Annotated in this window: 44 protein-coding genes and 1 tRNA gene (2 of these 45 only partly in view); 23 read left to right on the top strand and 22 right to left on the bottom strand. The window is 51.4% G+C overall.

The window, feature by feature from the left end; translation table 11 throughout:
* Both LKE13_RS03595 and asnB read left to right on the top strand, forming a co-directional pair.
* Positions 1-812: the 3' portion of a glycosyltransferase gene (locus LKE13_RS03595; protein ID WP_227948325.1), read on the top strand. Its footprint begins 97 nt before the window's first position; only the last 812 of its 909 coding nucleotides appear in the window; its start codon lies beyond the left edge, outside the window; it ends in the stop codon at positions 810-812.
* 37 nt (positions 813-849) lie between these two features.
* The gene (gene asnB, locus LKE13_RS03590; protein WP_227948324.1) at positions 850-2,742 is read left to right on the top strand and encodes an asparagine synthase (glutamine-hydrolyzing); all 1,893 of its coding nucleotides are present in this window, start codon (positions 850-852) and stop codon (positions 2,740-2,742) included.
* A 9-nt stretch (positions 2,743-2,751) separates the two neighbouring features.
* Here the strand turns inward: asnB and LKE13_RS18735 are convergent, their stop codons facing one another.
* Together LKE13_RS18735 and LKE13_RS03580 are read right to left on the bottom strand one after the other, a co-directional pair.
* A complete protein-coding gene (locus tag LKE13_RS18735; RefSeq protein WP_227948323.1) occupies positions 2,752-4,629 on the bottom strand; it encodes a right-handed parallel beta-helix repeat-containing protein in 1,878 nt (625 codons plus the stop codon).
* Between the two features lie 96 nt (positions 4,630-4,725).
* On the bottom strand, positions 4,726-5,703 hold the full coding sequence (locus LKE13_RS03580) for a glycosyltransferase family 2 protein (protein WP_227948322.1): 978 nt from the start codon (positions 5,701-5,703) through the stop codon (positions 4,726-4,728).
* A gap of 249 nt (positions 5,704-5,952) precedes the next feature.
* Here LKE13_RS03580 and LKE13_RS03575 point away from each other — a divergent pair, with 249 nt between their 5' ends.
* The 5 genes from LKE13_RS03575 (at position 5,953) to LKE13_RS03555 (ending at position 11,364) form a co-directional block, all read left to right on the top strand.
* The gene (locus LKE13_RS03575; protein ID WP_227948321.1) at positions 5,953-6,657 is read left to right on the top strand and encodes a polysaccharide deacetylase family protein; all 705 of its coding nucleotides are present in this window, start codon (positions 5,953-5,955) and stop codon (positions 6,655-6,657) included.
* A gap of 33 nt (positions 6,658-6,690) precedes the next feature.
* Positions 6,691-7,185 carry a hypothetical protein gene (locus LKE13_RS03570; protein ID WP_227948320.1) on the top strand — a complete coding sequence of 165 codons (495 nt, stop codon included), beginning with the start codon at positions 6,691-6,693 and terminating at the stop codon, positions 7,183-7,185.
* Entirely contained in the window at positions 7,182-7,697 is a 516-nt protein-coding gene (locus LKE13_RS03565; RefSeq protein ID WP_227948319.1) for a glycosyltransferase, read from the top strand. Before LKE13_RS03570 ends, LKE13_RS03565 begins: the two co-directional genes overlap by 4 nt.
* A gap of 227 nt (positions 7,698-7,924) precedes the next feature.
* Complete coding sequence (locus LKE13_RS03560) at positions 7,925-10,360, top strand: tetratricopeptide repeat protein (protein WP_227948318.1); 2,436 nt, start codon at positions 7,925-7,927, stop codon at positions 10,358-10,360.
* Between the two features lie 53 nt (positions 10,361-10,413).
* A complete protein-coding gene (locus LKE13_RS03555) occupies positions 10,414-11,364 on the top strand; it encodes an ExeA family protein (RefSeq protein ID WP_227948317.1) in 951 nt (316 codons plus the stop codon).
* A gap of 69 nt (positions 11,365-11,433) precedes the next feature.
* Here LKE13_RS03555 and LKE13_RS03550 read toward each other — a convergent pair whose 3' ends face one another.
* Both LKE13_RS03550 and LKE13_RS03545 read right to left on the bottom strand, forming a co-directional pair.
* The gene (locus LKE13_RS03550) at positions 11,434-12,900 is read right to left on the bottom strand and encodes a TIGR03016 family PEP-CTERM system-associated outer membrane protein (RefSeq protein WP_227948316.1); all 1,467 of its coding nucleotides are present in this window, start codon (positions 12,898-12,900) and stop codon (positions 11,434-11,436) included.
* 62 nt (positions 12,901-12,962) lie between these two features.
* On the bottom strand, positions 12,963-13,595 hold the full coding sequence (locus LKE13_RS03545) for an XrtA/PEP-CTERM system exopolysaccharide export protein (RefSeq protein ID WP_227948315.1): 633 nt from the start codon (positions 13,593-13,595) through the stop codon (positions 12,963-12,965).
* A gap of 338 nt (positions 13,596-13,933) precedes the next feature.
* On the opposite strand from LKE13_RS03545, the gene LKE13_RS03540 reads away from it, so the two are divergent.
* From LKE13_RS03540 to LKE13_RS03520, 5 genes are all read left to right on the top strand, one after another.
* Entirely contained in the window at positions 13,934-16,003 is a 2,070-nt protein-coding gene (locus tag LKE13_RS03540) for a type I secretion system permease/ATPase (protein WP_227948314.1), read from the top strand.
* Complete coding sequence (locus LKE13_RS03535) at positions 16,000-17,283, top strand: HlyD family type I secretion periplasmic adaptor subunit (RefSeq protein ID WP_227948313.1); 1,284 nt, start codon at positions 16,000-16,002, stop codon at positions 17,281-17,283. The genes LKE13_RS03540 and LKE13_RS03535 overlap by 4 nt, the downstream gene beginning before the upstream one ends.
* A 226-nt stretch (positions 17,284-17,509) precedes the next feature.
* Positions 17,510-18,679: a glycosyltransferase family 4 protein gene (locus tag LKE13_RS03530; RefSeq protein WP_227948312.1), complete on the top strand. Its 1,170-nt coding sequence runs from the start codon at positions 17,510-17,512 to the stop codon at positions 18,677-18,679.
* Between the two features lie 62 nt (positions 18,680-18,741).
* Positions 18,742-19,701 carry a glycosyltransferase family 2 protein gene (locus LKE13_RS03525; RefSeq protein ID WP_227948311.1) on the top strand — a complete coding sequence of 320 codons (960 nt, stop codon included), beginning with the start codon at positions 18,742-18,744 and terminating at the stop codon, positions 19,699-19,701.
* A 9-nt stretch (positions 19,702-19,710) separates the two neighbouring features.
* A complete protein-coding gene (locus LKE13_RS03520; RefSeq protein ID WP_227948310.1) occupies positions 19,711-20,688 on the top strand; it encodes a glycosyltransferase family 2 protein in 978 nt (325 codons plus the stop codon).
* Between the two features lie 89 nt (positions 20,689-20,777).
* On the opposite strand, the gene LKE13_RS03515 is transcribed toward LKE13_RS03520, so the two are convergent.
* A complete protein-coding gene (locus LKE13_RS03515) occupies positions 20,778-23,489 on the bottom strand; it encodes a LamG-like jellyroll fold domain-containing protein (RefSeq protein WP_227948309.1) in 2,712 nt (903 codons plus the stop codon).
* 832 nt (positions 23,490-24,321) lie between these two features.
* Between LKE13_RS03515 and LKE13_RS03510 the strand changes: the two genes are divergently transcribed.
* The 5 genes from LKE13_RS03510 (at position 24,322) to LKE13_RS03490 (ending at position 33,566) form a co-directional block, all read left to right on the top strand.
* Complete coding sequence (locus LKE13_RS03510; protein ID WP_227948308.1) at positions 24,322-24,678, top strand: hypothetical protein; 357 nt, start codon at positions 24,322-24,324, stop codon at positions 24,676-24,678.
* 240 nt (positions 24,679-24,918) lie between these two features.
* A complete protein-coding gene (locus LKE13_RS03505; RefSeq protein ID WP_227948307.1) occupies positions 24,919-25,716 on the top strand; it encodes a metallophosphoesterase family protein in 798 nt (265 codons plus the stop codon).
* Positions 25,713-26,909 (top strand): hypothetical protein, encoded by a 1,197-nt coding sequence (locus tag LKE13_RS03500; RefSeq protein ID WP_227948306.1) that lies wholly within the window; start codon positions 25,713-25,715, stop codon positions 26,907-26,909. Before LKE13_RS03505 ends, LKE13_RS03500 begins: the two co-directional genes overlap by 4 nt.
* A gap of 397 nt (positions 26,910-27,306) precedes the next feature.
* Positions 27,307-32,142, top strand: coding sequence for an NAD-glutamate dehydrogenase (locus LKE13_RS03495; RefSeq protein ID WP_227948305.1), 4,836 nt, complete (start codon positions 27,307-27,309; stop codon positions 32,140-32,142).
* A 65-nt stretch (positions 32,143-32,207) separates the two neighbouring features.
* Positions 32,208-33,566 (top strand): MFS transporter, encoded by a 1,359-nt coding sequence (locus tag LKE13_RS03490; RefSeq protein WP_227948304.1) that lies wholly within the window; start codon positions 32,208-32,210, stop codon positions 33,564-33,566.
* A gap of 3 nt (positions 33,567-33,569) precedes the next feature.
* Here LKE13_RS03490 and LKE13_RS03485 read toward each other — a convergent pair whose 3' ends face one another.
* Together LKE13_RS03485 and purH are read right to left on the bottom strand one after the other, a co-directional pair.
* Positions 33,570-33,884, bottom strand: a complete 315-nt coding sequence (locus LKE13_RS03485) for a YbjQ family protein (protein WP_227948303.1) — start codon at positions 33,882-33,884, stop codon at positions 33,570-33,572.
* A 25-nt stretch (positions 33,885-33,909) separates the two neighbouring features.
* Positions 33,910-35,508 carry a bifunctional phosphoribosylaminoimidazolecarboxamide formyltransferase/IMP cyclohydrolase gene (gene purH / locus LKE13_RS03480; RefSeq protein ID WP_227948302.1) on the bottom strand — a complete coding sequence of 533 codons (1,599 nt, stop codon included), beginning with the start codon at positions 35,506-35,508 and terminating at the stop codon, positions 33,910-33,912.
* 160 nt (positions 35,509-35,668) lie between these two features.
* Here purH and LKE13_RS03475 point away from each other — a divergent pair, with 160 nt between their 5' ends.
* Positions 35,669-36,979: a nucleotide sugar dehydrogenase gene (locus LKE13_RS03475; RefSeq protein WP_227948301.1), complete on the top strand. Its 1,311-nt coding sequence runs from the start codon at positions 35,669-35,671 to the stop codon at positions 36,977-36,979.
* A 3-nt stretch (positions 36,980-36,982) separates the two neighbouring features.
* Here LKE13_RS03475 and LKE13_RS03470 read toward each other — a convergent pair whose 3' ends face one another.
* The 3 genes from LKE13_RS03470 to rsmB form a co-directional block, all read right to left on the bottom strand.
* Positions 36,983-38,635 (bottom strand): heparinase II/III domain-containing protein, encoded by a 1,653-nt coding sequence (locus tag LKE13_RS03470; protein ID WP_227948300.1) that lies wholly within the window; start codon positions 38,633-38,635, stop codon positions 36,983-36,985.
* Complete coding sequence (gene rpe, locus LKE13_RS03465) at positions 38,632-39,297, bottom strand: ribulose-phosphate 3-epimerase (protein ID WP_227948299.1); 666 nt, start codon at positions 39,295-39,297, stop codon at positions 38,632-38,634. The genes LKE13_RS03470 and rpe overlap by 4 nt, the downstream gene beginning before the upstream one ends.
* A gap of 75 nt (positions 39,298-39,372) precedes the next feature.
* A complete protein-coding gene (rsmB, locus tag LKE13_RS03460) occupies positions 39,373-40,659 on the bottom strand; it encodes a 16S rRNA (cytosine(967)-C(5))-methyltransferase RsmB (RefSeq protein ID WP_227948298.1) in 1,287 nt (428 codons plus the stop codon).
* Between the two features lie 109 nt (positions 40,660-40,768).
* On the opposite strand from rsmB, the gene LKE13_RS03455 reads away from it, so the two are divergent.
* The gene (locus tag LKE13_RS03455; RefSeq protein ID WP_227948297.1) at positions 40,769-40,927 is read left to right on the top strand and encodes a succinate dehydrogenase assembly factor 4; all 159 of its coding nucleotides are present in this window, start codon (positions 40,769-40,771) and stop codon (positions 40,925-40,927) included.
* A gap of 12 nt (positions 40,928-40,939) precedes the next feature.
* Here LKE13_RS03455 and LKE13_RS03450 read toward each other — a convergent pair whose 3' ends face one another.
* The 8 genes from LKE13_RS03450 to tsaD all read right to left on the bottom strand — a co-directional run bounded on the left by LKE13_RS03450 (position 40,940) and on the right by tsaD (position 48,634).
* Positions 40,940-41,854, bottom strand: a complete 915-nt coding sequence (locus tag LKE13_RS03450; protein WP_227948296.1) for a DMT family transporter — start codon at positions 41,852-41,854, stop codon at positions 40,940-40,942.
* A gap of 82 nt (positions 41,855-41,936) precedes the next feature.
* Positions 41,937-43,685, bottom strand: a complete 1,749-nt coding sequence (locus LKE13_RS03445; RefSeq protein ID WP_227948295.1) for a tryptophan halogenase family protein — start codon at positions 43,683-43,685, stop codon at positions 41,937-41,939.
* Positions 43,686-43,768: 83 nt separating this feature from the next.
* Entirely contained in the window at positions 43,769-44,182 is a 414-nt protein-coding gene (locus tag LKE13_RS03440; RefSeq protein ID WP_227948294.1) for an EVE domain-containing protein, read from the bottom strand.
* Between the two features lie 8 nt (positions 44,183-44,190).
* Entirely contained in the window at positions 44,191-45,354 is a 1,164-nt protein-coding gene (locus LKE13_RS03435; RefSeq protein WP_227948293.1) for an acyl-CoA dehydrogenase family protein, read from the bottom strand.
* 85 nt (positions 45,355-45,439) lie between these two features.
* On the bottom strand, positions 45,440-45,727 hold the full coding sequence (locus LKE13_RS03430) for a YciI family protein (protein ID WP_227948292.1): 288 nt from the start codon (positions 45,725-45,727) through the stop codon (positions 45,440-45,442).
* A 23-nt stretch (positions 45,728-45,750) separates the two neighbouring features.
* Positions 45,751-46,752 carry an NAD(P)H-dependent glycerol-3-phosphate dehydrogenase gene (locus tag LKE13_RS03425; protein ID WP_227948291.1) on the bottom strand — a complete coding sequence of 334 codons (1,002 nt, stop codon included), beginning with the start codon at positions 46,750-46,752 and terminating at the stop codon, positions 45,751-45,753.
* Positions 46,753-46,860: 108 nt separating this feature from the next.
* Positions 46,861-47,556: a ribose-5-phosphate isomerase RpiA gene (gene rpiA, locus LKE13_RS03420; protein ID WP_227948290.1), complete on the bottom strand. Its 696-nt coding sequence runs from the start codon at positions 47,554-47,556 to the stop codon at positions 46,861-46,863.
* 22 nt (positions 47,557-47,578) lie between these two features.
* A complete protein-coding gene (tsaD, locus tag LKE13_RS03415; RefSeq protein ID WP_415776493.1) occupies positions 47,579-48,634 on the bottom strand; it encodes a tRNA (adenosine(37)-N6)-threonylcarbamoyltransferase complex transferase subunit TsaD in 1,056 nt (351 codons plus the stop codon).
* A gap of 81 nt (positions 48,635-48,715) precedes the next feature.
* On the opposite strand from tsaD, the gene hemC reads away from it, so the two are divergent.
* The 4 genes from hemC (at position 48,716) to LKE13_RS03395 (ending at position 53,271) form a co-directional block, all read left to right on the top strand.
* Positions 48,716-49,657 (top strand): hydroxymethylbilane synthase, encoded by a 942-nt coding sequence (gene hemC / locus LKE13_RS03410; protein WP_227948288.1) that lies wholly within the window; start codon positions 48,716-48,718, stop codon positions 49,655-49,657.
* Positions 49,658-49,668: 11 nt separating this feature from the next.
* Positions 49,669-51,750 (top strand): uroporphyrinogen-III synthase, encoded by a 2,082-nt coding sequence (locus tag LKE13_RS03405; protein WP_227948287.1) that lies wholly within the window; start codon positions 49,669-49,671, stop codon positions 51,748-51,750.
* 10 nt (positions 51,751-51,760) lie between these two features.
* Positions 51,761-53,113 carry a heme biosynthesis protein HemY gene (locus LKE13_RS03400; protein WP_227948286.1) on the top strand — a complete coding sequence of 451 codons (1,353 nt, stop codon included), beginning with the start codon at positions 51,761-51,763 and terminating at the stop codon, positions 53,111-53,113.
* A gap of 82 nt (positions 53,114-53,195) precedes the next feature.
* Positions 53,196-53,271 (top strand) — tRNA-Thr (locus LKE13_RS03395).
* A gap of 61 nt (positions 53,272-53,332) precedes the next feature.
* On the opposite strand, the gene atzF is transcribed toward LKE13_RS03395, so the two are convergent.
* The 4 genes in view from atzF to LKE13_RS03375 are tightly spaced (at most 17 nt apart) and all read right to left on the bottom strand, a layout consistent with a single transcriptional unit that may run on beyond the window.
* Entirely contained in the window at positions 53,333-55,123 is a 1,791-nt protein-coding gene (atzF, locus tag LKE13_RS03390) for an allophanate hydrolase (protein ID WP_227948285.1), read from the bottom strand.
* Positions 55,124-55,140: 17 nt separating this feature from the next.
* Complete coding sequence (locus tag LKE13_RS03385; RefSeq protein ID WP_227948284.1) at positions 55,141-56,772, bottom strand: dipeptide ABC transporter ATP-binding protein; 1,632 nt, start codon at positions 56,770-56,772, stop codon at positions 55,141-55,143.
* A gap of 2 nt (positions 56,773-56,774) precedes the next feature.
* A complete protein-coding gene (locus LKE13_RS03380) occupies positions 56,775-57,662 on the bottom strand; it encodes an ABC transporter permease (protein ID WP_227948283.1) in 888 nt (295 codons plus the stop codon).
* On the bottom strand, positions 57,659-57,671 hold the final stretch of the coding sequence (locus LKE13_RS03375) for an ABC transporter permease (protein ID WP_227948282.1). It continues 1,013 nt past the right edge of the window; the window shows 13 of its 1,026 coding nt (coding positions 1,014-1,026); its start codon lies off the right edge, out of view; the stop codon is at positions 57,659-57,661. The genes LKE13_RS03380 and LKE13_RS03375 overlap by 4 nt, the downstream gene beginning before the upstream one ends.

Here is a 57,671-nt window from a genome sequence, read left to right as displayed (position 1 = left end):
AGAGCAGGTTCGAGGTTATTGTGTGTGATAACAACTCGAAAGAAGCGGTCGTAGGGCTGGACGCCTATAACCTGACTGTCTCCCTCGTGGTTGAAACAGCTCGCGGTGCTGGACCCGCCCGAAATGCTGGCGCGGCGATTGCCAAGGGAAAATTCCTAGCCTTTACTGATTGTGATTGCCTGCTGGATCCGGACTTTGTGAAAAATGGCCTCAACCATATGCGGGACGAAGGCGAACGCAGCGTCATGGCCGGAGAAATCATCATCTATCCGGAGCATGACCGGCCCAATAGTGTTGAGGCGTTCGAGATTACCTACTCCATGGATCAGGAAGGCTATACCAAGAAGGGCGATGCCGCGACCGGCAATATGTGGACGAGTCGTGCGCTATTCGAGGAAGTCGGTACTTTTCATGCCGATGTTGCCGAGGATACGGACTGGTGCCAACGCGCCTACGCCATTGGCGCGAAGTTTCATTTCGGCGGGGATTGTATTGCCAAACATCCCGCCCGTGCCACGCTTGATGAGTTGCGGGCGAAATGGAAACGACAATCGGCGATGACGTTTAACATGTGGAAGAAAGAACCGGGCTTCGCGCTTAAATGGCCGGCCCTTTGCGTGGCGACGGCTGTTTCCGCCGTTCCGCACAGCATCCGGGCGCTGAAGGACAGGAAGCTTCCATATTTTGCAGACAAGCTGAAATCGATTTTGATATTGTTCTGGTGTCGGTTTTTTCGCGCGAAGATTATGGTGGGGTTTTATTTCAGTGGACTTGATCACATAGACCCCAATAAATATTGGACCAACACGTAAATTTACTCAGCGAAATGCTGAATTTAGGATTATAGCCATGTGCGGTTTAGCCGGATTTTTGAATTTCCCGAACCATGTTGAACATGCGAACGCCGCGTCTGTGATCCAGCAGCATCGCGGACCGGATTCGCAGGACGTCTGGTCGGAGGGGAATATCTCGCTCGCCCATCAGCGCTTGTCGATCATTGATGTCGACGCGCGATCGGATCAGCCGATGCAGAAACATCAGTATGTCATGGTCTATAATGGCGAGATCTATAACTATAAAGAGATCAAAAAGACACTTGAGACGGAACATGGGGTCGAATTCAAAACCGGGTCAGATACTGAGGTGGTGTTGGAACTGTTCCGCCTGAAGGGACCGAAATGTCTTGAAGATTTCATCGGCATGTTTGCTTTTGCGATTTATGACCGCGAGAAGAAGGAGCTTTTTCTCGCCCGTGATCATTTTGGTATCAAGCCAATGTTTTTCTTTAAGAAGGGTAAGAATTTCTGCTTCTCGTCCGAACTTAAAACCATTGCAAAAATCATTGACGAGTCGTTTCAGGTAAACTTTGCGGCCCTTGCCTCTAGTATGCAGCTCCTTTGGTTGCCGGATCACTTCTGTATTTTCGAAGGTGTTCACAAGGTGCAGCCGGGGCAATATCTGGTTGTCGATACAGACGGGAATATCAAGGAAAGCACTTATTGGGAGCTGCCTGACTATCACGCGGGTCCGATTGATGAGCGGGACGCGGTGGAGGAACTAACAAAAAGCTTCGAAAGTTCCATCGACCGGCATCTGGTGTCCGATGTTGAAGTCGGAAGCTTCTTGAGTGGCGGGCTCGATTCGTCATTGGTCAGTACAATCGCGCGGCGCAAACTCGGGAAACTCAAAACCTTCACAATTGGCATGTCGGAAGCGGACAAACGTGTCGAGCAAATGGCCGATGACCAGAAATATGCGGAAATGCTCGCCGAGAAAGAAGGGTTCGATCACGAGTCGATTGTCGTCAACCCCGATCTAATGTCATTGCTGCCGAAAGTCATTTACAGCCTGGATGAACCGATAGGCGACCCCGCCGCACTCAATACCAAGCTGATCTGTAAATCAGCGAAAGATATGGGGATTAAGGTGTTACTCTCCGGCATGGGCGCGGATGAGATGCATTTTGGATATCGCCGGCAAAAAGCCTGGCTGATGGCGGAGAAATACCGGAAATTGCCCGAAATTGTGCGCGGACCTGTCCGCGCCGTGACCAATGCATTACCGGTTCAGATTGGTGGTCGGGGCTTTCGTTTGGGGCGCTGGGCGAAGAAATTCCTCTCCTTCGCGGAGCTTCCCTCTAATGAGGCCTACCTCAGAAGCTACGCGCAGTATGACCAGCAATCTCTGTCGCAACTGATGCCCGATGTCGCGGAAAGTGAGCTTGGCGCCCTTGCCGAATATCATGACAGCGTCATGGAATCTGCCTATCAGGATGACCCCTATAACAAGCTCTGCCAAACAGATATCAAGCTCTTCATGTGCGGACTAAACCTCACCTATACGGATCGGTCCTCCATGTCTGAGTCGGTTGAAGTGCGGGTGCCCTTTATTGACCGTGAGTTTGTCGCCAGTAGCATGAACCTGCCTGGGCATATGAAATACAAGAACGGCACATCGAAATACCTGTTGAAAAAGGTCGCCGAAAAATATCTGCCGCAGGAAATTATCTACCGGCCCAAATCAAACTTCGCTGTCCCGATCCGAAGTTGGATCTCCGGTGAGTTGTCTGAATTGTTACAGGACACCCTAAGCCCGGCACGGCTGAAGTCCCGTGGCTGGTTCGACGCCGACTATGTGCAGCAGTTGATCAAGGACCATAAGTCAGGTCGCCTTGATAATTCTGCCCGTATATATCAGCTCCTCACGGCGGAGCTTTGGGCCGAGCAGATGATGGACGCTTAGTTTCGGGCCTTATGGACTAGGGATGGCGCGGGGACCAATGGCGCGCGCCTCTTTCCAGTGGCTGAAATCATAGGCCTTAAACCGGGCCACGGGCAACAGTTTGTAAATATTATCGCCCTGTCCGCGCGCGACGTTCGCTTGCTTCTCTGAAAAGAAACCCCAGATTTCATCCGTAATTCCCTCGTCGATATCGCCGCCGGGCTCCAGGGTCCAGCCATATTTCGACGATTGCAACCAGCTCAGCCCGGAATAGATATTATGGGAGAAAACCCAATCCTCCGGCGCCGGTGAGACGATCAAGCCATCAATAATGTTATTTTTGAAGACGGTAGAGGGTTCATGGCCGGGAATCTGGATAGATTTGCCGGGCTCCACTTCCGCCAGTATCATATTATGTAGAAAATGCATCGATCCGAACTGGCTGCCCCAGCTGCGAACGCGCCCCAGGAAAATATTGCTCAGAAGCCACATGCTGTTGGCTTCCTCGATATTCCCTGTACCGTGATAGGTGAAGGCAAAGGGCACATTATCGAACATATTTTCGGCAACAAGGATCGCCTTGTTCTTCAGGTAAACGGACATGCCGTTGCCATGGACACCGAGAATGTCCGAAAGAGTATTGCCGGTTACCTGAATGTTTTCTGTCTCGATCAGGCGAATTCCCGTCCGGCCTATCTTGTGAATCACATTGTCGCGAATGATGATGTCTTTTGAAAAACCGAACCGGATGCCCGAGCTTTTCTGACTGTTGGTGACCGTATTGTTGCTGACAACCACATCCTGTGCCTTGTGAAGCTGGATCGCGCCAATTCCCTCAACAGAGCGGAGATGGTCGATATAGTTGTCGCGAATGACAACATTGCGGACCGGATGATCCGAATTGATAATTGCAGTTCCGCTGGCCCAGCCGTCATGATCGCCGAAATAGTGGCGGATGTGAAACCCTTCTATCACGAGATTGCTGCTCCCGTTGATATTAAAGCCGGCGGCTAATTCGTTGATATAGAGGCGGCTGTTCTCCATCGTCTCCGGGTTTTCCGGCCAGATCACGATCCGGCGCGCTTCATTATCGATAAAATACTCCCCCGGTTGGTCGACGTCAGATGGGCGATTGAACAGGGCATAGTATGATTCGCGATCGGTGTAAGGATCATTGCCGGGTGGATTGAACTTTATCGTGTTTGATGCCGTATCAATTCCGGTAACTTCCGTCAGCAAGACAAGATTGGGTTTCATCCAGACCGCAATCCGCGCGTTCTGCCAATTCTTTTCGTCCGTGTTATCGAGACCGTTATCGAGGGTGAGATAGTCCGCGCCCATGACAGAGCGATTAACATCCCCGCCGACTACATTGTAATGCTCATAATCGTCAAACCAGAATGGGTCCGGCTGATTAGGTTCACGCGCAATCCATACTCGCCGGTCAGAGAGGAACATGGGTGTGAAGGGATTGACATCTTCTTCCAAGCTGGATTTGAACAGTTTTTCCCAATTGGGGTTGTTGTGGCAGTCGCTGGCGGAGGCGCAGGGTGTGAAGGTCGCTTTCAACTCCTTGGCGCCGCTTAAGATTGCGCGACCCTCTCCCCATCCGTTACCCTTATAGGTGATGGGTTGAGAGTCTGAACCGCCGGCCGGAATTGCGATGCTTCCCAGATACTCAACGCCGCCTTTGAAATTGACGACGTCGCCGGGGCGTAGTTTATAACTACCCGCATTCGAAGCCGCGTTCGCATCACCGGGTGCATGCTGCCATGGCGCTGACTTCGTAATACCACTGTTACTGTCCTTGCCTTTTTCGAAATCGACGAACAGATCCTGTGCAATGGCGGGGGTCGTCCAAACGCAAGCCATTGCCATGAATGAAAATATCAGATGTCGAGAAGTCACGTCCCTGTCGCCCTTTTAGTTATTTTGATTGATATTACTATAGTGCAGGGAATGCACAATTTCTTATAAATCTGGTTGGTTAAAAAGGCGGCGGATCTAGTCGGTCACATCCGTCCAAATATCCCGTCGGTCCCATACACTCTTCCAGACTTTAACCGATTCCTTTGAACTTTGGCGCCCGATCTTGGCAAGGATGAGATGCGCGAGATAACGCGATAGTGGCCAAAGTTTCATCAGCCACATGGCCAGTCCCCGCGTTGCTGCGGGAAAGTGCTTATATATAAGCGTCATTTTTGCCTTTATCAGCCGCACAAGCTTGTCTGATTGGACCGTTTCCGATGCGCCGCCGTGGTGAATGATTGTGGCTTCTGATGTGACCATGGGTTTCGCTCCGGCTTTTGCCGCGCGTGCACAGAGGTCCGCTTCTTCTGCATACATAAAAAAGGCTTTATCGAACCCGCCTAGGCTGTTCCAGAAGTCCCGCCGGATAAGAAAAAAGCAACCGGTGACCACGTCAACCTGCCGGATCCCTTCCCGGTCCCAGCTGCCCATGCCTTCCGGATTAAAAAAACTGGAATTACGAAACATCGAAGAAAAGCCAAGTGCCTGGCTTGTCAGGCTCCAAAGGCTCATGTTGGTCCAGCAGGATGTCGGGTTGAGCGTTCTGTCTGCGAACAGGGTGCGCCCGCCCCAGATGCCCGCATCGGGATAGGTTTCCGCGAAGGCCATTAATTTGTCGATCGCGCCATCAAGTACTTCCGTATCCGGGTTGAGCAGCAATAGAAACTCGCCCGTCGCATCCTTTGCGGCGAGGTTGTTAGCGGCAGCAAAACCAAGATTCTCATCCAGGCACATAACTTTCGCTTTGTCCGCATATTGTTCTGTGAGTGCCTCGGCCGACCCATCCGTTGACGCATTGTCGATGACAATAATCTCGAAAGGTGTTTCCCGGGTTTCCGCAAAAGTCGTTTCAAGGGCTTTTAGCGTCATCTCGCGCGTATTGTAACTGATGACGATAATGGAAACGGCGGGCGTTTTTGCCAGCTCTGCATTTTGCTGCGATGAAAGGCTCATAAACTCCAGATCCTAGACTTATAAAGTACATATTATAACGGAATTTCGGGATGGCCTTCCGCTAATCGCCTTTGGGCAGGGAAAACTATCGCCGAATTTAATTAAAATCCTGTTGCAAAAAATGATTTTCGCTTTGTTAAAAACAATTACAGCAATGCAGTTTTAAACAAATTAACTAAATATCGAGATTCTGTTACCTATATTGAAGCTTAATGTCAGAGAACGTGACGAACTTATCAGGATTCGAGAATGCTTGCAGTAATTACGCTTGGTCTGGTGGTACTTGCCGCTTTGGGAATCTGGATTGTACTTCCCTATTTATACAGGCGCGCCAATGTCAGAAACCTGGAAGCGCGATGCAGGGCCTCCAATACAGTAGTGCTGACCTATGATGATGGACCGAGCGCCCATTTCACGCCAGAGCTTCTTGGTCTGCTGGCCGAATATAATGCGCCCGCTACTTTCTTCGTCCTTGGCGTGCAGGCAGATAGTAATTCGGAGGTGATACCGAAAATTGCCGCGAACGGGCATGAAATCGGCAGCCATTCTTACGCACATCTGAATGCATGGAAAGATCTTCCCTGGAAAGTCGCAAATGACATAGAGGCAGGCGTAGATTGCCTAAACCGGAACGATGTCAATATTACCTACTTCCGCCCGCCGAATGGGAAAATCACACTTGCGACACTCCTTCAGACTTTGCTGAAGGGTCGCCGGATGGCTTGGTGGACGATTGATTCAACCGATACCTGCCCGGAAACAATTCCGCCTGAAAAGCTGGTCGAAACTGTAAAGAATGCCGGTGGCGGCGTTGTCCTTCTGCATGATTTCGAACGCAAGAATAACGAAGACCGAAATAAATTCGTACTGGAGGCGACGAGGCAGCTGCTTGAAATGGCGAAGGCGGAGAATTTTTCCGTCCGGACATTTGGCCAGCTTCAACAGAACGCCTGACATAGATTTTAGTAGTAAAGAGATTGAGTATCCATGTCTGACAAACCGAAAATACTGGCGATTTCCTCGGCCGGCGGCCACTGGGTTCAGCTGCAGCGGCTACGCGCGGCCTGGGACGATTGTGATGCCGTTTACGTAACCACGAAGGAAGGTTATCGGGAGGATCTGATCGCAGATGCAGAACGCCGCGGACAATCAACGCCCCGCTTTTACCGCGTGGTGGATGCCAACCGATGGCAGAAGTTCAGGCTTTTACGACAATTGGCAGGAATTTTGATGATCCTGATCCGTGAACGACCCGATGTTATTGTGTCTACGGGAGCTGCGGCGGGCTTCTTCGCCTTTAAAATTGGCAAACTAATGGGCGCACGCACAATCTGGGTGGACAGCATCGCCAATGCGGGGGCGTTATCCCTGTCCGGTCAGAAAGCAGGGGGCTGCGCCGACCTCTGGCTCACGCAGTGGGAGCATCTAGCCGGTGATCGAGATGGCAAAAAAGGTCCGGAATTTAAGGGGTCAGTTGTATGATATTCGTAACTGTCGGACATGAACTGCGCTTTGACCGCCTGATCAAGGGGCTTGATAGCTGGGCGCTGGAATCTGGATATAAGGATATGTTTGCGCAAGTGGCAGAGTTGGGTGAGGAGGGATACAAGCCCCGAAATTTTGCCTGGCAGAGTTTTCTCGATCCTGACAGCTTCAAAAGCCGGTTTGAAGAGGCGGATCTGATTGTCGCTCATGCAGGCATGGGTACGATCATTACTGCCCTGACGATGAAGAAGCCGCTATTGATCATGCCGCGCAGAGGCGCGTTTAAAGAAACCCGCAACGATCACCAGATTGCAACGGCGGAACAGTTCGCCCGACGAAGTGGAATTTACGTCGCAAATGACGAGACTGAACTCGGCTCAGTTCTTGATGATCTTCTCGCCAATCCTCCTTCTAAAATTGATGAGGCGGCCAGTGAGTTTGCGGAACCAGACCTCCTTCAGGCACTGCGCAGTTTTATATATGACGGACAGGCGCCGGAAAATATGTGAGCGCCTGCAATTCTGAACGGATCATTAAGCATATTTTGAGATATCGAGGATAAACTGGATATCTATGGCGATCCACGTTATCCGGTCGGAGGGTATTATGTTTCCCGCCGTCTGATATATTTTGCAGCTGTGCAATGAAATTGAGTGTTTGAAGCCACAAATGGTTGCATATATGTGTAATAGTGAAGCTTCGGCTTATATGAGAAAAAGGGACAAAAGGTTAGAAAATGGCGCTTGGAAGTAAAATTGCGTGTTTTAAGTCACGGCTGACAAGCGTTGTCGCGTTGGCGATCATCCTTTTAACCCTTGCCGCCTGTGATACACCGGAGGAAAAGGCTCTAGCTCACTATTCGGCTGGAATGGCATTTGTAGAGCAGGGCAATTATGCTAAGGCGGGCATCGAGTTTCGCAATGCCCTGCAACTCAAGGAAAATTTTGCGGATGGTTGGTACGGCCTCGCTCTCGTCGAGGAAAACGACGGGAACTGGCGGAAGTATACGGGCGATATTCTCAAGGCAATTGAGATTGACCCAAAACATCTTAAGGCGCAGGTGCGCTACGGCAAGATTATGCTGTTGTCGGGAAAGTTGGAGGATGCGCTGGAAACCAGCGATCTCGTTATGGAGCTTGCGCCGAATAACCCCGATGCACTTGCCCTGAAATCAGCTGTCATGTTTCGTTTGGGCGATAAGACGGGCGCCATCGCGGCGGCAGAGAAGTCCCTCGAACTAGATCCGTCTAATATTGATTCAATCCTTATTCTTTCAGCGGAAAAACTTTCCGTGAGTGAGCCCGCCGCTGCTGTTAAAATTCTTGATGATGGCCTTGTGCACAATACAAATAATGCCCAGCTGCAGGTCGTAAAGATTCGCGCGCTGGAAAACCTTGGCCGGTCAGAAGAAATTATTGACGTGTTCTCGCAGCTGATTGCCAACAATCCGGAGAACACGGCTTTTCGTAAGAGTCTTGTCCGTTTCTATCTAAAAATCGATCGACAGGAAGAGGCGGAAAAAGAAATCCGTCAGATTGCAGCAGAGAATCCGGAAGATGTCGATGCCAGCCTGGATGTGGTTCGGTTTGTTAAGTCAGCAAAGGGGGATGAAGCCGCCGCTCTCGAGCTAGAGCAGTTGATTGAGAAGTATCCGGATGTTGTCGATTATCGTTTTGCACTAGCAGCACTGGCAGAAGCCGGGGACGATGACGAACGGGCGATGGTCATTCTAGGGTCCATCATCGACCGCGCCCGAACTGTTGAAGATGAGATCGTTGCCAGAAACAAGCTGGCACAGCTTCATTTCACCCGCGGGGACTTGGAAGAAGCGGAAAGTCTGACCCGTACCGTCCTGGATATGGATCCGACTAATACCGACGCGCTGATCCTTATCGGCGCGCTGTTAATTGATGAGGGCGAAATAGACTTGGCGATTTCGAACCTTCGCTCTTCAATATGGCAGCAACCTCGGTCCGCGCGGGCGGCCTTGCTGCTCGCCAAAGCTCATGAAATTAATGGCAGCCTGGAACTTGCAGAAGACCGCTTTGCCGCGGCGTACCGGTTCAGTAATGAGTCGCCCCGAGTCGGCATGGTCTATGCCCAGTTTTTTATTCGCCATGGAGAATTGCGGCGAGCAGAAAGACTTCTAGAAAAGCTAGTATTGAAAAACCCGAACGAAATAAACGCCTTGAAACTGCTGGCCGAGGTCAAGCTTCGCAAGCAAGACTGGATCGCGGCGGAAGAGTTGGCGGCGCGGTTGCAAACGCTAAATGAAACGGATTCGGCAGGATATCAGATAAGCGGCGCAGCACTGGCGGGCATGCAAAACCTGGAAGAGAGCCGGAATGCTTTTGAGAAGGCTTACGAAGTAACACCCGAAGCGGGACAGGCCATGCAGTTACTGGTTCAGGCATATCTTCGGGATGGTGATGTCGACAAGGCGGAAGCTTTCCTCACCAATGTTCTCGCCAGCAGCCAAAGTAACTATCTTGCAAGTAAGCTTTTGGCCGAAATCAAGTTTAGCAAGAACGAGCCGCAGGAGGCGATAAAACTGATCCGGGATGCCATTGCCGGTGATCCGCAAGAAGAGTCGGGTTACGTCATTCTCGTAAAACATTTTCTGACGACCGGGAATAAAAAAGATGCAGAGGCGGTTCTGGGTGAAGGGCTGAAGGTGACACCGGATGGGTTTATGCTTAATATGATCCAGGCGGGTCTTTATGAATCCGAAGGCGACTATTCCGCCGCGATCGAGGTATATGAGATGCTTCTTGAAGCGAAGCCGAACTCGGAGATTGTGGTTAACAACCTCGCCAGCCTGGTCGCGGAGCATGCAGAGAATGAAGATGAATTGCAGTGGGCCTATACCTTGGCGAAACGCTTTCGGAACTCGAAAGTTCCCTATTTTCAGGATACTCTGGGCTGGGTTCATTATCGGCGGGGCGAATATAATATGGCCACCCCGCTGCTCCGAAGCGCTGTTGATAAAGAACCGAATGTAGCAATTCTCCGCTATCATCTCGGAATGGCCTACAAGGCGGAAGGGAATCGCAATAATGCGATCAGGGAGCTTGACCAAGCGGTAACGCTGGGCAAGACGCAACCGTTTTCACAGATTAAGGATGCGGAAAAGACTCTCTCGGAGTTGCGCGCAATTCCCAAAACGAACTAATTTGAAGCAATGTTTTTTTATTAATCCGGTACGACTGGTGAAAGCAAATATAGATGTATAGAGAATTTTATGGACTGGATCAGAAACCTTTTTCTATCCTGCCCGACCCAAACTATCTCTATTGGGGGCATAGCCATTCCCTCGCCTATTCCATGCTTGAATATGGGGTGATGAACCGGGCGGGGTTTACGGTTGTTACTGGTGAAATCGGGTGTGGTAAAACAACACTTATCCGCCATCTTCTTGATCGGCTGGATGAAGATTTCACTGTTGGCCTGGTATCAAATATTCAGGATGGAGATTTGCTGCAATGGGTTCTGATGGCCTTTGGTCAAGCGTATGAAGGCAAGTCCCACGTTGGGCTGCATGATGAACTACAACAGTTTTTGATTCGCGAATATGCGGAGGGACGCCGAACAATTCTGATCGTTGATGAGGCACAAAACCTGGGCCCTAAGCTTTTGGAACAATTGCGTCTTCTTTCCAATATCAATGCCGATAATGACCAGCTCCTGCAGTTGATCCTGGTAGGTCAGCCGCAGTTGAAGGGGTTGTTGCAGGCGCCGGAACTGACCCAGTTCGCGCAGCGTATCGCGTCAGATTTTCATCTTGCGCCGCTGACCGCAGAGGATATCGATGCCTATATCAAGCACCGTCTTTCTACTGCGGGACGCGATTTGCCATTATTTACTATGGATGCCTGTGAAAAACTGTTCGAGGCAAGTCGTGGTATTCCGCGGATAATTAATATCCTCGCCGATACATGCCTGGTATATGGGTTCGCGCGCATGGCGCCAGAAATTGACGGGGGCATCGTCGATGAAGTGATCCGCGACAAGCAGACTCATGGTATTTTTGATGTCGGCGCCCCGAAAGGGGCCGAAGATACACGCCGGTTGCCGGTTCAGTCAAAAGAGGAAATGGAAAAAGAGCAACCGGCGCTTGTCATTCATGACAAGGAGCTTGCAAAGTTGATCGCCAAGAAGCTCCGTTCGCACGGCTAAGTCAAACAAACGCCGCCTGAAGCATATCGACGGTCTAACCGCACATTCGCTTCAGACGGCGTGTAAGCCTTAAAATTCTTTCCGAACAGAAATGGAAACCGTATTTTCCCGAAGATCGTCAATATCGGTTTCTGCATCCCGATTGTAATAGCCGTAGGAAAGCGATCCTATCAGGGTGGCCGAGAACTGATAATTAACGCCAGTCTGCCCGTAATAAGCTGTTTCCTTGCCGCCAGTAACCTGCGAGTCTAGGATTTCAGCATATCCGCCGAGTAAAGACCATTCGAGACGGCGAGATAACTGCCTTGAGTAACTACCATCAAAGGAAATGACTTCTTCATCCGTGCCGTCGCTCAAGAAATCGCGAGTGATATAGCTGGCGGTTGCAGAGTATATATTGCGTCCCTTTTCCCCGGTCAGTCCTACCGTTGCTATTTTGGACTTGGTAATGGCGTCTGTGTAGCCGCCTGGGAAATAATTCGGGTTGGAAAGACTGCCATTCGTGTCCAGAACTGCGGTGTTGGCAAAAGCATCTCCGCCAGAGCCAGCGACGTCCACATGATATCCGGCAATAAGGCTTGCTTCGCTGGAGATCAGGTAGGTCAGATCTGCATCCACCATGCCGCCGCCAAAACGATGGCCGACCTGAACGCTCAAATCAGTTCTTGGACCCGGAGTGAGGCGTACGCCACCACTGTAAAAGGCACCGCTGATTTGATTGTTGTCAATATTTTCGCCGTCGAACTCATCCCAACCCGCCGATGCGAGCAGGGCAACATACCGATTGATCGGCATTTGGCCCGAGCCCTTGAACGTGGCACGCTTGAAATCGTCTCCGTCGTTGACCTGGTTGTCGAGAGCAAAGGCTTCCGCTGCCCACTTCGTCCGGGAGAAAGCACGCCCGCTCAGCAGGCTGAGATCAATCCTATTGGTTTGTGAATCAGACGGTTCCGTCGAAGCAATGTCGGAATTCGTGTCAGTGAAAGTGACCATGCTGTGGGTATAGCGTGCGATACCTGTCGCATAGCCGCCAAAGTCATGCTGATAATAAGGGCTTATCCGTGTGTTTAGGACGCGCGTACTGTCGCCGGATGTTGTCCGGTCAGAAAAGGATGTATCCCCGTCACTGGAAAAACGCTCCTGCGTTATGGCGATTTCCGTATCAAGAAACAGATGTTCTTCCAACAGTTCTGTTTTTGCAGATCCTAATAGGTTATGTGTGAACCCATTCAAATCTGAATATTCCGCGTACATATCGTAACCAAGATCATAGGAGGCGGTAAGCTGCATGCGGCGACCGACACCTTCAATCGTGAATCCGGCATTCAGGTTTGTTATAAAATCATCTTTTCTGTCTGAAGAGGTGCCGAAAGCATTATCCGTGTATGTTTCACCCAAGCCGATATAGGGACTGAACATCCATTCTGCGGCCCGGGCGTTTCCGGACGGAATCAGCATTCCGCTGGCGACGATACATCCGATCGCCAGCGATACGCGTGATTTTTTTCCGAAAACGAGCTGGTTTGCATTTAGCACAATGCGACTACCTTCTATTTTATTCCACCCTCAACAAACGGCAATCTAAATTGCCGCCAATCCTAGAACCAGCTTTGCGGGATGATGAGAATATCGCCGGGCAGCAGCGGTACGTTCGCCGATACATCACCATCAACAATCAGGTCATCAAGGCGAACACTATAGGATTTCTTTGTACCATCTTCGTTACGAACGATAACAGCACGGTTACCAGCGGCAAACTCAGTCATACCGCCAACCGCAATGATGGCATCAAGGACTGTCATGTCGTTGCGGTAAGGAATGGCCTTGGGCTCGGAAGCCTGTCCAACAATACGAATTTGCTGATCATACGGGCCGTTGAAGGAACGGACAGTCACGGTTACGAGCGGATCTTTCACATATTTGGAGAGAGATTTTTCGATGTCACGTGCCAACTCCTGAGAAGTTTTGGACGCTGCCACCATGTCGTCAACCAGCGGTGTAGAGATACGACCGTCGGGACGAACCGGAACAGTGACGGATAGATCCGGATTCTGCCAGACAAAAACGTCCAGTTCATCCTGTGGTCCGATAACATACTGGGGCGCGGTGCCCAAGGAAGCCGGTGCATCCGAGGCCGCCTGATTTTGCGCCGCACAGGCCGAAACAAACAGTGCCAGTGAAATCAAGATTGTCCGAGTGGCAACGGACTTTATCTTTAGAAGTGTAAACACGTAAGTGCCTCCCCCTTAGTCAAAAAGCTTCTGATATGATTATCAGAGTTGGTTTAAATCTACAATAACGCCTTGTAACACAGCATTTCCGCTAATTCTAAGGGTAACGCCATATTTTTTTCCAGTATTTCCCTAAAAATGGCCATAATGCAACATTAGTTTGTACGCTCCTCGCTGCGGTGATATCACATTACCCTGAGTTTGGACGTTTTATTAGTAGATATTTTAATCCTTATTTCAGCATTTTTATGTACGATGCAGGTTCATCGAGCATTGGCAAAGACGCTGTCATTCAATATGATCCAGCTTAAGGCTGGTTAAGACTTATAGAGGGACGCGTGAGCATACAGAATAACCCGCTTCTAAAGGAAACTTTGGATAAATGTTCCCGGGTCTTCATAATCCTGGCAGTTTTTGGCCTCGCCATTAATCTACTGATGTTAACGGCACCGCTGTTCATGATGCAGGTGTTTGATCGCGTTATTACCAGCCGCAATACTGATACACTCGTCCTATTGATGCTGATTGCGGGCCTTGCTTTGTTAACCATGGCGCTGCTGGAGGGGGTCCGGACATTCATTCTTGTGCGAATGAGTCGTTGGCTGGATAGTCAGATCGGTGGCGCGGCGCTCACCGCAAGCATTATGTCAACATTGACCACAGGTCGGGAAGCCAGTGTTCAGGCTCTTCGTGATCTTGGCAATTTCCGGTCATTCCTGACGGGTCCCGGTATTTTCCCGATTCTGGATGCACCTTTTGCTCCAATTTTCCTTGGCGTTATGTTCCTGCTGCATCCGGTCCTTGGATGGATTTCCCTCATCGGTGCGATCATTCTACTCATTCTGGGAATTGTCAATGAACGGGCGACGCGCAAGCTGCTTGCTGAATCTAATGGTCACCAGATGGTGGCGATGAAGCAGGCGGAGACCGCCTCGCGTAATGCAGATGTGATTGAGGCGATGGGCATGATGCCCCAGCTTATCAATCGCTGGAATACCCGCCATGCAGATTCTCTTGCGCTGCAGGCGCAGGCAAGCGATCGGGGCGGCGTTATCTCTGCGGCCTCCAAATTCGTCCGGGTGATGTTGCAGATCGGGGTGACGGGGGCGGGCGCCTGGCTGGTAATTCAGGCTGAGATGAGCCCGGGTGCAATGATCGCCGGCTCCATTATTATGGGACGCGCGCTAGCCCCGGTTGAACAAGCAATTGGTTCCTGGAAAGGATTCCTGGGTGCACGCGCAGCTTATAGTCGGCTGAAAACGCAGCTGGAACAAAGCTCGCCGCCCGGTACGGATCTGATGCCACTTCCCCGACCGCAAGGTGTGGTCGCGGTGGAGGGCTTGAGCTATACCCATCCAAATACCAAGGAGCCGATCCTCCGTAATATCAACTTCCGGATTGAGCCCGGTGAAATTCTTGGCATCATCGGACCGACGGCAGCAGGTAAAACGACGCTTGTACGGTTGCTAGTCGGCAATTTGAAGCCACGCTTTGGCCACGCCCGACTTGATGAAATGGATGTGGCGGAATGGAGCGCGGATGACCGCGGCCAATATATCGGCTACCTACCACAGGATATCGAGCTTTTCTCCGGTACCATTCGCGAAAATATCGCACGGATGAATGATGGGGACCCGGCACTTGTTATTGCGTCTGCGAAAAAAGCCGGAATTCATGACATGGTCTTGCGGATGGACAAGGGCTATGAGACGGAAATCGGTGAGAGTGGTGCGGCACTTTCCGGCGGTCAGCGGCAGCGCATTGCACTTGCTCGCGCCCTTTACGGAAATCCCAGCCTTCTCGTTCTGGATGAACCGAATGCCAATCTAGACAGTGTTGGAGAGTCGGCGCTAATGCGGGCGATGGATAACCTCCGTGCCGAGGGCATGACGATTGTTGTTATTGCGCATCGCCCGAATATCTTGAAACATGTCGACAAGATCCTTGTCTTGAAAGACGGAATCATGCAGGAATTTGGGCCGCGTGATGATGTGATGATGAAGCTGCAAGGCGTCCAAAGAGCATTGCCGGGGCCTGGTAATCAGGCAGTACAGGTCAAGAAAAACCAATCAAAAGAGGCGCGGCCTGCCGCACCAACGACAAGAACGGGGGATTATACCCCCACATCGGACATCAAAGTGTCAAAGAAATATAGGGCGCCCTATCGCGAACCGATGAAGGCACCGACGCTGCACAAAACCAATGGTACCCATCTAAATGGAAGTGCGGCAAAGCCGAAAGCACGGGCTGCTGTGCTGACCATGGGCCCGAGCGATAAAATCAAGGCCAAGATTCAATCTCTGACAGCGCAACCCCTAACTGATGCAGATATTTCAAAAATATACTCCTTGTTCGTCAAAGGCGATCAGGCAGGTGCCTTGAAATATATTGAGGAAATCAAACGATGATGAATGTGCGCGGGCCAGTTTTGTTTGGCTTGGTGATTATTTTTCTGTTCTTTGGCGCATTTGTCGGCTGGGCAGCTTTCGCCCCCCTCGGGAGCGCGGCTATAGCCCAGGGAGTTGTCAGCGTTGAAGGCAACCGGAAATCTGTCCAACATCTTGAAGGCGGCATCGTGTCAGAAATCAAGATCAAGGACGGTGACTTTGTAAGCGAAGGTGATGTGTTGATTGTTCTCGATGAAGTACAGTCGAAAGCATCGGTAGAAATTATCCGCAGCCGTCGCGCTATTGCATTGGCGCAAAAAGCCCGCCTGATTGCAGAACGGGACAATCTTGACTCTATCACTTTCCCCAAATGGCTGCTTGAACGAAAAGACGAGCCCAATATTAAGGAGGCGATGGAAGGGCAGCGGAATATTTTTGATTCCCGCCGGACATCGCGTGAAGGGCAAATCACGATCCTGAAACAAAAAGCCTCTCAGCTGGAAGAGGAAATCAAGGGCCTGGAAGGGCAGGTCACTTCGTCCGACCGACAGATTTCCCTTATCCGTGAGGAGATCAAGGACGTCGAAAGCCTTGTTAAAAAGAGCCTTGCAAAACGGCCCCGACTTCGCGCGCTGCAACGTAACCTTGCAGAGCTCAGCGGGAACCGCAGCCAGAATATCTCAAGAATTGCACAAACCCGGCAGGCCATTGGCGAAGTTGAACTCCAGATAAACGAGCTTTCCAATGCGATGATTGACGAAGTTGTTTCAGAACTTCGGGATGTGCAAGCGCAGATTTTTGATTTGGAAGAACAGACCCGCGCTTCCGAAGATGTGTTCGACAGAACGGAAATCCGGGCGCCGACAGATGGTTATGTCGTCAATCTTCAGGTTCATACGACTGGTGGCGTCATCAAGCCAGGTGAGACGATCCTTGATATCGTCCCGGACAATGTACAACTTATCGTGGAGGCGCAGGTCAATACCAAAGATATTGACTCTGTTTATATCGGCGCTCCCGCCCAGATACGTTTCCCCGCTTTTAGCCAGCGGTTTTCATTGCCTGCTGAGGGCAAGGTGCTCAGCGTGTCCGCTGATAGTATTGAGGATGAGCGCACCGGCAGCTATTATTATCTGGCCCGCGTCCAGATTGAGAATTTGGAGAATGCGGAAATTATGGTCACTCAGCTTCGCCCTGGCATGCAGGCGGATGTCATGATTTTGACCGGAGAGCGAACCGCCTTGGACTATTTCGTCAATCCGATTATCCTCAGTTTTAACCGCGCGTTGCGTGAAGATTGATCGAAGGCGACAAGAGAAAATATTTTCTCCGGTTGTGTGAAAACAGGCTTTCCCACATAGTTGTCGTCATGGATTCGCAAATTTCTGACGTAAGGCCGTGTTCTTTGCGTAACATTTGCTCGGCAATTTGGGCGAGTAGCGAAATAGAAAGAGCTGGATTTTACTCTTTTTAAAGAGAAGAGCTCTAGGCTAAGTTTCACTAGATCTTGATTTGAAAGCGTCAGTAATGAAAATCGCCATAGTTTCCCGTCATGATCCGACGAATGTTTCTGCTTGGTCGGGAACTCCGTTTTTCATCACGCGTGAAATTCAGAAAATTTCTGACGATGTAACCGTGGTCCGGGCGACCAAGATGGCATGGATTCTGGCACTGACAAGAGTTCTCCGTTATGTATTCAAGAAGTTCGGATCAAGCTTGGACTTATCGGTTACAAATGCCTACAGCCGGGCAGCAGGTAGGGAAATCCAGAAGAAGCTTGAACATTTGGAGCCGGACGTTGTTGTCGGAATTGCAGCATCGCCCGAACTAGCGAATGTAAAATCTCGCGCACCAATCTTGCATATTTCTGATGCAACATTCGCGGTTATGACTGACTATTACCCGGAGATGAGCCAGGTGCCTCGCTGGCTTTGGCGGGAAGCCAACGAAATAGAGCACAAAGTAATTGAGAATTCCTCTTACTCTATTTTCCCCTCCCAATGGGCACTCGATTCCGCGCAAAAGGACTATAGTACTAATCTGGACAAGCTGAAGCTTATCCGTTTGGGTGCAAATGTTGGCGCGTTACCGACGGTGACCAAGGAATATCTCGCCACTAAATTCAACAACAGATGTAACATCCTGTTTATGGGGAAGGACTGGGGCCGCAAGGGGGGAGACATTGTTCTGTCTGCCTTTGAACATATCCTTAAAACCGGCGTGGATGCGCATCTTTATATTGTTGGATGTGACCCATTCTTGGGCGCTCCACCTAAGGGCGTGACTGTTTATGCATCTATTCAGAAGAGTGATCCGCGACAGTTCGAGCTGTATAACAAGCTTTTTTCGGAAGCTTCTCTTTTTGTGCTGCCAACTCAGGCAGAAGCCTATGGGCTTGTATTTGCTGAGGCGGCAGCCTTTGCAACGCCGGTAATTGCGCCGGCCACTGGTGGAATACCCTCTGTCGTTGATGATGGGAAGTCGGGCCTTTTGCTGCCACTTTCGGCAGATGGTAAGGTGTATGCGGAAAGTATCCTGACACTTTGGCGGGATAAAGAAAAGCTGCACGAAATGGCGACTTATGCCCACGATAAATATGTCAATGAGCTAAATTGGGACAAATGGCGAGACGATTTTGGCGTTTTGCTCGAGAATTTACAAAAAACCCCACCAGAAAAGAAGGCGTCAACGGGTTGACTGGCATGTTGGGGATCACTGAACTTGCTGTTTCGAGAACTAGTGTATTGGACAATTAGTGTATGTCGAATAACCGAATTTCCGTCATTATGCCGGCGTACAATAGTGACGCGACTATATGCGTTACGCTCGATTCCCTGATCAACCAACAACTCCCTCCGGACGAGATTATTGTTGTCGATGATCATAGCACGACACCGGTCAGCGAGATCCTTGGGAACCGCTATCCAGATGTTCGGGTTATCCGACATGATACAAATAAGGGCGTTCACCATGCCCGAAACACCGGTTTTGCCGAGGCCACAGGAGAATTTGTCTATTTCCTGGATGCAGACGATATCCTTTGCCCTGAGTACATGAAAGTGACAGTGAGGGCGCTGGAAGAGAACCCGAGTGCAGCGGCGGCTTTTGGCAGTTTCTATAAGTGTTTTGATGGCAATGCTGAACCAATCTTATATGAACATAAGGAACAAGAACCGGAAATAAAATCACTTTCCAAGGGAGAGGGACTGACCTTTTATCTGGATCACACCGGTGCTTTCATTCCATCCTTCAGTATTTTTCGAAAATCCGCCCTTGACCAGATAAGCCGAAACAGTGACCTGTTTTCAACGTCTCTTGTGAGCAATGAAGATTTTCAGATGTTCGTCCGTGTTCTTGCCAAATTTGATGCTCTTTATATCCAAAATCCGATGGGCGTTTATTTCCTGCGTCCCAATAGTATTTCGCGCGATCAGGCAAAAATTTGGTCCTCCCGCGCAATTGCGCTTGATTCATTGATTGATATATCTGATGAACTTTCGCTATCCGCCTTTCATATAAGTCTATTAAAGAAAATGAGAGGATCGGCGGCCCGGCTGTATGCGAGGGTTCTCGCCAATAGCGGGGCGCGAAAACAAGCAACAGAACATTTGTTCAATGAGTTCAAACGATCGCCGCAGATCAAGACATTGGTTCTTTTGTTTCTCGTTTTCTTCGGGCTGCAAAAAAAGAAGATTGAATATGGCGGCATGAAATATTAGAGCTAGTGAATGACTTCAGAAACAGTATCCGTCATCATCCCGGCATATAACTCCTCCGCCACCATTGCAGAGACGGTCGATTCCGTATTAAATCAGACGCGCGTCCCGGACGAAATCATTGTTGTTGATGACTGCGGACCTGAGGATGTTGTCGCCGCGCTTGGAGACCGGATAGAACGGGTAAAATATATTCGTCATGAGTTCAATAAAGGTGTCGGCGGCGCTCGCAATACGGGGTATCAGGCATCAACGGGAAGCCTGATTGCGTTTCTTGACGCGGATGATATTTTTTTCCCCCAGTTTATCGAGACGGCCGTCCGCATTTTAAGCGACAGACCGGATGTGGAGCTTTGTTTTGGAGCTTTTCACAGTGCCCATGACAACCAGTTTGCTAGGATTAAAGACCGCAGCATTCCTACGATACCGGATATCCATTTCTACAAACCCGAAGAAATATTACCTGCATATTTGTATGATTCCACGTCGCCGTTGATTAATTTCGGCTTGGTCAGGCGTCGGGCAATTGAGCAGATTCTGAAAGATGGTCTCGTCTTTGACCCAACAATCAAGCTGACCGTGGATTTCAATTATCTTCTTGAATTGTTTCTTCAATTCGATCTCATCACCATCGAGAATCCCTGCGGCATATGGCGTCTCAGGGCAAACAGCATGTCACAGGATCAGCTGGCATTGTGGGAGAGCAGGGTGGATAGCCTGAAGGCTGTCCTGAAAACACCTGCGGCAGCATCGGCATCTGCCGCAGGTCGAAAGTTGCTGGTCGATAATCAGCATGGATCAATCAGATATTGCGCTAAGATTCTAGCGTGGTCTGGACGGCGCGGCCAGGCGATAAAAATCCTCATGCGGGAATTCTTGGATTGTCCCAGCCTGAAAACCATTGTTCTGCTGATTTTTATTGCGCTGGGTATTTCCTTTCGGAAGCAATCACAAAAGCAGGGTGACTGGCGCGGTAGCATTATTAAATAGCAGTGGCTCAAAGAAAAACGGCCCGGCGAACCTTCAAATTTGATGTTCGCCGGGCCGTTTCTTGTGTCTTGGCCTATTTTGCTAAAGCCTTAGGCAAAGTCTAGTGAATCTTCCGTCAAGGCAACGCCAATGACGTCGAGGCTTGACCCGTTTAGGTCATCGTGAGAGTCAATATAGGCTGTCCGTTCGTAAACTGACTGACTCTCATCGATATAAAGAGCCTCGTCGATAATCGAGTAGTCGGCAATCTTGCCCTGGAACTCATCCGTGTTCTGGAACTCGGTCCCGCCGACGGTTACATTCCACCATGAGGCATCTGCGACGCTGCCAGTAACGGCGTTATCGACCTGCAGGGCTTGACCATCCAGGAATATCGAGAAGGTGTCCGCGTCATCATCAAGCACTAACTGAACGTCATGCCAGTCCGTATCCGTAATGGCATTCGCAAAGGTATAGACCTTTAACTGACCGCCATCCTCAGAGAAATAGACAACAAGGTCGTCGTCTTCGATCTGAACGCCATAGTTGGTATGGTTCCAAAGCAGTCTCTGGCGGCCGTCATCAAGTCCATCCAATGAGAAAGTGATGCTTGCCGTGAAATCATCCATCCCGAAATATTCATCGTCCATTCCAAGATTAATTATTCCGTCACCAATATTGGCGGCAGACTCATCAAGAGCAGCAATTTCAAGCTCGTCATCCAGAGAAGGAATATCCGTGTTACCGGTGCCATCGTCGACAGGTTCTTCGGGTTCTTCCGGCTCTTCCGGAGTTTCGTCAACGGGCTCGTCCGGCGTCTCATCAACGGGCTCTTCCGGAGTTTCATCAACGGGCTCTTCCGGCGTTTCGGTGCCGTCCAGCATCGCCTCGTATGCTTCTGTCGCCTGATCCGCCGTGATGGCGCCTTGGGCAAACATTACATTGTCGACTAGGCCGTCGAATGAATCGCCGAATTCGCCACCGACATAGAAGTCATGCCAGGCACTCCCAGTCTGGGTCGCACCTTCAAGCCCGGAGACCATCGCGACTTCTTCGCCATCGACGTAGAAAACTGCTTCGCCAGCCTCTCCGGAGAAGGTCAAAGTCATCTGATGCCAGTCTGTGTTGTTGACGTCGACATCATCGATGGTGACCCAGCTCGTGCCGTTTGACGTTACAACTGCTGCCATAATCGAGTCGGCATTGATTTTCACAACGAAGCTGGAGGAATAATAGATCGCATATCCCGATGCATCTTCCGCGCCGGCTTCCTTCTTGAAATCGAAGGTCAGGGTGTAGGCTTCGTTATTGATAAACTTGTCGTTGGCGTCATAGATAATAACTCCATCATTCAGTTTCGCCGCAGCCCGGTTTCCAACCTGTTCGAAGGAGACACTGTTTGAAACCGTGTCATCGTTGCTATTCGCGTCGGCCGCATTCGCAGCAGAACCGTTCATTGCCGCGTTGATGAGTACAGACGTTTCAACAGGTGTTGTCGGTTCCGTATTATCATCCGTTGGCGGAACTGGGGTGCTAGGTTCTTCCGGGGTTTCATCAACTGGCTCTTCCGGAGTCTCATCAACGGGCTCATCGGGAGTCTCGTCAACAGGCTCATCCGGAGTTTCGTCAACAGGCTCTTCCGGCGTATTGTTATTTCCACCGCTAGACGTGCCAGTACCGGCTTCAGTCAGGTCTGCGCCTGTGTTCAGGTTATATGCTTCCTGCAAGTCGGCAAGACTTGGGTTATAGGACAGCGCGTTGACGAAAAGATCGCCGACATAGTTGCTGCCGTTCGGGTTAGTGTTCTGAACAATGATGTTGTTCGATTCCGAGACAATCTGAATATCGCTGGTAAGTTCGGCGATCGGGGCAGAGAAGATATTGTCCGTGATTACTGCACCGGAAACACCCAATGACAAGACAACGCCCGGCGCATCATTTGGCTCGCCGCTACTCTGCAACATGGTGTTGTTGGTAATGTCGATACCCTGGGCGCCTTCGACCAGTATGGACTGATGGTCGGCAAGGTGGAAAACGTTGTTGTCAATAACGACATCTTCGAAAGAGGCGCTCTCACCCCAGTGATCTTCAAGATAGACGCCCATCATCCGGTCACCTTCGGCCTCTGCGAAGAAGTTGTTGGTGATGGAGATGTCGCTGCTGTTCTGCGACTGCCCGGTGTTAATCCAGAAATGGATGTAGTCGCCATGGTCGCCTGTGCCGCCATAGTTGTAAGGCGTTACGGCACCAAGATAGTTACCATCAATATTTACATCATGAACATCTGCGCCAGCAATATGGGAAAGGCGAAGGTTCTCGATCGAGTTGTTGAGGATATCGATATTCTCAGCTTCGATAAGGATAATGCCCTTCTGGAAGTATGAGATGTCGTTGTTCTCAAAAGTTATATTCTGGGAATATTCGGCTGTGATACCACGGCCAACAGGATATCCAGCAACGCTGCCGACACCGTCCTGTGTGGCGACGTCGCCCTCTACGTGAGAGTTGCGGATCGTGATATCTGACGAATTTGAAATCAGTACGCCGCTTTCATGCGAGTATGTATTGACCGTGGGGTTGAAATCCACCTCAATCGCATCAAGCGTAAGGTTTGAAGAATTATTAAAAGTGATCGTCTCGAAAACCGCCATATTATCGGGGTTGGCGGAAGTGATCGTCACTTCTGAACTGAAGTTCGCATTGTATATATTTAAGTCGCCATAGTAGCCGCTGTTCAAAACAATAGTTTCGCCACCGGTGGCGCTACTAAGTGCTGCACTGAGTTGCGCGCTATTAGAGACTGTAATTGTCGTGTTTGCCATTTTATTTTTGCTCGCTCTTTACCAGAATAGTCCGGAATTAATTAAATCTGAAAATCAGCAGCACTTTTACTATAACTCTTTAATACTTCAGCCATTTTTACAGTGCGTCCAATAGACAGTATATTTATTAACATGAAATTAATTTCTTAATCTTTACTCGAGCATTTTGCTCAATATTAACAAAAAGTTCATAAATATTTAAAATTTTCTTCTTCTTGAAAGTATCATCAAACTTGCAAAGTCGAATTCATTCAAAAAATCTACGATGATGCCAGTATCTCTATGAATAAGGCCACATTATGGCACTTGAGGGGGAATTTTGTGGCAATTTGTTTATAAACCTTTTATTAATATTGGTATTTTTTCTTAGAAAACGATTTTTTTATTTAATAAAATGTAGTTATAGGTAAATTTTTTGTTAATAATAAGATATCTTCATTTTTGAGACAGTATTTTTACAAATAATATGAGTCAAACTTGCCTTTTAGTTTGGCCAATTATTGTCCTCCGTCTTGATATTTTTTTTTGAATATATTGTAGGGCGTCAAACATATTTTTATTTACGTTTCAACCAACGAAATAGGGGCGACCACTATTGGATCAAACGGGTCTTATTCTAGGGCGCATTGCCGCGTTATGCGGGAAAATGTGACAAATTTTTTGTCATTATAATTTTACGGCAAGGCATATTTCTTGTGTTGGCTGAAATTTATTTAGAACCATACCCCATATGAGGGATGCACGATCTTGCGCGCCATCATATTCATGTAGGCAATTGGAAGTAATCCTAATTGCCGGTGAAGATTGAACCGGCACCGTAACCGGGAGTGAAATGGTGGTTTTTCGTAAAATTACAGTGACAATGCTGACCCTGCTGTTCGCATATGTATCTGTTGCCGTCGGCGCGCCTCTTGCGCTTGACGGAAATGCAGCCGACACGGTTGTTGCGGGCGTCACCAGTGTCAACCGACCTATCGAGTCGGGGGCGGCGGCTTCCACGCATCAGGCTGCGGCTTTCGCTCTTGTTCAGGATCAGACGACAAGTAGCATAGTTGAGAATGCGGCAAGTGACGGGCTTTTGAATTTGGTTCCCCTGTCGCCAGCCCTACTATTGTTTGGCGGAGCGTTGGGCGCAATTTTCTGGCTTGGCCGCCGCCGTAAGGCGGCAATTTCGAACTGGGAACAGTGAGTTTAAATACAGACGGAATTTTAAAAAGCAAATTTTTAACATGAAGCAAGGCTTTCACGGGCAGCGCTTCAAAAGTACCATATCAGTACCTATATAGAGTGGTGGTCGAAAGACCGCCACTTTTTTTTGGCTGTTCACGTTCTTGTAAGTGGAATTCCTTAGTCGATGGCGCTAGCCTTGGGGGGTGGAAATTGATGGGAAATTTATTTCTCGACGCTGCAAAACTGAAAGAGGAATTGAATGCCTTTAGCCAGGCTTAACAAGTTTATCTCCAGACGATCGGTGGAAGAGTGCGAAACCGAGCCGTCGTCGCTTGTTTCAGTTGGAGCGGCAAAGATGCCCGACGGCCATCGCGCCTACGTGATTGGCGATATTCACGGTCGTAAGGATCTTCTCTCCTCCTTGCTGGAGCGGATCGCCGCAGACCAGGCGCAGCGAAAAGAGATGGCGGCACATCTTATTTTTCTCGGAGACTATGTGGATCGTGGACCCGATAGCTCCGGCGTTCTCGATATGCTGATTGAGCTTAAAAAATCAGATATGAATGTTATTACGCTGAAAGGAAATCATGAGTCAGCGATGACGTCCTTTCTGCAAGGACCGATGAGGGGCAAGCGCTGGCTCCATTACGGGGGCGATGCAACGCTTAGAAGTTATGGCATTGACCTGCCTCTTGCTGCAATGACGGAAGAAAAGATCAGGGAGGCAGGAAAAAAGCTTAAAAAGAACCTTCCTGATTCCCATTTGCAATTCATAAGCTCACTTGAAGCGAGCTACATGATGGGCGATTACCTTTTTGTTCATGCCGGAATTGAGCCCGATCGAGCCCTCGATGATCAGAAAGAGCATGATCTTCTGTGGATCCGCGACGAATTTTTGGAGCATACGGGACTTTTCGACAAGGTTATCGTGCATGGGCACAGCATCATTCCGGAGCCGGAGTTCAAGGAAAACCGTATTGGAATCGATACGGGGGCCTTTTATTCAAATATACTGACCTGTCTTGTTCTCGAAGGGGAATCCAAGGAAATCCTATGAGGGTGCGGCTTCGTCTTTTATTGTTACCGGCTCTTCTTTCCTCCCTTGCTGTCATTCCATTTCATTCAGTCCTTGCGCAACAAGAAGACTTCTCGCCCGCCCGGTTCCTGGATCAGCCTGACGTATTTCCCGTGGGGGTCTGGCTACAGGATCCGATAAATGCGGCACGCTATAAAACTATTGGGATAAATTTCTACGCCGGTCTTTGGGATGGTCCGACAAAACGGCAGCTGATGCAATTACAGGCGGCGAACATGCCCGTTTTTACGCCTCAGAATGACCTCGCGCTGCAGGAAAAGTACCGCGACATTATTGCCGGATGGATGATGCCGGATGAGCCAGACAATGCGCAGGCCCGTACCGGAGGCGGACTTGGTCCGCCGGTTCCTCCCGACTTCCTGTTGCAGCATTATCAGGAAATGAAGGCGCGCGATCCGAAAAGACCAATTCTTCTAAACCTTGGGCAGGGGGTTGCTTGGGATCAATGGCATGGACGCGGCACACGGACCAACCATCCGGAGGACTATGAAGACTATGTAAGGGCGGCGGATATTCTTTCATTTGATATTTACCCCGTTTCGCACCGGGATGCCGCGATCCGCGGACGTCTGGATTATGTCGCCCGCGGCGTCGATCGGCTGATTGGCTGGTCGGGAGGTAGAAAGCCTGTCTGGAGTGTTATCGAGGCGAGCCGGGTTTCAAATCCTGAGATAACGCTCACAGGAGACCAGGTTCGAAGCCTCGTCTGGCTCAGCATTATTCACGGGGCGAAGGGGATCATTTATTTCGTACATGAGTTTGTTCCGACATTTGTCGAGGCGTCTCTTCTGGATAATTTAGCCTTGCGGGATGCCATTACGGCGATCAATCAACGCCTGCAAAGTCTGGCAGGTGTTTTGAAAAGCGAAAATCTACTGGACGCCGTCTCGGTTAAGCCAGTTTCAAATGCCTATAATCATGTCTCTGCGCTGGTGAAACAGGATGACTGTCATCTCTACATTTTTGCAGGCTCGCTCAGTAAATTTCCTGCTGAAGTGTCGTTCAGTCTTCCGGAGGGCCTCAATACTGATCGAATTGAAGTGCTTGATGAGGCGCGTGAACTCTCTCCTGACACAAGATCTTTCCGGGATAATTTTGGCCCCTATGCAACTCATCTTTATAAAATAGCAAAGGATGAGCCGGGCTGTGAGTAGCTAGTTGATCGGACTTTCCCCAGACCTAAAATCAAAACCGACCGGCAGGTGGCATGGGGGCATATCTGGTGCAATTTGGCCGTGAAATTATTAGGCAAACGTTCGTTATTTTTACAAGATAATTCTCTAATGTAAGGGCGGATACTTACTGACGGGCTATGCCTTGCGTGTTACCCCGCATATGAAAACCTCTTGAGCGGGTCATTGCTCCAATAATCCGCCAATCATCGGTCCAAATATGCAAATTTCATAGCAGCATTCAAATAACACATTGAAAAAATGACGAAATTTTATTTACTATAATTCGTTGCAAATTAACTCTTAATCGATAATTTAAGCATATATTGTCAATCTTGGTAAATATTACTGCAAAATCTGAAGAAGTGGGATTCAGAAAATGGTCGCAAAGGCGCAAGATCTCAAGTTAGAGCATGTTGATAAAATTCTCGGAATAGTTGAAGGCCGGCTAGACAAGAAAACAGCGGCCGATGCAATAAACTTTGTGCGTCTTTTCTATGAGCGCCCGGCGCCGGAAGACCTTATCGGGATCGCGCCGGAGCATCTCTATGGCTCGGCCATTTCTCTGTATAAATTTGCTTCGCAAAGAACTCCGGGAAAAACAAAGCTTCGAGTTTTTACTCCCGATCTTGAGGAACATGGATGGAAGACAACCCATTCGGTCATTGAAATTGTCAATGATGACATGCCTTTCCTTGTCGACAGTGTGACGGCGGCGCTAAACCGGCGTGGTCTCACCGTTCATCAGGTTATCCATCCGGTAGTTTATACAGAACGTGATGCCGATGGGAATCGTGTTCAGACTTATGCAGGTGAACCGAAGGATAAGAAAAAAGCCATCCGTGAAAGCATCATGCATTTCGAGATTGACGAGCAGTCTGATCCGAAAGTGCTAAAGGAAATTGAGAAAAGTCTTCAGGAAACCCTGGATGATGTCCGCATTTCGGTTGCCGATTGGAAACCGGTTCTCGCCAAGGTCGATGCTATTAGCAAGAACCTGAAAAAGAACCCGCCACCGTTGGATAAAGAAGAAATCGATGAGGCGCTGGCCCTGTTACAATGGATGTCGGACGACCATTTTACATTCCTGGGGTATCGGGAGTTTGAATTTGCCTCTGACGGCAAAGGCCGGTCCGACAAATGGAAACTGGTCGACGGTTCGGGTCTTGGTGTTTTGCGCGATCCGACGCGGCGGATCATGACCGGCGGGACAGAGATGTCACCGGAGGTAAAGGATTTCCTTCGCCGCCGTGAATTGATCATTGTCACCAAGGCCAACGTCCGATCCACTGTTCATCGCGCCGTCCATCTTGATTATGTGGGCGTGAAAAAATTCAATGACAAGGGAGAGGTTATCGGGGAGCAGCGCTTTACAGGACTGTTCACCTCTGCCGCCTATAACCGGATACCCCGGGATATCCCCTATTTGCGGCGCAAGGTAAACCAGACACTGGATCTGGCGGGTTTCCAGAAAAACAGCCATGATGAGAAGGCCTTCACCCATATTCTGGAGAGCTATCCGCGTGATGAGCTCTTCCAGATTTCAGTTGACGACCTGTGTGAAAACGCAACGCGGATCATGTCGCTGCAGGAAAGGCCGCGTATTGGCGTGCTGCTGCGGCGGGACCGGTTCGAGAGATTTGTCTCGGTCATCGTTTATATTCCACGGGAAAAGTTCAATACGGACCTGCGCCGAAAATTCGGTGAACTGTTGGCCGAAGAGCATAATGGTTCGCTGTCATCTCATTACGCTCTTGTTGGCGATGACGTGCTTGCGCGAATTCACTATATCATTTCTCTTAAAAGCAAGCATAAGCCCGTCGTCGAAGAAGAGGAACTGGAACGTCGCCTGATCGAGGCCTCTCGCGATTGGGCCGATGATCTTATGGATGTTTTGTTGGAAAAATGGGGTGAAGAAAAGGGTCTTCGCCTCCGCTCACGCTATGGCAATGCTTTTCCTGCCGGTTATAAGGAACGCTTCAATGCGGATCTGGCTCTCTATGATATTGAGAAAATTGACGCGGTTTTAAAATCCAAGGAACTTGGCCTTAATCTCTATCGCTGGGTAGAGGATCCGGAAAACAAGGTCCGCTTCAAGGTCTATAGCCGAGAGACACCACTGACGCTGTCCGATTGCCTGCCGATGCTGGAGAATATGGGACTCAAGGTACTCTCTGAAAACCCGTATCTTGTGGCCTCGGATGAACTTGACGGCAAAGTGTGGATCCATGATTTTGAGTTGATCGAACCCGGCGGCTATGCGCTGGACCTGCATGATTTGAAAGCAAAATTCGAAGAGACTTTCCGTCGCGTCTGGACTGGCAGTATGGAGAATGACGGGTTCAACCGTTTGGTGATGCGCGCCGGGCTTGATTGGTCGAGTGTTGTCGTGCTGCGTGCCTATGCGAAATATCTGCGTCAGGCCGGTATCACATTCAGTCAGACCTATATGATGAACACATTGTCGGGCAATCCAGAAACGTCCCGTCGACTAATCGAGTTGTTTCACGCCCGTTGCGATCCTGCAAAGGACGGCGTAAGGGACGAAAATGTTGCTCGCATCGTGGAGAAGATATGGCTCCTGCTGGATGAGGTTACCAGCCTTGATGAAGACAGAATTCTGCGCCGTTTCGTTAATCTGATCGTCAACACCCTGCGAACGAATGTTTTTCAGGGCTGTCAGGACGAACAGGGAAAACCTTATTATTCGTTCAAGCTGGATAGTCAGAAGCTGGACGAGCTTCCCCTTCCGCGGCCATTCGTTGAGATATTCGTGTACAGTCCAAGGGTTGAGGGCGTGCATCTGCGCGGTGGCAAGGTTGCCCGCGGGGGATTGCGCTGGTCGGACCGGCGGGAGGATTTCAGGACAGAGGTTCTCGGCCTGATGAAAGCCCAAATGGTAAAAAACACGGTTATCGTTCCGGTCGGCTCCAAGGGCGGGTTTTATCCTAAGAACCTTCCGACAACTGGTACGCGGGAGGAATATCTCGCGGAAGGCATCAACTGCTACAAGATTTTCATCTCCGGTCTGTTGGATATTACGGATAACTATGTCGGTAGTGACGTGGTGCCACCGGAAAATGTCATCCGACATGATGGCGATGACCCCTACCTCGTCGTTGCGGCGGACAAGGGAACGGCAACCTTCTCGGACATCGCGAATGAAGTGGCCATTTCCTATGGCTTCTGGCTCGGGGATGGCTTCGCTTCCGGTGGTGCGGCGGGGTATGACCATAAGAAAATGGGCATTACCGCGCGCGGTGCATGGGAATCGGTGAAGCGCCATTTCCGGGAAATGGGTGTTGATACCCAGTCTCAGGAATTTGACGTGGCGGGTATTGGCGACATGTCCGGCGATGTTTTTGGCAACGGGATGCTGCTGTCGAAAAAAATTCGGCTTGTCGCCGCCTTCGATCATCGGAACATCTTTATTGACCCAACACCGGACACCGCGAAAAGCTTTAAGGAGCGCGAGCGCATGTTCGCCCTGCCTCGCTCTTCATGGGAAGACTATAATCCCAAGTTGATCTCAACAGGCGGCGGTATCTTTGACCGCAAGGCCAAATCCGTCTCCCTGACGCCCGAAATCAAGAAACTTCTCGACATTAAGGCAGATACAATAACGCCAAATGAGTTGATGGTTGCCATTTTGAAGATGAAGGTGGATCTGCTTTGGTTTGGTGGGATCGGTACATATATAAAATCCACACATCAGAGCAATGGCGATGTGGGGGATCGCGCAAATGATTCCATTCGCGTCAATGGTAAGGAAGTGCGCGCAAAAGTTATCGGAGAGGGTGGCAACCTCGGGGTGACGCAGCTCGGTCGGATCGAATATGCGCTCAATGGTGGGCGCTTGAACACGGATGCCATCGATAACTCCGCAGGGGTTGATTGCTCTGACCATGAAGTAAATATCAAGATCCTGCTTCGCGCCGTTCTTGATGACGGTGAAATGACGGAAAAGCAGCGGGATCGCCTGCTTGTGGATATGACGGAAGATGTCGGTGATCATGTCCTGATGGACAACTACCTTCAAACACAGGCGCTGACAACGGCGGAGAGGCAGAGCGTTGATAACTTCACCGATGATGTTCTTTTCATGCGCGATCTTGAAAAGAAGGGTCGGCTTGATCGGGCAGTAGAAAACCTGCCGGATGATGAGGAGATTGCGCATCGCCAAGCAGCCAATATCGGCTTTCCACGGCCGGAAATGTCGGTACTTCTCGCCTATGCGAAGATGACGCTTTATGAGGATATCCTTGAGACAAAGCTGCCGGATGATCCTTATTATGATACGTGGTTGGCTCAGTATTTCCCGCCACAACTTCGCGAGAAATATGCCCCGTATGTGGCAAGTCACCGCTTGCGCCGGGAAATTATCACGACGATTATCGTTAATCAGCTGGTTAACCGGGGCGGCCCGACTTTCGTTTTGCAGATGCGCGAAGAGCAAGGGTGCAAGGCGGAAGATGTTGCGCGGGCATTTGCCATCGTCTGTGCGGTGTTCGATCTTGAAAAACTCTGGTCTGGGATTGAGGCGCTCGACAACAAAGTCAGTACGGACATTCAAGGTCGAATGATTGATGTCATCCAGAAACTGGCACGCCGCGCCACACTTTGGTGCCTGCGTCATCTTTCTCAAGAGGATAATATTGCCGATGAGGTTAAGGGGCTGGCGACCGATATGCGCAAGCTCGAAAAGGGTCTCGACGGCCTGTTGAGTGAGGAAGGTAAAAACCGCTTTGTCTCCCGCGCGAACCAGTTGGTCGCGGACGGGGTGCCGGAACCACTTGCGCGTCGGATCGCGGCGCTGGGGCCGCTTCGTTCCTCTCTCGATGTTATCCAGGCGGGCAAGACTTCCGGCCGACCGATCACGGAGGTTGGGGAAGTTTATTTTGCCGTTGGTGCGGAGCTCAATCTTGACTGGTTGCGCAGCGCTGCCGAAACGATCGAGCCGGATAATAATTGGGACCGGCTCGCTATCACGGCAATCATCGACGATCTTTACGGTCAGCAACGGGCAATTACCACTTCGGTTTTTGGCGGCGCCAACGGCCATAAGGGACGGGAAGCTTTCGATTTCTGGCGCGGTAATAACCAGACAAGAATCAAGCGATCTGCGGAAATGATTAAGGAGCTGAGATCAGCTGGTGCGCTGGATATCTCAAAGCTTGTTTTTGCCAATCAGCAATTTCGCGCGATGATTACATGATTGTCTAATCTGGTTCATTGTCGTAGCGTGACGTCGTCTACGGGGTTGAAGGTAAGGGAGACGGCATGAGCTTTATCAGTGAGGGGGCGCCAAAGGAGGCAGGCAAGCTCGGGAAGTTTTCCTGGGCGTTGTTTGACTGGGCGAACCAGCCCTTCTTTACCGTCGTCACCACCTTCATTTTCGCGCCCTATTTCACGTCATTCGTGGCGTCCAGTCCTGCGGAAGGGCAGGCATACTGGGGCTATACCCAGGCGATTGCCGGGATACTGATTGCGATTTTAAGCCCTGTGTTTGGTTCCATCGCCGATGCGGGCGGTGCGCGAAAGCCTTGGATCTTAATCTTCTCCATTCTCTGCGCAATTGGGGCGTTCTCACTCTGGTGGGCCGTACCGGGCATGCAAAGTGGCATATTCTGGATATTGGCAGGCATTGTCGTCGGTACGATCGGGGTGGAGTTCAGCATTGTCTTTAACAATTCGATGCTTCCGACACTTGTGCCGCCACAGCGTATGGGCCGTTTAAGCGGCTTTGGTTGGGGCCTTGGCTATATCGGGGGGCTGATCGCCCTCTTTATTGTGCTGCTCGGTTTTTCGTTGCCGGAAGTACCGCTCTTCGGCCTCAGCAAAGCCCTGCATGAACCTGATCGGATCACAGGGCCGATGGCCGCTATATGGCTAATGGTATTTATTATTCCGATGCTACTGTTCACACCGGATCGACCAGCGAGCGACTTACCAAAGCGGGAAGCTGTGCGACAGGGTCTGAACGCCCTGATGACAACACTTCGGTCATTGAAGAACTTCCGCAATGTTGTCTACTTTCTGATTGCCCGGATGTTCTATAACGATGGCATCCTTGCCCTTATCGGGTTTTCCGGGATTTATGCCGCGGGTCTCTTTAAATGGGGTACGACCGAACTAGGTATCTTCGGAATACTGATCAATTTCTTTGCAATTGCCGGGTGTTTTATCGGTGGGGCGTTAGATGACAAGCTCGGCTCGAAACCGACAATTGTTATTTCCGTTCTTGGACTCGCCTTTGCATCTGTCGGGGTATTATCAATCAGCGATGGTCAGGTTCTGTTCGGGCTGCCCGCTGCCATGCCGGTAGAGGGGAGCGCCTTATTCGCCAGCCCGGCCGAGATGGTCTTCATGGTCTTTGCCTTCATCATGGGCTTTTTCTTCGGACCTGCCCAGGCCGCGAGCCGGACTCTCATTGCGCGCATGGCTCCACTAGAAAAGGCAGGGGAGTTTTTTGGTCTCTTCGCGCTTTCCGGTAAGGCAACGGCATTTGTCGCCCCACTTTTGATCGGGATTGTTACTTCTCTAACCGGGCAGCAGCGCCCGGCGATGATTGTGATTTTTTCACTTCTGATGATCGGCGCGGCATTGATGAGTTTCGTGCGTGAGCCGGAGCATGAATAGAGACTAGGCCAGTTTGACAGCGGTGCCAGACACCGTGACCATCAACATACTGTCGCCGATCACCTCGACGTCGAGACTGATCCCGACAATGGCATCGGCGCCGATTTCGGCGGCCTCCTCTTTCATATCTGAAAGCGCATGGGCGCGGGCATTGCGGATTTCCTTCTGATAGGCACCGGACCGTCCGCCGAGCGTATCGGACACCCGCGCGAAGAAATCGCGGATAAAATTGGAGCCCATGACGGCCTCGCCACCAACAACACCCAGGTAGGAGGCGATTGTGTGTCCCTCAACGGATCCGGTTGTGGTAATAATCATTGCCGTGCTCCTTTAACCAGAAAACTTAATGGCGGAAATGTCGCATGCCGGTAAAGACCATGGCAAGCCCGGCCTCATCTGCGGCGGCAATCACTTCATCGTCGCGCATGGAGCCGCCCGGCTGGATCACCGCTGTCGCCCCCGACTCCGCCGCCGCGAGCAAGCCGTCCGCAAATGGGAAGAACGCATCGGAAGCAACGACAGAGCCTTTTGCCCAAGCGATTGTCTCACCCGCATTCTGCGCGGCCTCCAATGATTTACTGGCGGCGATTTTCGACGAATCGACCCGACTCATCTGCCCGGCACCGACGCCGACCGTGGCGCCATCCCGAACATAGACAATGGCATTCGATTTCACATGTTTGGCGACGGTGAAGGCGAATCTGAGGTCCTTCATTTCCTGATCGCTTGGCGCGCGCTTGGTGACAACCTTCAACTCAGGCAAGGCAGTCAGCGCATTGTCGCGATCCTGAATGAGATAGCCGCTTGCCAGCGACTTCACGAGCCGCCCCGGAATACTTGGATCGGGCAAGCCGCCAGTCAGCAACAGGCGGAGGTTCTTCTTCGCTGCGATAATTTCCTTCGCGGCTTCATCTGCATCGGGCGCAATGATCACCTCGGTGAAAATTTTGACGATCTCTTCGGCGGTTGCCGCGTCCAAAGTCTGGTTAAGCGCGATAATCCCGCCGAAGGCCGACGTCGTATCGCAGGCGAACGCGGTTTTATAAGCTTCCGCGAGAGTTTGTGCCGTCGCAACCCCGCATGGGTTAGCATGTTTGATAATGGCACAGGCCGGACCGCTTACCTTCGGATCGAATTCCGCGACCAGTTCGAACGCAGCGTCGGTGTCGTTGAAGTTATTGTAGGAAAGTTCCTTCCCTTGTACCTGCGTTGCTGTCGCGACACCGGTGCGCTTTTCATCATTGGCATAAAAAGCAGCAGATTGATGCGGATTTTCCCCATAGCGCAAAATTTGTTGGCGCGATCCAGCAAGGATCAGACGGTCGGGATAAGTCTCGCCAAGTTGCGCAGCGTACCAGTTGGAGATTGCTGCGTCATAGGCACCGGTGCGGGCATAGGCTTTCGCGGCGAGTTTTTTGCGAAGCTCGATGCTTGTTTTTCCGCTGGTCTCCGTAAGTTCATCAATGACAGCTTGATAGTCACTCGCATCGACGACGACGTTGACGAAGCCGTAATTCTTGGCAGCAGATCGGATCATGGCGGGGCCACCGATATCGATATTCTCGATGCAGGTATGGAAATCTGCGCCCTTGGCAACTGTTTCTTCAAACGGATAGAGATTGACGACGACCAGATCAATGCCGCCGATCTCATGATCCGTCATCGCTTTTATATGGTCTGGGTTATCGCGCAGCGCGAGAATTCCGCCATGGATTGTTGGATGCAGTGTTTTAACCCGGCCGTCCATCATTTCCGGAAAGCCGGTATGATCAGCGACTTCGGTCACTTTAACGCCGGCGTCCATCAACATTTTGGCGCTGCCGCCAGTAGAAAGAATTTCAACATTAAGTGCCGCCAGCGCCTTTCCGAGATCGACCAGACCGGATTTATCGGAAACGGAAATAAGGGCACGGGAAACAGGTTGCAGATCGGTGCGGGACATCGATGAAATACATCCTCTAAAACAGGTGTTGCGGGAGTATGCGCCCTATAGCACGCAACACGAATTTGCGGAACCTTTTAACGAAAAAAAAACTTGGACAAACTACTATCTCGACGTTACCAAACAACGGACCCATTTTTTTTACAGGACAGTATATCCTATGGCGAATTCAGCACCGGCGGCCCTGAAGGGCGGCGACAAGGTAAGCGGCAAGACAAAACTTTCGATTGTAGGCCTAGGCTATGTCGGGTTACCGCTTGCCGTGGCGCTGGCGAAGAGCTTTGACGTAGTTGGCTTTGACGTCAATAAAGATCGGGTTGAAGAACTTCGCCATGGCCATGACCGGACGATGGAAATCGATACACCTGCCTTGCGGGCCAGCAGTGTCCGCTTCACGACGGATATTAACGACACGCGCGATGCCGATGTACATATTGTAACTGTACCGACACCCGTGGATGACAACGACAAGCCTGATCTGAGCCCGCTGAAAGGTGCTTGCACCGCGGTTGGACCAGTTCTAAAAAAAGGCGCAATCGTTGTCATAGAAAGCACGGTCTATCCGGGTGTGACGGAAGATGTCTGCGGCCCGATATTGGAGGAAACCTCCGGCCTGAAATCTGGAGAGGATTTTTACCTTGGTTATTCACCGGAGCGGATTAACCCCGGCGACAAGGTCCATACAGTCGATAAAATTATCAAGGTTGTCTCCGGTCAGACCGAAGAAGTGACTGATATTCTCGCTGATATTTATGGCTCCGCGACGACAGGCGGCACCTATCGCGCGCGTAACATCAAAACCGCCGAAGCGGCGAAGGTGATCGAGAATGCGCAGCGCGATATCAATATTGCCTTCGTCAATGAAGCGACGATGATTTTCCAGAAACTTGGCATTTCTGCCTATGACGTTCTCGAAACGGCGGGCACGAAATGGAATTTCCTTAATTTTACACCGGGTCTTGTTGGTGGACATTGCATCGGCGTAGATCCCTTTTACCTCGCGCATCGGGCCAACGAGGTTGGCCATTTTGCCGATCTTATCCTGACCGGTCGCCGGATTAACGAGAATATGGGCAAGTTCATCGCCGACAGCATCCATGAAAATCTTAACGGTAAAAGCAAGATCCTCGTCCTCGGTGTGACCTTTAAGGAAAATGTCCCGGACCTTCGCAACACCAAGGTTGTCGATATCATTCAGGTGCTGCGCGATCATGGGCATGAAGTTGATGTGCATGATCCACTCGCTGATAAGGATGAGGCGCAGCAGTTCCTCGGCATCGATCTTATCGAAAGCCTTTCTGATTTGAGCGGCTATAACGCTATAGTGGGGGCTGTTGCCCATTCCGTTTACCGTGATCTGTCGCCAGCGGCGCTGGAAGAGATGATGGGCGGGGATGGATTGGTCGCCGATGTAAAGGGAATTTGGCGCGATACTGAATTTTCACCGCAAATAAAGCGCTGGCAGCTTTAATTTTTAGTCTGAAAGACGGGTCATCGCCCATTTGATCAGGATTGGCTCTTGATCGATAAGCTGGCCTGAAATCACGATCTGCTGATTATGACGGCGTTCCCCGGGTTCGCTGCAATAGACGCTTTCTTCTAGCGATAACCGCGGCGCGGCCGTCAGGAACTTCCATCCCGTGCCGCTTGGCGTGCGGATCAAGATATTCTTCCCGCTTGCACTCCTTGATATGCTCAATTCCGGATGCAGGTGAAAGCGCAGGCTGAAATGGGATCGGCCGGAGGGCGGCATTCTTTCCGGGATGATCTGGTCCTCCCCACGGAGTGCCATGCCGCTGGCGTCCAGATATAGCCGCCGGCGATGAAGAACGCCAACCGTATCGAGATAGCCGTTGCTTTCCAGATCAAGCCAAATATTTCCCTCATCCTCATTGCGGACGGCAAGTTTATGTTCTTCCCCGGACGCGTGGCGGGCCGGGAAAACGGCATTGATATTATCAAAGCCAAGTGTTGAATGCGCCGCAGTCGCCGCGAGCGCATTGCCCCAAGCTGATTCCGGATCACGAACAGCCCCGCAATTCACGATCAACCGTTCCCGTCCATAGCTGAATTCAAAACTCATGAGCCCGGCATGGGATTGCTCGCCTGCGCGACGTCCGCCTTCTCCGCTTTCCAGTATCAACAAGGCACGGCCCGCCTTAATCCGTTCGAACCCGCCTTGCGGAAAGCGCTGCGGCGCACGTCCTGTTGCATCGGAGAGGGAGAGAATATTATCGCAATAGCCTTCCGGCAGTTTGAGGCCCCCGTTAAAGAGCGCCAGACGACCGTCGCCATGTTGGAAAAAACGGATCGCCGGGGCCAATCTGTCGATCGCGTTATTGATTGCAACGGGCACCATCTCGTTCGCGGCCATTAGCGTATTACGAATGCCAATAAGATCACCGATCAGGATCAGATGGCGTTCCGGATTTCGGGAGATATGGCAACCGTCAGCCAGGACGACGCGGCTTAGTTCCGCTTCCAGGGAGGCGAGGTATTTCCCGCTGCTTTTACCCATATCCGGGAAGGAAAGCGCGCCATATAGCAAAGCTTGCCAGCTTGCTACCCTGTCTTCGCCCTCCGGTTTATTTTTGGTAATGCGGCCTAAATGGATATATTGGCGGCGCAAGGACCGGAGGAATTTGAAATTGAATTCACTTTTCTCTTCCTCGAGAAGGATGCTGCTGTAACAAAACCAGGAGATAAGCCGATGGGCCAGCACATCCTCGTCCCAAACATAAGGACGATAGCCGTCAAATTTTTCGATCCAGGAAAGGATTAGCGCGCGCGAATGGCGTCGTGCCGCTTCTGTCCCGTTGGCGTAGAAATCCCGAATCCAACCAAATTGGTGTAATTTCTTGTGCCAGGCGAGGGGCATGCTCTCTGCTTCCCAAGGCACCTGATCATCTTGCTCCAGACTGAAGCCGGCAAATTCGAAATGCCCTTGATAGATGCTGTCCGCCCGTTCCCCATTACCCGGGAAAATTTCAACGGGTGTATGGACAAGGCGCTTTGGCACCCGACTTTTTAAAAGTGCTTGATACGCTCCGCTTGCGTATATCACATCGGAAATCAGTCGCCGCGATGGTAAGCCTCCTTTCGCAGGCGTTAACGCGGCTTTGCTCATGTCCGGCCCAGCACCGCGTTTATATTGGCAGCATATTGTTCGGGACCGCCCTTGAAGACCGCACTTCCCGCGACCAGAAGATCCGCGCCCGCCTCAATCACCAGTGGGGCTGTCTCGGCATTAATTCCGCCGTCGACCTCCAGATCGATATCCCGCCCGGAGGCGTCGATCATCTCACGTAGAGTGCGGATTTTATCAAGCTGGGAGGGGATAAATTTCTGCCCGCCAAACCCGGGATTGACGCTCATCACCAGAATAAGGTCAACCTCATCCATCACATGTTCCAGCGTTGCCGCCGGTGTCGACGGGTTCAGAGAAACCCCAGCCTTGACGCCATGGGATTTAATGAGCTGCAGGCTGCGATGCAGATGTGGGCCAGCTTCCTGATGCAGGGTAATAATATTCGCGCCTGCGTCAACAAATTCAGTGATAAAGGGATCGACCGGGGTAATCATCAGATGGCAATCAAACGGGATATCCGTGTAGCCACGCACGGATTTGGTCACCGCGGGTCCAAAACTGATATTTGGGACGAAATGGCCATCCATGACATCGACATGGATAAAATCAGCGCCGGCTTTCGCGACATTACTGACTTCCTCGCCAAGTTTTGCAAAATCAGCCGCAAGGATGGAAGGGGATATTCTGACCGGTTTACGCATAAGGGGTCCTTCAACCAAAATATTTTCTGCAGTGGCGCCAGTTAAGCTTGTCTTTACCATGACAGAATAGGCGGCTCAAGCGGAGGGCGTAGATATTTTCCGAAGGCGTGCTGCGTAAAATCCATCCATGCCGCCCATATGGTACGGCAAAGTGCGAATATCTCCATCGGAATTAATCAGATCGGATACACCGCCGACTTCCTCTGCCTGGACCGGCTCCCGCTGAATAGCCGGGTTCCGGCTGAGAAGAGCCTCAATCTGAGCTTCGCCTTCTTCCGATTGCAAGGAGCAGACACTATATACCAGCACGCCGCCGGGTTTGAGTATTGCGCAGGCATGATCGAGAAGCCGGGTCTGTAGTTCGCTGAGCTTGTCAACATCCGCCTGGGATTTCAGATAAGCGACATCAGGATGACGACGGAGTGTTCCGGTGCTGGTGCAGGGTGCATCCAACAGAATACCGTCGGGTTGTTGATCCGGTGTAAAGCTTTCGGCATCGCCGACTTTAACTGTTACAGTAAGATTCAACCGCTCCAGATTTTGTTCGAGTCGCTTCAGCCTGTTTTTGGAGCGGTCGAGGGCGATGACTTCTGCGCCTGCCGCTGCAAACTGCGCGGTCTTGCCCCCGGGCGCGGCGCAGAGATCAATGATCTGCTTCCCTGCGACATTCCCCAGAAGTGCGGCGGGGATTGCCGCGGCGGCGTCCTGTACCCACCAGTCGCCCTCCTCAAATCCGGGAAGATCGACAAGCGTAGCTGTTGTCGCCCGGCGGAGAGAGCCTGTCGGCAGGATTTCAGCGTCGAGGGCTTCTGCCCATTTTTTTGGGTCTGATTTGACCGAAATATCGAGCGCGGCTTCCGTCAGATGCGCTTCTGCAATTCGCCGCGCGGTCTCTTCCCCATAATGGACAGTCCAAGCATCCCAAAGCCATAGGGGCGTATTTTTGCGAGGAATATCGATTTTTGAGAGAAGCTTTTCTCCCTGTCGGTCAATCCGCCGGAGGAGTGCATTGACGAGACCTTTATGCTTGCTGCGATCTGGTACTAGTGCGACGGTGTCATGAACTGCGGCATGGGATGGAATGTTCAAATACAGGATCTGCGTAATCCCAATCCGCAAGATATGACGAACATCCAGCGCTTTTTCCGGAAGGGGTCGGTCCAGCATTTTATCAATCAGAGCGTCGATCACCCCAAGATGGCGAAGCGCAGTCGAAGTGATGGCTCGCGCCAGGGCCCGATCGCGCGGCGGAAATCCTTGTAGCACTGGATCAAGCGCTTCTTCCAGCGGTTGGCGTTTTTGAAGTACACGCGTGAGAAGCCGGACCGCGGCGGCCCGTGAATTAGCAGGTGATGTTGTCATCTGCGGCTTCTAGCGGAAATTTGTCTTGCGGTCTATAGATGGTTCAGAAATACTGAAAGACCCTACAGAACACTCTTTCCGCCAATTAACAGTCGGGCTTTAGACACAGATGACCGAAAAAAAGACCCAGAGCGACACCGAGAGAAAAAACAAGAAAGACCCAGCCATCAAGCAGAAGCAAGCGAAGGGCGAAATCGGCGGCCCATCTGGGCTAGAGCCGACACGTTACGGTGATTGGGAACGCAAAGGCATTGTCAGCGATTTTTAAAAACTGAGCCCGTCACGCGGGCTTTCCTTTTTCTGATAGCCAGATGCCAAATAATACAAGCCCAAGCGCGGCGCCTTGAAAGAACTCAAACGGTTCATCGAGGAAGGTAACGGCGAAAATCGATGCAAATATGGGTACCAGATTGACGAAAATTCCCGCCCGCCCGGGCCCGAGTATACTCACGCCGACAATAAAGGAAATCTGGGCAACGATGGAAGGAAATACAGACGCGGCGGCGACAATGAGCCAACCCTTAGTAGTCGGCGGTAGGAAATGTTCCAATTCGATTTCGATGTAAACGAAGGGAAGGGACGTTATAAACGCCGCAAGGGCCATCATAGAAAGAAAAGACAGCGGCGATATCTCCGGCCGGTATCGTAGTGCCACAGTGTAGCCAGAATAAAGAATGCAGGCGAGGAGCATGAGGGCATCCCCGATATTAACCTCGAAAGTAGCAAGCCGAGCAATAGAGCCGCCAGAGGCAACGATACCGACACCAAGGATGGTTACAACCACGCCGATCGATTGCATGAGAGACACTTTGGTCCGTAGAACCAGAAACGCTCCGATCAGCACAAAAACCGGAATAGATCCCTGTAGAATGCCAATGTTCACTGCCGTTGTCGAATGGGCCGCGAGATAGAACAACATATTAAATCCGGTGAAACCAATAGCGCCCATTGCCATCATGTAGCCAATATGCTTTTTGAGAACGGCCCAGTCGCGTTGAAGATGCCGACGGGCAAAGATAGAAAGAATAATCACTACCAGCATCCAGCGCAGGCAGACCAGAGCCATCGGAGATATCTCTCCAACAGCAAGGCGGCCCAAAATCGCATTCATCCCCCAGCAAGTGGTTGTTAGGGTCAGCAGCAAATAGGCGCGCATGTTCGAGGCTTGGTTCGCCGTTGACTCAGTTGGGGGCATGATGACTTTCGGTGGGTACCAAGGGTGGAAATGACCTTACGCGATATGGTTGCTATCGCCAACCACTTTTAAGGGCGTTCGTCTAGAGGATGTTAGATCCGGAAAGGTCTTCCTTCTCTGGCTCTTTTGTTTGGTCACTATCTTTTTTCAGGGCAAACTTAATACTTGGTTTTATCTGTCCGCCACCAATTTGCACTGTCGGTTGCGGAACTTGAATGCCACCTGCCTGCGCGCCGAACATCGGTCCATTAAACCCACCGAAGGACACGCCGCCTTGCGGCGCCACGACTTCGTCTTCCCCACGTATTTTACGAAGCAACTCATAGTGATTTGGTAATCCATTTAGCTGGTTCTGCTCATATCGAATGAACTCGGCCATACGCTGTTCCCAATCCTTGCGGGCGATAAAACGCTCTGCTGGATATCGGATATCCTTCAGATACCCCTTCGCGAAAAGAATGACATTATAATTGAAATAGTTGAACAGATAGGTGCCATCAAAATCTGTGTTAACCGGCAACGCATGACGATATTCATCGAGCATGTCTTTAACGCTGTCCGGGATGACCATCTCCTCGCGTGCAACACGCCAGTATTCACTATCCTCTCGGTTATTCATGCAATAATGCAAGATGATGAAATCCCGAATGGATTGCATCATTTTCTCGGTTTTTTCATTGAATCTCTGGGCAAGGATTGGGGCGAAGCTCTTATCCGGAAAGTTGATCAATAGAAGCTTCACAAAGTTCTCGATCATATAGATTGCCGTCGATTCCAGTGGTTCGATAAATCCAGCAGACAGGCCTATAGCAATACAGTTTTTCTCCCATGCTCGCTCCATCCGGCCGATGCGAACAGGGATAATTCGGGGTTCGGCATCCTTTCCGTCCTCGCCGAGATGTTGGAGGAATTCTTCTCGTGCCTCGTCATCTGTGCGGAAATGGCTGGAAAAAACGTAGCCGGTTCCAATTCGATTATAGAGCGGAACGCGCCAAACCCAACCCGCGCCTAACGCAGTTGAATTGGTGCAGGGCTCAATCTGGCTAACATCCTTATGAGGGATTTGAACAGCCATGGCGCGGTTGTTCAAGAGGTACTTGCTATAATCGTGGAAAGGAACTTTCATTACCTGATTGATGATTACGCCCTTGAACCCCGTGCAATCAATAACCAGATCGACCGGCCGCCGTCCTTGCCGTTGTAATTTCAAGGCGGAAATATATCCGCGCTCGTCCTGTTCTACTTCCTCAACATCATCGAGTACATGATTGACCCCGCGTTCAATGGAGATATCACGCAAAAATTCGGCAAATTTGCCAGCATCGAGATGGTAGGCGTAATTTAGCTGTGTTTCGTAATCCCCATGGCTCAGGAATTTGGGGCCAAGTTTCTTTTTGATCGCTGTGCCGCTGAACGACATGCAATCATCAATACCTTCACGGCCGGGGGGACCGCCATATTTATGAAAATGATAAGCCGGGTTTTGTCCGCCAAGTTGGGTGCGGATGGCTTCGAATGGATGAATAAAGGACGTTGACTGTCCCTTTTCATCATGGCTCCAGTTCGTAAAACGGACCCCCATTTTGAAAGAGGCATTACATCGAATAAAAAACTCTTTTTCCGAAATCCCAAGACTTTTCAGGAGAGCCGCCATCGTTGGAACAGTTGCCTCGCCGACGCCGACGGTGGGGACATTAGGCGACTCTATCAGGGTAATTTTAGTGGGGTTTTCCTCATCACACAGGTTCATAAAGCGAACCAGGAAGGCGGCCGTAAGCCAGCCCGCAGTACCCCCGCCAACAATCGTTACTTCGTTGATCTGGTTGTCCATGCCAGCTCCCCCCGCGCGAATATGGTCGGAAAATACTATGGGTTGACCATAGCTCCGTCAAGCGCCCCGCAAGAAAACGGCAGTTATAGGCCGCCCATCTTGCAAATCAGGTGCCAGGATGGTCCGTCCACTGGCACAACGGACAGACGACTTTGGCGAACAAGCGCGAGATTTTCAAGGCGTGGTTCGGCCTTGATATCCGCGAGCGTTACCGGGTTTGGGACAGATTTGACGGCCTTGACGTCCACCATGCCGAAGCGCCCCTTTTCGTCGGTATGATCGGGGTAGTATTCTTTAATCACCTCGACGATACCAACGATTTGTTTCTCCTTGACGGAATGGTAAAAGAAACAAAGGTCGCCGATTTTCATTTCTTTCATGTTGTTCGACGCCTGATAATTCCGCACCCCATCCCAGAAGGTACCCTCTTCTCCTGCGTCGAGTTGATCCTGCCAGGACCAGGTCCCCGGTTCCGATTTTATCAGCCAGTATTTCATCAAGGCTCCTATTTTTTGCGTTTGCCCGGGAAGATGCCCATCTGCTTGGCGACGATTTCGAGCATGATCTCATTCGCGCCGCCACCGACCGAAGAAAGTCGAAGATCGCGATACCCACGGGAAATCCAGTTCTCGGACATAAAGCCCTGTCCACCCCAATATTGCAAGCATTCGCTCGGAACTTTATTGCAGAGCGTGCCGACAAGATATTTAGTCATTGACGCGAGCTTGGTCACATCATTGCCATTGATGTATTCTTCGATAGAACGGTATAGCAGCGACCGGGCGGATTCGACCAGTGTCTGCAACTCGGCCATCTTATGATAGACAACTTGCTTGTCGAGAAGAGTTTCGCCAAACACCTTGCGTTGGCTCGTATATTCGATCGTATCTTCGATCGCCATCTCGCAGCCACGCAGCGCTCGCGCCGCCACGTACAATCTTTCCTCCTGAAACTGTCGCATCTGATAGGTAAAGCCCATATTTTCTTCGCCTATCCGGTTCCGGACCGGTACACGGACATCATCAAAGAATAGCTGTGCCGTGTCTGAACATCGCAGTGCCATTTTGTCGAGCTTGCGGGCGACAGTAACGCCTTTGGTTTTAAGCGGCACAATGATCAGCGATTTATTCCGGTGCGGCCCGTCTTCCTCGGAAGTGTTCACAAGCAAGCAAATCCAGTCACCCTGCACCCCGTTGGTGATCCACATTTTTGAGCCATTGATCACATAGTCATCACCATCGCGCTTTGCATAGGTGCGGGTATTGGCAACATCCGACCCGGCCGCTTCCTCGCTCACGCCGATACAGCCGATCATTTCCCCGGCGATTGTTGGCACAAGAAACTCCTGCTTGAGTTCCTCGCTACCATAGTTGGTGAGGGCAGGGGTACACATGGTGGTCTGAACACCGATTGACGTGGAAACACCGTTCGCCCGAATACTGCCAAGCGCTTCTGCAAAGACCATTTCATAAGAAAAGTCGAGATCCAGCCCACCATATTGCACCGGCTTACCGATGCCGAGAAGACCGGCCTCTGCCAGAAGCTTCATCACGTCATGGGCCGGGAAAATGCCTTCTTCTTCCCACTGATCAACATGGGGGTTGATGTGCTCGTCAATAATCCGGTTAACGGTATCTTTAAGCGCGATATGCTCTTGTGAGAATTGCATGTGACCACCTTTTTGGGTTTTTATTATTATTTACGGTGGTCACTACATCATAATATTACACGAAACGCAATCATCGCCAGGGAGGTTAAAGCCCGCCGCCGATTGCATGTTTCCAGGGCTTTACGATGACGCTTTCGAAGAGGCCTGCTGCGGCATAAGGGTCCTTTGCTGCCCACGCTTTTGCGGTCGCCAAATCTGTATCTTCAAAAATCAATAGGCTGCCGGTTGGGACTTCCCCATCGGCATCTAGGGTCGGTCCCGCAAGTTTAAGTGCGTTTCCTTTTGCCTTCAGAAAGTCCAGATGTGCCGGTCGGGTGTCGAGGCGGACCTGCAAATGATCGGCTTTGTCAGTACAATGGGCAATAAACAGCATTCTCAGTTCTCCTTTTACGATCTTTAGAAGCCTGCAAGCCGTTCATCCCTGAACGGTCGGGCCAGTAGTTCCTCGACAGCGCTGGAGACGGCGACGCCTCCATTTAAAATTTCATCGACGGCGAAGCAGATTGGCATTTCGATATTGTATTTTTCGGCCAGACGGCAGATTGCTGACGCGGTGTAAACCCCTTCGGTTACAGCAGTGCGTTGCTGCAATATCTCGCCGAGGATGTCACCTTGGCCAAGCGCAGCGCCGAGGGAAAAATTCCGCGAGGCGGGAGAACTACAAGTCAGTACCAGATCGCCGAGTCCGGAGAGTCCCATCAGCGTTTCGGCTCGCGCGCCCAGTTTTTCGCCAAGCCTCAGAATTTCCGCCACTCCGCGTGTAATCAGGGCGGCGCGGGCATTCTCGCCGAGCTTGCCGCCGGAGACAACACCGCAGGCAATGGCCAGTACATTTTTGACGGCGCCACCGATCTGCGCGCCGATGACATCGTCCGTCAAATAAGGCCGAAAGGTTGGAAGGCCGATAGCTTTGACGAGGTTTTCGCCGATTTCCTTATCACTGATTGCGAGGGTGGCCGCCGCCGGCAATCCGACAGCTATTTCTTTCGCGAAGTTGGGTCCAGAGAGGATGGCCAGCGGACTATTGGGTGTTATCTCACTGACCACTTCACTCATCAGGCGGCCGCTGTCCTGCTCGATCCCTTTGGCGCACATGACGAGAGCAGTATCCGGAGCGAGCGAGGGCTTTAGTCGAGCCAGGGTTTCTCTGGTTTTTTGGGCGGGAACGACCAACAGAACGATATCCGCGTCCCCGGCCTTGGCGAGGTCATTCGTTGCTACTATGCCCGGGGGAAGCGGGACATTCGGAAGATATTTCCGGTTGGTCTTATCCCGGTTAAGCGCATCCGCATGGTCCGCGTGCCGTGTCCAGAGCAGCACTTCGTTGCCGCCTTTTCCCGCGACAATCGCCAACGCCGTACCCCAAGCTCCCGCACCAATTACACTTACCTTAGTCATCCGCCCAGCATATCCTGCTCTGTCAGCCATCAAGTTAAGGACTGATTAGCATGATCGGCGCCTGACAAGAAGTGCAGAATAACGCGATACGGCCAGAGGCCATCTTTTTCATCCGGCTTTTTTCGTCTCGATCTCAATCACCTCTACGCCCGCATCCGTTCCAATCAGGACAAGATCGGCAAAGCCAATAAAGAGACCATGCTCTACAACACCGGGCATTGTACTAAGTGTCAGAGCTAGCTCCTCTGGCTCGGCAATTTTCCCGAAATCGCAATCGTAAATATAGTTGCCTTCGTCGGTGGTGAAGGGCGTACCGTCTTTTGCGAGGCGGAGTGTTGGCGTTGAACCGAGCGCCTCGAGCCGGGGTTTCAACGCAGGTGCAGCAAATTGGATAACCTCAACCGGCAGCTTGAAGGTGCCAAGCTGGGCGACCTTCTTTTTCGCTTCGGCAATCACAATCATCCTGTCTGACAGAGACGCGACAATTTTCTCGCGTAAATGCGCGCCACCACCACCTTTGATCAGGCGGCCTGCCGGGTCTACCTCATCAGTGCCATCAATGGTGAGGTCAATGACACCTACTTCATCAAGACCAACGACGGGAATGCCAAGGTTGCGGGCCTGCTGTGCTGTTGCCTCCGACGTTGGAACGCCTGTGACGTAGAGTCCGTGGGCGACCCGTTTTCCCAACAGGTCAACCATCTTCGCTGCGCAGGATCCTGTTCCGAGGCCAACGACCATGCCGTCCTCAATATACTCAACAGCTTTTTCTGCTGCTGCCTGTTTTTGTTCGTCTTCTGTCATCGTCATCATTCCAATTCTATGGTCAAGCTTTGTATCCGGCGAAGGGGGCCGGCTCGGCGTTGGGGTCAAGCGGCCAGCGTGCCCGCGCAGCAAGGTCCAGCCCATCCGAAAATCCGCATTTGAGACGTTCAATTCCCGCCCAGGCGATCATTGCGCCATTATCGGTGCAGAGTTTCGGCGGGGGTACTTTAAGCGCAACGCTCTTTTCTCTTGCGAGTGTCTCCAACGCGCCTTTCAAATATTGATTGGCGGCGACGCCCCCGGCAACGACTAGTGTGCCGCCTCCACCATATTCCTCGATAAAAAGATCAAGGGCCTTGGCCACCCGGTCCATCAGGCTTTCCACTGCGGCCTTCTGAAAGCTGGCGGCGAGATCGGCAATGTCTGTTTCGCTGACTTTTTCGCCCATCTTCTCACGCGCCTGCCGTACGGCCGTCTTAAGGCCGGAAAAGGAGAAATTGCAACCCTCCCGCCCCTTCATTGGGCGAGGGAAGTTGAATCGGTCCGGGTTGCCGGTTGCCGCGGTTTTCTCAACGGCCGGCCCACCCGGAAAGCCAAGCTCTAGCATCTTCGCGGTTTTATCAAAGGCCTCACCCACGGCATCGTCAATCGTGGTCCCAAGACGCCGATATTTTCCTACCCCTTCGACCACCAACACTTGTGAATGCCCACCGGAGACCAGCAACAGAAGGTAGGGAAACGCCACATCGTCCGTCAGCCGTGCCGTAAGGGCATGCCCCTCCAGATGGTTGACGCCGATCAGCGGCACGCCCGCGACAGAAGCAATGGCTTTCGCCGTCATCAGCCCGACAAGGACGCCGCCGATCAGTCCCGGCCCCGCTGTCGCCGCAACGGCGGACAAATCGTCATAGGAAACTCCGGCCTCCGTCATCGCCTGATCGACCAGCCGGTCCATCTCGGTCACATGGGCGCGGGCCGCGATTTCCGGCACTACGCCGCCAAAAGGCGCATGGGCGTCATTTTGCGACAGGACGACATTCGAGAGAATTTCCTTCTCCGCCGTCACGACCGCAGCAGCCGTTTCATCGCAGCTGCTTTCCAGCCCGAGGACGATTATTTGTTGGTTTGGCATTTGTTATCTATTACAAAGCGGTGCAAATTGCATATGGCTCTAACATCTGACGGAATATCCCGCAACATGACCTTTGTCAAAAAATACAGGATAGGCACCCGGGGAAGCCCGCTCGCGATCGCGCAAGCCGAGGAGACCCGCACCCGGCTTCTGGAGGCGCATAAAGACGCCCTCGACCCGGAGCAGTTGGAGATTGTGGTGATTAAGACGACAGGGGACCAGATCCAGGATCGTGCGCTCAGTGAGGCAGGCGGCAAGGGTTTGTTCGTTAAGGAGATAGAGGAGGCGCTGCTCGCGGACAGGATAGATTTTGCCGTACATTCCATGAAGGATATGGAAACGTCGCTACCACCGAGCCTGATAATTGACTGTATCCTGCCGCGCGAAGATGCGCGCGATGCCTTTATTTCTGCGAGCGGAAAGAGCCTTGCTGACTTGCCGCCGGGCTCGCTCGTCGGTACGGCCAGCCTTCGCCGTCAGGCACAGGTCCTGAACCGGCGGCCCGATCTTCGCGTTGGCATTTTTCGCGGCAGTGTTCAAACACGCCTGCGCAAACTCGCGGAAGGGCAGGCCGATGCGACTCTGCTCGCGCTCGCAGGGCTCAAGCGACTCGGGAATGAGAGTGTGATCACGGAATTAATTAACGTTGATGATATGTTGCCGGCTGTGGCACAAGGGGCAATCGGGATTGAACGGCGGGAGGCGGATGAAGAGATTGCGTCTCTGCTTGGACCGATCAATGATTCGGTCAGTCTCGCGCGCGTTACCTGTGAGCGCGCGATGCTTGCTGTGCTCGACGGTTCCTGCCGGACGCCCATCGCGGGCTATGCGGAACTTGTTGAGGGGAACAGCCTTTATTTCCGGGCGAGCCTGCTTGCGGAGGATGGCTCTATCCGCCTTGACGCGAGCGGGCGTGGTACCCTCGCCGAAGCGATGGAACTGGGTGAAAGCATCGGCGCGAATCTAAAGGCGCAGGCAAGGGGTGCCAATTTGTCTTTTGGACTGTAGACTAAGTCATAATGAAAATACTGATTACCAGACCTGAGCCGGACGGCAGTCGACTTGCTCGTATCCTGAAAAAGATGGGGCACGAAACGCGCCTTGCTCCCATGATGCACATTGAGACCTTCTCAGCCCGAAAGGTGGATATCACCGGTGCGCAGGGGCTACTGGTAACAAGTGCGAATGGTGCGCGGGCACTCGGCCCGGCCTTAAAGGATAGAAAGATAAAGGTTTTTGCCGTTGGTGCGGCAACGGCCGATGCTTTACACCAGGAAGGCTTTACCGATGTCGCTGCCGCTGGTGGGGACGTCAATTCGCTTGCCGAGAAAGTCGCCGCCGAATGCCAGCCGGAACATGGCCGGCTTATCCATGTGGCCGGAACGGAAGTGGCCGGTGATCTTTCCGGAATGCTTGTTGATAAGGGATTTCAGTGCGAACGCGTTGTCCTTTATGAAGCGCTGCCGGTAACGTCTCTTGATGCGAAGATCGTGAAAGATATAAAAAACGGCGCTATTCAGGCGGTGATGTTCTATTCGCCCCGCACGGCCGCTATATTTGTCGGGCTGGTGACGGCGGCGGGGCTGACGGCACATATGGAAAAGATAACCGTCTATTGTTTAAGTGAAGCAGTGGCCGCGAAACTTGAAACATTGTCATTTGCGGGCGTTCATATTGCGAAGACGCCCGATCAGGAAAACCTGCTTGCCTTGCTGACGGCTGTCAGCCAAGCTAGGAAACAGGAAGATAACTCCGATATGCCAAGGGAGCAAAACATGTCCGATAAAAATTCTGGCAAGACCGAGGATACAGGCAAAAGTGCTGTCCCTTCTGCCGGCACGGATAGAAAAAAGACTGCAGACGCGCAAAAGACTGATACAGAAACCGCTAGGGCGGAGCCGCCTGTAAAATCGGAGGCAGCGGCACCGAAGTCCCGCGCTGGGCTTGTCCTGATGGCATTGTTGGTTGTATTCTGCCTTGGCCTTGCCGTTTGGCCGCTTCTTTATCCAAAGGTTGAACCTTATCTGCCAGCGGAGACAGCGGCGATTATCTCTGGTCAGTTCGGAAAGACGACAGGCGCTGATGCGTCTGACGTCACCGCAGCGATTGAGGCGGTCAGGGATAATCTGAAATCGGACTATACCGCTCTGTCGGAACGGGTTGCTAAATTGGAGACAGAAGTACCAGTCGTAAGTAAAACGACTGATGCCGGTGACGGCAAACTTGATGAACTTTCTGGATCGCTAAAGCAGGAACTCAGTGAGCTTTCCAGTGAGCTTGCGGAACAACAGAACAAACTTTCCGCCGCTCTGGAAGAATTGACGCAGCAAAAGGAAACTCTCGGAAAGCTTGAGACAGCTGACCCGGTTGTCGCAGACCCAAGCCCGGAAATACAGAATCAGATCGTCGATCTAAAAACGGCTCTATTGGATATTAAGACGCAGATAACCGGCCTTGAAAAGACGATTGCGACGGATCGGGCTACAGTTAAGTCTCAAGCAGAGCAGCTATCCTCCCTTGAAGGCACGCTCAAAACGGAAATTGCTAGCAAGTCGGCAGAGGAAGCGGAAAATCAACGCACCTTGATGCTTCTTGCTATCGGACAGCTTCAACGTGAAACCCGGGGAAGCGAGCCGTTTGAAAATGGTTTGAAACAGGTCTCTGCCGTTGCCAATGACAAGTTCAAGGGATTGGTCGAAAAGCTGGAGCCGATTGCTTCGGTTGGCGCACCGACCCTGGCAACCTTACAGAGGGACTTTACTGTCATTGCGTCAGATATCAGCCAGGCGGCGCGGCTTCCCTCGGAGGAGACATGGTATGGCGAAGCGCTGCACCGGATTGCATCTGCTATCAAGTTCCGTCGCGTGGATGATGTAGAGGGTAACGATGTGGACGCGGTGGTTGCCCGGGCCGAACAGGATCTGGCTGACAGTGACCTCGATAAAGCCGTCGCGGAACTGGAGAAGCTCTCTGGGGCGGCGGCTGACGTCGCGGCGCCTTGGCTCGAAAAAGCCAAAACGCGCTTGACGGTGGAGCAATCCATCGCCGGACTACTGCAGGATGCCACTGCGACAGCAATTTCCAAGCCTTCATCTAACTAAAGGGGTCGACATGATACGCACAATCTTCGTCTTCGCCCTGATCGTTATCATCGCGATGGCGGCTGTCTGGCTCTCCGATTATCCCGGAGATGTCCGCCTGACGTGGGGCGGCTATGTGGTTGAGACGTCGGTGGTAGTCGTGGGCGCAATAGCGCTTGTCTTTGCGGTGCTGGTGGCGCTGGCTTACCGATTCTGGATATGGATCAAGCATGGCCCCGGACGGATCGGTGAAATTTTCTCGGCACGTCGTCGCGATAAAGGGCTTGAGGCGATTTCCAGCGGCATGGTGGCTATCGCCGCCGGGGATGCGGATGAGGCACGCCGTCAGGCAATCGCAGCGGAAAAACACCTCTCCGGAGAGCCAATGACATTATTGCTCGCGGCGCAGGCTGCTGAGCTCAATGACGATAATCGCGCGGCCAGCATCTATTATGATCGCATGATGGCGCGTGAGGATACGGAATTTCTCGGGTTGCGGGGTCTGATTAACCGGGCAATTAAGGAAGGCGACCTTGAAAAAGCACGTGACCTCGCCAAACGGGCGGATGAGTTGCGACCCGGCACGGCTTGGGTGTTAAAAAAACTTTATGAACTTGCCCTGAAACTCCGGGACTGGGAAGGCGCAGAGAGCGCCCTTACGCGACTTGCCCGCGGGAAGAAGGCAAAGGGCGATATAGTCCGGCGTGCCAAAGCTGTTATTACCTATGAGCAGGCTCTTATCGCAACAAAGGAGAAGCGCGAAGCGGACGCCCTCTCTCTTGCACAGCAGGCTCACGATCTCGATCCGACCTTCGTGCCCGCCGCGGCGCTTGATGTGAAGCTAACGGCGGAGCAGGGATCAAGCCGTAAGCTACACAAGCTGATCGGGGAAGCCTGGAACCATGCACCGCACCGAGATCTGGCGGAGGCGATCCGTAATACGGTCTCCGGCGAACAACCAGCCGACTGGTTCCGCCGGGCGAAAGAAACCGTGGCGCCACATAATCCGGAGCATGTTGAGACCCATTTGATGCTGGCCAAGGCAGCGCTTGCTTCGCGCGATTGGGGACCGGCGCGGGAGCATCTGATGAAAGCGGGCGGGGCCAACCCCTCAGCTGGTATCTTGCGAATGCTGGCGGAGCTAGAGGAAAAGGCCAATGCTGATGCTTTTGCGGCCCGCGAATGGATAGTCAAAAGTTCCGTCGCCCCGCAGGATCCGCTGTGGATTTGCGATTCCTGTGGTCGGCAGGAAGAGAAATGGCAGGCGCATTGCCCGGCCTGTGACAGTTTTGATAGTTTCACTTGGCGAACGGCAGATCGCGGGGCCCATAGTCCCGACATGATTGAGGCGGAGATTGTCCGCGAAATCAGCGCGAGCAGCTAATCGCGGGGCAATCTGGGATAGCCGCACGAAACGCTTGCTCTTCTTTTCGGGACAGACTATATGTTGCCGAAATTCACGATGTGCCGCTGTAGCTCAGTTGGTAGAGCACCGCATTCGTAATGCGTAGGTCGCCTGTTCGAGTCAGGCCAGCGGCACCATTTCCCTGAAAAACATACATTTGCTTTGATTGAGTAAAGCAGACAATGCCGTCAGGAAAAATCAGGCTACGTATCGGCGCCAGGTTTTCAGGCTGCTGATGTCTGTCGCGCCGTGGGTGCCTGCGGCTTCACAGACAAAGCCTTTTACTCTGCTCCCATCGCTTAAGGATATCGTCCCAATTGCAAGTGGAAATGGGATGTTTTCCATGAAAAGCCCCATATTCTCTTTTGGCAGAGCCCAGACCTCAAGATCTATTTCAAAACCCATTCCGGGGTCAGTTCGAACCAATCCTGGGCGATCCGGCGGGCCTCCAGCCAAGGCAAAAAACTGGTAGTCATTTGTTGTCGATGCTGTTCGGATGAAGCGTCCGCCGCGTGAGGTAAGCTCTTTGTTTAGCGGTAAGCCAGACATATGCGCGCCGCAAACGACAATCTCAATTTCATTGCCGCTGAGAGAAGCAGCAGATTGTTTTGTTGAGGACGGAATGATCCAATCTGTTGCTCCCAATTTGGGTTGCGTCCGAGATTGAATTTCCTGGCCGATCACTGCAATTTCCGCGTCTTGTCCTGCCGGCGCAAGAAGGGTCAGGCTGCCCGGTCGACCGTCACTTCTAGGGCCGGTCGGGAAGGAAAGGGCGCACATATCCAATAAATTGACAAAGTTGGTATAAGTCCCAAAATTTGAGTTCGGTGTTACAGGATCTTTCTCCAAGTCTTCCACTTTATAAAATGTCGGGATGGTCGGAACGCATAAATAGTCCAAGGTCGCCAGTATTGGCTCCGCTAATCGTTTTAGGTGTTCCAGCTTGTACATGCCGCGGAAAACGTCTGCTGATGAGAACTTCTCCGCAACGGAAATGATATCGCGTGTGACAGGGTGAATGGCGTCAGGGTTCGAACTCAACAACTCTTCGATAGTTGTGTAGCGTTCAGCGACCCAAGCCCCTTCATACAACATTTGCGCCACATTATAAAAAGGAGTGAAATCAATTTCGATAATTTCTGCACCTAGTTTCGTAAGTTCCTCAAGCCCCTTGCGAAAAGAGACCTCCTGTACTTTGTCTCCGAAAAATTTGATAGATTTTGAATCAGGGATTCCCACCTTGAACCGGGGCGGAATAGCAGACAAAGGTTTAGCTGTAATTTTTCGGGAATAGCTATCCGCAGCATCAAATTTACAAGCGACTTCAAAGACTTTGTAGGCATCACCGACGGTTAGTGCGAACACGGAAATGGTATCCAGTGTCCGGCAGGCAGGAACTACGCCCGACGCAGACAAAGCGCCAAGTGTTGGTTTCAATCCGACAATATTGTTAAGAGCGGCCGGTACACGACCGGAGCCAGCTGTGTCTGTTCCAAGGGAGAAACAGGCGAAACCATGAGCGACAGAAACTGCGGATCCTGAAGACGATCCGCCCGGTACAATTTCTGGATCGATCGCATTTTTAGGCGGGCTATAGGGCGACCGGACTCCAACGAGGCCGGTTGCAAATTGATCTAAATTCACTTTTCCCAATAATAGAGCGCCAGCTTCTTTTAAGCATTTGACGACGAATGCATCCTCTTTGGCAACGTAGCTGTAGGCGGGGCAGGCCGCAGTCGTTGGTTTTCCTCCGGCATCAATGTTGTCCTTAATAACGTAAGGAATTCCCCATAAGGGTCTGCTATCATCAAATTCCCCAAGCTCTCGGGCCGCCGCCAGCACTTCTTCTCTATCCAGCATATGGATAAAGATACCCGGATCATTGACCGCCTGAATGCGCGAAAATGCCTGCTCTACGATTTCCGTGGCCTTCATGCCATTTCGATAGGAGTCGTGTAGTGCCGAAATTGTAAAGGGAATACTATTCATGAAAATACCTGTGGGAATTAGGCTGCTGTCAAACCGCTGGGTGGTTTTGGTACTGTGGATAAAAGAGTGCGGGTATAATCCGAAGAGGGCTGGCCCATGACAATTTCAGTAGGACCCTGTTCAACAATTTCACCATCCCGCATGACAATGACATAGTCACTCAAGAGCCGAACCACCTGCAGGTCGTGACTGACAAAGAGGAAACTCATTCCAAGCTTTGCTCTCAAATCTGCGAGGAGATTGAGAACGATAGCCTGAATGGAGACATCGAGGGCGGCTGTTGGTTCATCGAGGATTAGGAATTTCGGATTGACTGAAATCGCTTTTGCGATGCCCACACGCGCTTTCTGCCCTCCGGAGAGTTGGTGCGGAAAGCGGTCGAGGAGATGGATGGGCAGACCAACAAGGTCGGCGAGCTCCTCAATTCGACTATTTAAAGCCGAGCCTCGCAGCTTCACTAATTGCTTGAGAGGGTCTGCTATGGATTGGCGTGCGGTAAATCGGGGGTTAAGACTATCGGTGGCGTCCTGAAAGACCATCTGGATATCGGTGCGTCGTGGGTCCTTCGCGAAAGCTTTGGCAGAAATTTCGGTCAGATCGTCGCCATTAAATAATATCCTGCCCGAACTGCTATCCAGAAGTCGCACCAGCATGGATGAGGTCGTCGATTTTCCGCAGCCGGATTCTCCGACTAGACCAACGGTTTGGCCTTCAAAAATTTTGAAGGAGACCCCATTAACTGCGTCGATCGGTCCTGATTTACCTTTATAGGTTTTTTTGAGATCCTGAACCGCAAGTAAAGGAAATTCACTGATTTGACGCGGTGCTAAAGGTAAATTCCCACCGTCCGGTAACAAATCTCGAATAGAGCTGCCTTTCGAGGGTGTCGCCTTCACGAGCTTTTGGGTATAGGGATGCTCTGGCGACGAAAATATTTTTTGAGGGGTCCCTTTTTCAACAACTTCCCCGTTTTTCATAACAGAGATTTGGTCGCAATATTCTGTAGCCAAGCCCAGATCATGAGTGATCAGGATCGCGCTCATTTCACGATCGCGGATTAATTCCAGAACCAGGTCCATCACCGCTTTTTGAGTGGTGATATCCAGCCCGGTCGTCGGTTCATCGGCTATCAAAAGGCGAGGGTTGCAGGCGAGCGCAATGGCTATAACGACACGTTGACACATGCCGCCGGAAAGCTCAAAGGGGTAGGCATCGTAGCGTTCCGCCGCATCTCTGATTTTTACGGCCTCAAGCGCTTCAATTGCTTTTTCTTTTGCAGTGTATCGCGTGGCTTGGGCATGTTGGCGTAGGACATCTTCTAATTGGTGTCCGACCTTCCTTATGGGGTTTAGCGCCGCCCGAGGGTTTTGAAATATCATCGATATTTCACGGCCGCGGATTTCCGTCATTTGTTGCTCGGAGGCATTGCGTAAATCAATGCCGCTATAGATAATCTCGCCCTGACGGATAATCCCGCCTCTGTCGAGAATACGCATCAGGGCATATGACGTAACTGATTTACCCGAACCGGATTCACCGACAATCCCCAGGATCTGTCCTTTTGCAACTTCCAAAGAGACACCGCAGACAGCATCGACTCTGCCCCGCCGGGTATTGAAAGATACATTTAGATCTTTGATTGACAGCATGATCAGGTCCTTTGCCGCGGATCAACCATATCGCGCAGGCCATCGCCGAGTAGATTAAAGGTGAAGACTGCCAGCATGAGCCAAAGACCTGGAAAAACGGCAAGCCACCATTCCCCAGAAACGATGAAATTAGCGCCTTCGGCGACCATGATGCCCCATTCGGGGGTCGGGGGTCGCACGCCCAACCCAATAAAGCTCAGCCCGGCAGCATTCAGGATAGCCCATCCCAGATTAAGTGAAATCTGGACCATCATGGGCGGGAGCGTGTTGGGGAAAATATGAAGTGCCAATATTCGAATATCTGAATTTCCGGAGAGTTTTGCTGATTGGACAAAGCCTGCATTGCGCCGGATGTTGACTTCTGCCCGCACCAGCCGGGCATAGAAAGGGACATTAATGATGGCGGTCGCATACACGATATTTTCGACAGTATTTCCGAGTGCGGCAACAATCCCCATGGCCAGCACAAAGATGGGGAAGGCCATAATGGTATCGAGTGTGCGACTCAGGATAATGTCTAATTTACCGCCCCAGTAACCAGCAACGCTACCAAGGAAAGATCCAACAACAAATGAAATGGCAACGGCCGAGACAGCGATAAGAAGATCCAGCCTGGTCGCGGAAATTACCCGGCTAAAGACATCCCTGCCTAGCGGGTCGGTTCCAAACCAATGCTGTAAGCTGGGTGGTTGCAGGACATTTTCTGAATCTGATGCAAGCGGATCATAGGGAACCAGTTGCTGTCCGAAGAGAGCGGAAAGAACATAGAAGCCGAACAGGGCAAAGGCGATCAGCGTAACAGGGTTTTCCTTCATTATATAAAGGATATGGGTAATGCTGTTTGAAGTATTATCAGCTCCTGGATCCGTATTTCCGCTGAATACTGTCATTTTGTGTCG

The sequence above is a fragment of the Sneathiella sp. HT1-7 genome (genome assembly GCF_020731145.1).
GTDB lineage: Bacteria > Pseudomonadota > Alphaproteobacteria > Sneathiellales > Sneathiellaceae > Sneathiella.
This window is presented reverse-complemented; position numbering and strand designations above follow the sequence as displayed.

Excerpts from the sequence above, each read along its gene's own strand:
- atzF (WP_227948285.1), bottom strand. The coding sequence starts at position 55,123 with ATGAATAGTATTCCCTTTACAATTTCGGCACTACACGACTCCTATCGA.
- LKE13_RS03425 (WP_227948291.1), bottom strand. The coding sequence starts at position 46,752 with ATGACTAAGGTAAGTGTAATTGGTGCGGGAGCTTGGGGTACGGCGTTG.
- LKE13_RS03475 (WP_227948301.1), top strand. The coding sequence starts at position 35,669 with ATGGCGAATTCAGCACCGGCGGCCCTGAAGGGCGGCGACAAGGTAAGC.
- LKE13_RS03495 (WP_227948305.1), top strand. The coding sequence starts at position 27,307 with ATGGTCGCAAAGGCGCAAGATCTCAAGTTAGAGCATGTTGATAAAATT.
- LKE13_RS03405 (WP_227948287.1), top strand. The coding sequence starts at position 49,669 with ATGAAAATACTGATTACCAGACCTGAGCCGGACGGCAGTCGACTTGCT.
- LKE13_RS03575 (WP_227948321.1), top strand. The coding sequence starts at position 5,953 with ATGCTTGCAGTAATTACGCTTGGTCTGGTGGTACTTGCCGCTTTGGGA.
- LKE13_RS03500 (WP_227948306.1), top strand. The coding sequence starts at position 25,713 with ATGAGGGTGCGGCTTCGTCTTTTATTGTTACCGGCTCTTCTTTCCTCC.
- LKE13_RS03530 (WP_227948312.1), top strand. The coding sequence starts at position 17,510 with ATGAAAATCGCCATAGTTTCCCGTCATGATCCGACGAATGTTTCTGCT.
- LKE13_RS03435 (WP_227948293.1), bottom strand. The coding sequence starts at position 45,354 with ATGCAATTCTCACAAGAGCATATCGCGCTTAAAGATACCGTTAACCGG.
- LKE13_RS03455 (WP_227948297.1), top strand. The coding sequence starts at position 40,769 with ATGACCGAAAAAAAGACCCAGAGCGACACCGAGAGAAAAAACAAGAAA.
- rpiA (WP_227948290.1), bottom strand. The coding sequence starts at position 47,556 with ATGACAGAAGACGAACAAAAACAGGCAGCAGCAGAAAAAGCTGTTGAG.
- LKE13_RS03400 (WP_227948286.1), top strand. The coding sequence starts at position 51,761 with ATGATACGCACAATCTTCGTCTTCGCCCTGATCGTTATCATCGCGATG.
- LKE13_RS03440 (WP_227948294.1), bottom strand. The coding sequence starts at position 44,182 with ATGAAATACTGGCTGATAAAATCGGAACCGGGGACCTGGTCCTGGCAG.
- rsmB (WP_227948298.1), bottom strand. The coding sequence starts at position 40,659 with ATGACAACATCACCTGCTAATTCACGGGCCGCCGCGGTCCGGCTTCTC.
- rpe (WP_227948299.1), bottom strand. The coding sequence starts at position 39,297 with ATGCGTAAACCGGTCAGAATATCCCCTTCCATCCTTGCGGCTGATTTT.
- LKE13_RS03490 (WP_227948304.1), top strand. The coding sequence starts at position 32,208 with ATGAGCTTTATCAGTGAGGGGGCGCCAAAGGAGGCAGGCAAGCTCGGG.
- LKE13_RS03380 (WP_227948283.1), bottom strand. The coding sequence starts at position 57,662 with ATGACAGTATTCAGCGGAAATACGGATCCAGGAGCTGATAATACTTCA.
- LKE13_RS03525 (WP_227948311.1), top strand. The coding sequence starts at position 18,742 with ATGTCGAATAACCGAATTTCCGTCATTATGCCGGCGTACAATAGTGAC.
- LKE13_RS03515 (WP_227948309.1), bottom strand. The coding sequence starts at position 23,489 with ATGGCAAACACGACAATTACAGTCTCTAATAGCGCGCAACTCAGTGCA.
- asnB (WP_227948324.1), top strand. The coding sequence starts at position 850 with ATGTGCGGTTTAGCCGGATTTTTGAATTTCCCGAACCATGTTGAACAT.
- LKE13_RS03510 (WP_227948308.1), top strand. The coding sequence starts at position 24,322 with ATGGTGGTTTTTCGTAAAATTACAGTGACAATGCTGACCCTGCTGTTC.
- LKE13_RS03565 (WP_227948319.1), top strand. The coding sequence starts at position 7,182 with ATGATATTCGTAACTGTCGGACATGAACTGCGCTTTGACCGCCTGATC.
- LKE13_RS03570 (WP_227948320.1), top strand. The coding sequence starts at position 6,691 with ATGTCTGACAAACCGAAAATACTGGCGATTTCCTCGGCCGGCGGCCAC.
- LKE13_RS03485 (WP_227948303.1), bottom strand. The coding sequence starts at position 33,884 with ATGATTATTACCACAACCGGATCCGTTGAGGGACACACAATCGCCTCC.
- hemC (WP_227948288.1), top strand. The coding sequence starts at position 48,716 with ATGACCTTTGTCAAAAAATACAGGATAGGCACCCGGGGAAGCCCGCTC.
- LKE13_RS03385 (WP_227948284.1), bottom strand. The coding sequence starts at position 56,772 with ATGCTGTCAATCAAAGATCTAAATGTATCTTTCAATACCCGGCGGGGC.
- purH (WP_227948302.1), bottom strand. The coding sequence starts at position 35,508 with ATGTCCCGCACCGATCTGCAACCTGTTTCCCGTGCCCTTATTTCCGTT.
- LKE13_RS03535 (WP_227948313.1), top strand. The coding sequence starts at position 16,000 with ATGATGAATGTGCGCGGGCCAGTTTTGTTTGGCTTGGTGATTATTTTT.
- LKE13_RS03445 (WP_227948295.1), bottom strand. The coding sequence starts at position 43,685 with ATGGACAACCAGATCAACGAAGTAACGATTGTTGGCGGGGGTACTGCG.
- LKE13_RS03430 (WP_227948292.1), bottom strand. The coding sequence starts at position 45,727 with ATGCTGTTTATTGCCCATTGTACTGACAAAGCCGATCATTTGCAGGTC.
- LKE13_RS03505 (WP_227948307.1), top strand. The coding sequence starts at position 24,919 with ATGCCTTTAGCCAGGCTTAACAAGTTTATCTCCAGACGATCGGTGGAA.
- LKE13_RS03555 (WP_227948317.1), top strand. The coding sequence starts at position 10,414 with ATGTATAGAGAATTTTATGGACTGGATCAGAAACCTTTTTCTATCCTG.
- LKE13_RS03580 (WP_227948322.1), bottom strand. The coding sequence starts at position 5,703 with ATGAGCCTTTCATCGCAGCAAAATGCAGAGCTGGCAAAAACGCCCGCC.
- LKE13_RS03470 (WP_227948300.1), bottom strand. The coding sequence starts at position 38,635 with ATGAGCAAAGCCGCGTTAACGCCTGCGAAAGGAGGCTTACCATCGCGG.
- LKE13_RS03520 (WP_227948310.1), top strand. The coding sequence starts at position 19,711 with ATGACTTCAGAAACAGTATCCGTCATCATCCCGGCATATAACTCCTCC.
- LKE13_RS03450 (WP_227948296.1), bottom strand. The coding sequence starts at position 41,854 with ATGCCCCCAACTGAGTCAACGGCGAACCAAGCCTCGAACATGCGCGCC.
- LKE13_RS03560 (WP_227948318.1), top strand. The coding sequence starts at position 7,925 with ATGGCGCTTGGAAGTAAAATTGCGTGTTTTAAGTCACGGCTGACAAGC.